A 42,772-nucleotide genomic window follows, 5' to 3' on the forward strand; every position below is an offset into this window, starting at 1 on the left:
CGAAAGGTTGGCCGAAAGGTTGGCCGAAAGGTTGGCCGAAAGGTTGGCCGAAAGGTTGGCCGAAAGGTTGGCCGAAAAAAGCCGGGACGCTGTCGCTCCCGGCTTTTTTGCTCATCGCTCCCAGCGGCGTTCGGCCAAGCTTGGCGCCCTCAGCCTTCCAGCAGCCGCGACTCGGCCTTCGCCAGCTGTTCCGGCGGGCCGAGCAGCACCAGCACGTCGTTGGGCATCAGCTCGAAACCGTCGTCGAAGTCGGTGCGGCGGACCTTATGGCGGCGGATCGCCTTCACCGTCACGCCGTAGGCGCCCAAGCCGATCGCCCCGAGCGGCTGGCCGATCGCTGCCGCGCCGTTCGGCAATTGCACGCTCAACAGCCGCGGCAATAGGAATTCCTCCACGCCCTCGACGTCGTCGGACAGGCCGCGGAAGAAGCCCTTGAACAGCTGGTAGCGCTCCTCGCGCACGGTGCGGATGCGACGCAACACCCGGCTGAGCGGCACACCGGCCACCATCAACGCCTGCGCGGCCAGCATCAGGCTGCCCTCCATCACTTCGGCGACTACCTCCTCGGCGCCGGCCTGGCGCAGCGCGTCGATGTCGGTGTCGTCGACGGTGCGCACGATCACCGGCAGATCCGGGCGTTCGCCGTGCACCACGTCGAGGATGCGCACCGCCATATGGGTGTCGGCAAAGGTGATCACCACCGTCTTGGCGCGCGCCAGGCCCGCGGCGACCAGCACCTCCTTGCGGCTGGCGTCGCCGAACACCACCGGATCACCGGCCTCGCCCGCCTCGCGCACCCGCGCCGGATCCATGTCGAGCGCGAAGAACGGGATGCCCTCGGTCTCCAACAGCCGCGCCAGCGCCTGGCCGCTGCGGCCGTATCCGCAGATCAGCACGTGCTCGTTCTTGCTCATGCTCTCGATCATCACCTGGTGCAGGTCGACCGACTGCAGCATCCAGTCCTGGCGGATCAGCCGGCGGCTGATCACCTCGGCGTACTGGATCAGGAACGGCGCGATCAGCATCGAGATCAGCACCGCCGCGATCGCCGCCTGCTCGGTGCTGGGCGACACCAGCCCCAGATTGCCGGACAGCGACAACAGCACGAAGCCGAATTCGCCGCCCTGCGCCAGCGCCAGCGCGCCGCGCAGCGCGTCGCTGCTGCGGTGGCCGAAGGCACGCGCCAGCCCGAACACGATCGCGAGCTTGGCCGGGATCAGCAGCACCAGCAGCAGCAACACGTCGGTCGAACGCTCGAACAGCACCGACAGCTGCAGCTTCATGCCGACGGTGACGAAGAAGAAGCCGAGCAGGATGTCGCGGAACGGCCGGATGTCCTCCTCCACCTGGTAGCGGTACTCGGTCTCGGAGATCAGCATGCCGGCGACGAAGGCGCCGAGCGCCAGGCTCAGCCCGGACAGCTCGGTCAGGTACGCCACGCCGAGCGTCACCAACAGCACGTTGATCATGAACAGCTCGCCGGAGCGCTGGTTCGCGACCAGGTGGAACCACGGTCGCAGCAGCCGTTGGCCGAAGGACAGCAATAGCGCCAGCACCACCACCACCTTCACGGCGGCGAGTCCTAGGTCCATCCACATCGTCGCGCTGCCGCCGGCAAACGCCGGCAGCAGGATCAACAGCGGCACCACCGCGATGTCCTGGAACAGCAGCACGCCGATCGCCAGCTGGCCGTGCGGCTGCGCCAGCTCCAACCGTTCGGCCAACAGCTTGCTGACGATCGCGGTCGACGACATCGCCAGCGCGCCGCCGACCGCGAAGCCGGCAAGCGGGCTGCCGGTCAGCACGATCGCCACACCGGTCACCAACAGCAGCGTCACCACCACCTGCGCGAGGCCGACACCGAACACCAGCCGGCGCATCGCTTTGAGCTTGGGCAACGAGAATTCCAGCCCGATCGAGAACATCATGAACACGATGCCGATCTCGCCGAGCAAGGTGGTTTCCTCGCCGACCGGCACCAGCTTCATCACCCCCGGGCCGGCCAGGAAACCAACCACCAGATACCCGAGCATCGGCGGCACCTTCAGGCTGCGGCACAGCGTCACGGCCAGCACAGCAGCGAGAAGGACGATCACGAGCGGGGCGAGCGAATGCATGGGGGGTCGGAACTTTCGGAATGGAATGATGGCCAACGGTGTTCAAGCAAAAGTTACACCAGCCGAACGTGTTCCGAGTATAACTTGATATACTGACCGCCTATGGAAAACGCTGTGAACGAAAAGCGCCTGGCGCTGGCGCGCGAGGTCCTCAAGACCGAAGCCGACGCGATCGTCGCGATGGGCCAACGCCTGAACGGCGACTTTACCCGGGCCGTCGACGCGGTGCTGGCCTGCCGCGGCCGGCTGGTCGTCACCGGCATCGGCAAGTCGGGCCACGTGGCGCGCAAGATCGCCGCCACGCTCGCCTCGACCGGCACGCCGTCGTTCTTCGTGCACCCGGCCGAAGCCGCGCACGGCGACCTCGGCATGATCACCGACCGTGACATCCTGCTGGCGCTGTCCAATTCGGGCGAGAGCGACGAGGTGATCGCACTGTTGCCGGCCCTGAAGCGCAAGGGCGTGCTGCTGATCGCGATGACCGGCCGCGTCAACTCTACGCTGGCGCGCGAGGCGGACGTGCATCTGGACGCCTGGGTCGAACGCGAAGCCTGCCCGCTCGGCCTCGCGCCGACCGCCAGCACCACCGCGGCGCTGGCGCTCGGCGACGCGCTGGCGGTGACGCTGCTCGACGCCCGCGCGTTCCGCGCCGAAGACTTCGCGCTGTCGCACCCGGGCGGCAGCCTCGGCCGGCGCCTGCTGGTGCACGTGCGCGACGTGATGCACAGCGATCAGGCGTTGCCGGTGGTCCACAGCGGCGCCTCGCTGAAGGACGCGCTGTTGGAAATGACGCAGAAGGGCCTCGGCATGACCGCGGTGGTCAACGCCGACGGTTCGCTCGCCGGCATCTTCACCGACGGCGACCTGCGCCGTACCCTCGATCGCACCCTCGACCTGTCGGGGCTGAGCATCGACACGGTGATGCACGCCAAGCCGCGCACCATCCGCGCCGACCGGCTCGCCGCCGAGGCGGTCAAGCTGATGGAAGCACACAAGGTCAACGGCCTCTTGGTGCTCGACGAAACCGACCGGCTGGTCGGTGCGCTCAATATGCACGACCTCTTGAAAGCCGGCGTGGTGTAAGGCCGCCGCCGGGTGCCCGTGGCGCCCGCCTGGCCGAACCGCCCGCCCCTTCCGAAAGCCACTATGAAACCGTTTCTCGAACTTGCCCGCCGGGTGAAGCTGCTGATCATGGACGTCGACGGCGTGCTCACCGACGGCAGCATCTTCATTACCGCCAGCGGTGAAGAAATCAAGGCGTTCAACACCCTGGACGGCCATGGGCTGAAAATGCTGCAGGCCAGCGGGGTGAAGCTGGCGATCATCACCGGCCGTGACGCACCGGGCGTCGCGCACCGCGCGCGCGGCCTCGGCATCGACTATTATTACGCCGGCATTCACGACAAGCGCGAGGCGCTCGCCAAGCTGTTGGATGAGAGTGGCGTCAGCGTCGACGAGTGCGCCTACATCGGCGACGACGTGGTCGATCTGCCGGTGATGCGCCGCGTCGCGCTGGCCGCCGCGGTACCCGAATCGCCGAGCCTGGTGCGCCAGCACGCCCACTACGTCACCGGTGCCTCCGGCGGCCGCGGCGCGGTGCGCGAACTGACCGAACTGATCATGCAGGCGCAGGGCACCTTCGAGGCGGCGATGGAGTCCTACCTCGCATGATCCGCTCCCACCGCCCCTTCGTGATCGCGCTGGTCGGACTGATGGCACTGTTGACCTTCTGGCTCGACCAGGTGTCGCGCTGGATGCCGAGCGAGCAGCAGCTCGACCCGAACAAGCCGGAGTTCGTCGCCGAGAACTTCACCGCCACCCGTTTCGGCCCGCAGGGGCTGCTGCAGGACCGGCTGACCGCGACGCGGATGTGGCAGTACCCGGACAAGCACGAGATGTACTTCGAGACGCCACGGCTCAAGGTATTTGAAAACGGCGTGATGCAGTACCAGATACAGGGTGAGGTCGGTCGCTACGACACCAAGACCAAGATCGCGTTCTACGACAAGAAGGCGACCCTGTTCAAGCCCGCCACCGCCAAGGATCCTGAGACCACGATGGTCACCACGGCGCTGTGGGCCGACACGGGCAAGGGGCTGGCCCACTCGTCGACGCCGGTCACCGTGCACTACGGCCAGTCGGTGGTGAATTCGGTCGGTTTCAGTTATGACCAGAAGGCGGGCCTCGTCACGCTCCATTCCCAAGCAAAGGCAACTTATGTCAAACCGTAAGCGACTTCTCACGCTGGGCCTCACGCTTGCGTTCGCGGCCTCGTTCGCGCACGCCGAAAAGGCCGACCGCGACAAGCCGATCCAGATCACCGCCGACAACGGCACGCTCGACCAGCTCAAGGGCATCACGGTCTGGAAGGGCAATGTGGTGGTGATTCAGGGCACGCTGAAGGTGAACGCCAACGAGGTCACCGTCACCCGCGACGACAAGGGCAACCAGACGCTGGTGGCGTTCGGCAAGCCGGTCACCTTCCGCCAGAAGGTCGAAGGCAAGAACGAGTGGATCGAGGGCCAGGGCAGCCGCCTCGACTACACCACCATCACCAACCTGGCGGTGCTCACCGGCAACGCCCGCGTCAAGCGCAATGAGGATCTGGTGGTCGGCAACGTGATTACCTACAACACCGACAGCGAACAGTACGAGGTGAAAGGCGGCAGCGCCAGCGGTCCGAACAGCGGCCGCGTTACCGTCATCCTGCAGCCGCAGACCACCGGCGGCGGCAAGACCGGCAGCAGCAAACCATGACCAATAGCGTTCTCACCGTTGCCCACCTGAAAAAGCGCTTCAAGAAGCGCAGCGTCGTGCGCGACGTGTCGCTCGACATCCAGAGCGGCGAAGTGGTCGGCCTGCTCGGCCCGAACGGCGCCGGCAAGACCACCAGCTTCTACATGATCGTCGGCCTGATCGCCGCCGATGACGGCGTGATCCACCTCGATGGCCGGAACATCACCAGCCTGCCGATCCACCAGCGCGCTCGAATGGGCCTGGGCTACCTGCCGCAGGAAGCGTCGATCTTCCGCAAGATGACGGTCGAGGACAACATCCGCGCGGTGCTCGAGATCAGCGGCCTGAAGGGCGAGCAGCTGGAAAACGAGCTCAACCTGCTGCTCGACGACCTGAACGTCGCCCACCTGCGCGAAAGCAACGCGCTGGCGCTGTCCGGCGGTGAACGGCGCCGGGTCGAGATCGCCCGGGTGCTGGCCACCCGACCGCGCTTCATCCTGCTCGACGAACCGTTCGCCGGCGTCGACCCGATCGCGGTGATCGACATCCAGAAGATCATTTCCTTCCTGCGCGAGCGCGGCATCGGCGTACTGATCACCGACCACAACGTGCGCGAAACGCTGCGCATCTGCGATCGCGCCTACATCATCAGCGAAGGCGCGGTGCTGGCCTCGGGACTGCCCGAAGAGCTGGTCACCAACGAAAGAGTGCGCGAAGTGTACCTGGGCGAACACTTCCACCTCTAAGAGAGGAAACGGCGGTTGGCATGAAGCAAGCCTTGCAACTGAAGGTCGCGCAGCAACTGACGCTGACCCCGCAACTGCAGCAGTCGATCAAACTGCTGCAGTTGTCCACCCTCGACCTGCAGGCCGAGGTCGAGCGCTTCCTGCTCGACAACCCGCTGCTGGAGCGGCCGGACGACCACGGCGGCGACATGCAGGCCACCGGCGACAGCCCGGCGGACAATGCCGCCGATACGACGCAAGACAACCAGACTTTCGACGAGAGCAGTAACAGCAACGAGGAGCGCGACACGCTCGGCGCCGAGCTGACCGACTGGGGCGGCGGCAAGGGCGGTTCGCGCGACGGCGACGATGACAACCCCGACCCCTTGTTCAACGTGGCCTGCCCAGTCACCTTGCGCCAGCACCTGCTCGCCCAGCTCGGCGAACTGTCGCTGCCGGAGCGCGACCGCGCCATCGTCACGCTGCTGATCGAAGAGCTGGACGAGGACGGCTACCTCAGCGTCGGCCTCGACGAGCTGGCGGCCAATCTGCCGGCCGAGCTGGAGGTGGACGAGGACGAACTGGCGGTCGGCCTCGCGCTGTTGCGCCAGTTTGACCCGGCCGGCGTCGGCGCCGGCAACCTGTCGGAGTCGCTGACGCTGCAGCTGGCCCGCCTCGACCCAGCCATGCCCGGCCACGCGCTGGCCCAGGCGATCGTGCGCAACCACCTGGTGCTGCTCGGCAACCGCGACTTCGGCAAACTGAAGAAACTGTTGGCCACCGACGACGACACGCTGCGCGCCGCGCAGGCGCTGATCGGCCGACTGAACCCGCACCCGGCCGCCGGTTTCGGCGAGGGCGAGACCCATTACGTGATCCCGGACGTGATCGTCAGGAAGCGCAAGGGCCGCTGGTTCGCCGAACTGAACCAGCATGCCGTACCGCGCCTCAACATTAACCCAATGTACGCTCGCACCGTCACCGAGAGCCGCCAGAACGCCGGCGAGTTGTCCGGCCGCCTGCAAGAGGCAAAGTGGCTGATCAAGAACATCCAACAGCGATTTGACACTATTCTCAAAGTGTCGGAAGCTATTGTCGAACAGCAGCATGCGTTCTTTGAACAGGGCGAAGTGGCGATGCGACCGCTGATTTTGCGGGACATCGCCGACCAGTTGGGACTGCACGAATCCACCGTGTCCCGGGTCACTACGCAGAAGTATCTGCTGAGTCCGCGCGGCTTATTCGAACTCAAATACTTCTTCGGCAGTGCCCTCGACACCGACGGTGGCGGCGAGTGCTCGGCCACCGCGATCAAGGCGCGCATCCGCCAGATGATCGACAGCGAAGACGCCGAACGCCCCCTCTCCGACAGCACCATCGCCGACCAACTGGCCAAGCTGGGCATACAGGTTGCCCGCCGCACCGTGGCCAAATACCGCGAGGCGATGCAGATCCCGCCCGTCAACCAACGCAAAAAACTATAGGTAGCCCCTTTAAAACCAGCGCTGCTGTACCCATCCAATAAGGGACCACTCACTTGCCAGGCACGATAAGCCAGGCGGTTTTCACCAAAAGGAGTAGGGTATGAACTTCAAACTGACCGGTCTCCACCTCGAAGTTACCCAGCCGCTACGCGACTATGTCGAAAGCAAACTGGATCGAGTCACCCGCCACGTAGACAACGTGATCGATGTAGCGGTAACCCTCTCTGTCGACAAACTGATACAGAAAGCCGAAGTCAACGTACATCTGTCCGGCAAGGACATCCATGTCGAAGCCACCGATTCGGACATGTACGCCGCGATCGATGCGCTGGTCGACAAACTCGACCGCCAAGTGCTGCGCCACAAGGAAAAGCAGGACCAACGCCGGGCACCTATCCCGCAGCCACAGGTCGAAGAAGGCACGCTGTGATCGTCGCCTGACGCAAACGGGAACCAGCGGTTCCCGTTTTTGTTTTTCCGGCTGCCCCTTTCGAGCCGCCTTGCCTCGGCGTAGAATTGGCCGGTTTTTTGTGATTCGCAGCGTAACAAGCCATGAGCCTAGTCGGCAAAATCCTCACCCAGGACCACATCCTCCTCGACCTCGATGTGGCGAGCAAGAAGCGGGTGTTCGAACAAGTAGGCCTGCTGGTCGAGAACGCCTACGGCATCGCCCGCAGCGAGGTGTTCGACTGCCTGTTCGCCCGCGAGAAGCTCGGCTCGACCGGGCTGGGCCAGGGCGTCGCCATCCCGCACGGCCGCGCCCGCGGCCTGAAGGAGGCGGCCGGTTTCTTCATCCGGTTGAAGGCACCGATCCAGTTCGACGCGCCGGACGGCAAGCCGGTACAGAGCCTGTTCGTGCTCTTGGTGCCGGAGGCCGCGACCGACCTGCACCTGCAGGTGCTCTCGGAACTGGCGCAGCGCTTCTCCAGCCGCACCCTGCGCGAAACCCTGTTGACCGAAAACGATCTGCCTACCATCCACCGTCTTCTCAGCGAATGACCCCTCCATGCCCAGCATAACGGTACGCAAGCTTTACCAGGAAAACCAGCAAAAGCTCGACCTCAACTGGGTAGCGGGCACCGGCGGTGCCGACAACCAGATCGCCAACGTCGACCAGCGCCCGACCCTGGCGCTAGTCGGCCACCTCAACTTCATTCACCCGAACCGCGTCCAGGTACTCGGCCTGGCCGAAGTGGACTACCTGAACCGGCTCGAACAGTCGGCGGCCAAGACCGCGCTCGACCAGCTGTTCCACAAGACAATGGCGGTGGTCATCGTCGCCAACAACCAGACCGTCCCCAAGCTCTTGCGTGACTACTGTCACACGCACAACGTGCCGCTGATGACCTCGCGGCTCGAGAGCCCGTACCTGATGGACGTGCTGCGCATCTATCTGGCGCGCGCGCTGGCGGTGTCGACGGTGCTGCACGGCGTGTTCCTCGACGTGCTCGAGATCGGCGTGCTGATCATGGGCGACTCGGCGATGGGCAAGAGCGAACTGGCACTCGAACTGATCTCGCGCGGCCACGGCATGGTCGCCGACGACGCGGTCGAGTTCTACCGCATCGGCCCGGAGATGCTCGAGGGCCGCTGCCCGCCGCTGTTGCGCGACTTCCTCGAGGTGCGCGGCCTCGGCATCCTGAACATCCGCACCATCTTCGGCGAGACCGCGGTGCGGCCGAAGAAGGTGCTGAAGCTGATCATCCACCTGGTCAAGGCCAACGACCAGGCGATGCAGGCGCTCGACCGGCTCAACATCCAGTCGGAGACGCAGGACATCCTCGGCGTGAAGGTGCGCAAGGTGATCCTGCCGGTGGCGGCCGGCCGCAACTTGGCCGTGCTGGTCGAGGCGGCGGTGCGCAACTACATCCTGCAGCTCAGGGGCATCGACAGCACCCGCGAATTCATCGAGCGCCACACCAACTTCCTCAGGGACCAGGAAAATGCGCCTGATTCTGATTAGCGGGCTGTCCGGTTCGGGCAAGTCGGTGGCGCTGAAGATGCTGGAAGACTCCGGTTTCTACTGTGTCGACAACCTGCCGGCGACGATGCTCGGCGACGTGATGGACCTGTACCGCGACTTCGGCTACGACCGCATCGCGATCAGCGTCGACACCCGTTCCAGCCCGAGCCTCGGCGCGCTGCCGCAGAAGATGGAAGAACTGCGCCAGCTCGGCGTCGACGTCCGGCTGCTGTTCCTCGAATCGAAGACCGAGACGCTGGTCAAGCGCTTCTCCGAAACCCGGCGCCGCCACCCGCTGTCGGCGCCGGGCCGCACCGTCGAAGAATCGATCTGCCTGGAGCGCGACCTGCTCGAGGGCATCCAGGAGCTGGGCCACCGCATCGACACCAGCGAGCTGTCGGCCAACGCGCTGCGCAGCTTCGTCAAGCAACTGGTCGGCGCCGACACCAGCCGGCTGACCTTGCTGTTCGAATCGTTCGGCTTCAAGCACGGCGTGCCGCTCGACGCCGACTTCGTGTTCGACGTGCGCTGCCTGCCCAACCCCTATTACGACCCGGTGCTGCGCCCCTTGACCGGCCAGGACCAGGCTATCATCGACTATTTCGAGAGCGAGCCGCTGGTCTCGATCATGGTCGCCGACATCCAGCGCCATATCGCCAAATGGCTGCCGGCGTTCAGCCAGGAAAACCGCAGCTACCTGACCGTGGCGATCGGCTGCACCGGCGGCCAGCACCGCTCGGTCTACATCGCCGAGCAGTTGGCCGAAGCGTTTGTCGACGAGCAGGTATTAATCCGTCACCGCCAGCTGCATCGCGACGCATGATCCACACCACTGGCTGATGCGGTCGGCATCGCGTTGACCGCCCCCGACGCCCCATATGACCGCCTCGCGCTTTCGGCCGACGCGAGCGGCCACCGCGGGCAAGCCTCGCCGGTCGCGCGTGGCCGACGCGCTGGTTCGGCGCCAGCCTGGTTGCGGCGTTCTGCCACATCGCCGGGCAGCTGGCGCTAGCGCGCTGGCTGCTGATCCCGTCCGACGGCATCCGTTATTTCGTCCCGATTTTTGCGCTGACCGCGCTGGTGACCGGCCTCGTCAACGGCCGGATCGCCCAGAAACTGATGGAGGCTCCCGATGCGAGCGACTAATACCGTCACCGTGGCGCTGACCGGCGCTTCCGGCCTGCCCTACGGCCTGCGCCTGATCGACTGCCTGCTCGCTGCCGGCCGCCGGGTCTGGGTGCTGTATTCGCAGGCGGCGCAGGTGGTCGCCAAACAGGAGATGGACCTGACGCTGCCGTCGCGCCCGGCCGAGTTCGCCCGCTGGTTGGCCGAACGCTACCAGCCCGCCGATGGCCAGCTGAAGGTGTTCGGCCGTGAGGAATGGTTCGCGCCGGTCGCTTCCGGCTCCAACCCGGCCGACGCGATGGTGGTCTGCCCGTGTTCGATGGGCACGCTGGCGGCGATCGCGCTCGGCACCTCGGACAACCTGATCGAGCGCGCCGCCGACGTCAGCATCAAGGAGGGGCGCAAACTGGTGCTGGTGCCGCGCGAGACGCCGCTGTCGGCGATTCACCTCGAGCACATGTTGAAGCTCGCCCGGCTCGGCGTGGTGATCCTGCCGCCGGCGCCGGGCTTCTACACCCACCCGCAGAGCGTCGCCGACATGGTCGACTTCGTCGTCGCGCGCCTGCTCGACCAGCTGGGCGTCGAGCACCAGCTGCTGCCACGCTGGGGAGAATGAGATGAGCGCCGCCGAGCCGATCTATAGCCTGAATGACTTACGCGAGCTGGAACGGCGTGCCGACGCCGCCGGCCTGGCGCTGATGCAGCGCGCCGCACAGGCGGCCGTCGACTGGCTGGCCACCCGGCTCGCGCCGCGCAGCCGGGTGTTGATCGCCGCCGGTCCTGGCAACAACGGCGGCGATGCGCTGTGGCTGGCGGTCAGGCTGGCTGAACGCGGCGCTCGGATCGAACTCTTGATGCCGACTGAACCGACTAGCGCGTTGACCCGGGACGCGCTGGCGGTCTGTCGCTCGCTCGGCCTGACCGAGCTCGCTACGCTCGACGCCGCCACTCCGCCCGACGCGCTGGTCGACGGCCTGTTCGGCATCGGCCTGTCGCGGCCGCTTTCCGACGACTGGGCGACGCTGATAACCCGGCTCAACGCGCAGCCCTGCCCGCGCTTTGCACTCGACGTCCCGTCCGGCCTCGACGGCTGGACCGGCAACGTGCACGGTTGCGCGATCCGCGCCAGCCAGACGCTGACCTTCCTGTGCGCCAAGCCGGGCCTCCATACTTCCGACGGCGCCGACTACGCCGGGGCAGTGACGCTCGCCGCGCTCGACGTGCCGGCGGCGCTGCTGCCGGCGCCGGACGGCGAACTCAACCGGATCGATGCGCACGCGCTGGCCCGGCCGGCCAACAGCCACAAGGGCAGCAACGGCACGGTGGCGGTGGTCGGCGGCGCGCCGGGCATGCTCGGCGCGCCGCTGTTGGCCAGCCGGGCCGCGCTCGCCGGCGGCGCCGGCAAGGTCTACCTGTGTGCGCTCGACACGAGGCTGCCGGTCGATCCGGTCACGCCGGAACTGATGGTCGCGCCGCCGATGCAGGCGCTGCAGCCGAACGTCGGCGTGGTGGCGATCGGCCCCGGCCTCGGGCAGAGCGGCAAGGCGCGCCACTGGCTGCGCGCGCTGTTGGAGCAGCCCAGCGCCAAGGTGATCGACGCCGACGCGCTCAACCTGATCGCGGCCGATCCGCTGCTGGCGCAACGGTTGGCCGAAAGCCCGGCCGCCAAGGTGCTGACCCCGCACCCGGCCGAGGCGGCCCGGCTGCTCGGCCGCAACACTGCCGACATCCAATGCGACCGCATCACCGCCGCCCGCACGCTGGCCGCCCGCTTCGATGCCATCGTGGTGCTGAAGGGCGCCGGTAGCGTCGTCGCCCGACCGGACGGCTTCTTTCGCGTCAACGTCAGCGGCGGGCCGGCGCTGGCGGTGGCCGGCCAGGGCGATGTGCTGTCCGGCGCAGTGGCCGCCTTGCTGGCGCAGGGCATGACCCCGTTCGACGCCGCCGCGCTGGCGGTACGCGCGCACGGCCTGGCCGGCGACGCCTACACCGCCGAACAGGACGGCCCGCTCGGCCTCACCGCCTCGGCAACGCTGCCCTACCTGAGCCGGGCGCTGAACCGGCTACTGACGGCACAGTCACTTACACCGGCTTAACAGTTCCTAACACTTCTTTACAACTATGACGCTTGCCACGCGCTAGGATGGCTACAACACACAACAACTGAGAAGCCCCATGAAGAAGCGCCTCTTTCTGATTCCGGCAGCGCTGCTGCTGACACTGGCCGGTTCGGCTTACGCCGGTGGTTCGACCATCCTCGGCGGCGCACTCGGCGGCGCGGCCGGCTCCGCGATCGGCGAGTCGGTCGGCGGACGGGACGGTGCCATCCTCGGCGGCGCGCTCGGCGGCGGTGCCGGCGCGGCGATCGGCCACGACTACGGCCGCCGCCAAGAAGAAGTCCGCTACGTCGACCGCCCCGTCTACTACCGTGACCACGGCTATCATCGCGGCTGGCACCACCGCCACCACCACGACGACAACAACGACGACAACAACGACGACTGAAACGGCGCTTAAAGCCCATCCCCACCGCCACGCCCTGTCGCCCCCGTCGACAAGGCGTGGCGGTTTTTCATTGCCGACGGCGCTCGCGATCCTCCTCGATCGACGACGGCTTGCCGAGCGCCGTTAGCCTGGCCGTGCTCCAGACGACACGACGAGCCGGGACACCGCACGGCACCCAACTCGGTGATCCCCGCGTTTCGAGCGAGATTCCCGACCATTATCAACATTTGCGAACACTTCCTCACAGACCGTCACCGGCATCCGGGTTAGGATGGCGTCGCGATTCAACAATAACAAGGAGTTACGTCATCATGAAACGCCACATCCTGCTGCCGGCCGCGTTGGCCTTCACCCTGTCGGGCCTGACGCACGCCGGCACCGGAACTATCCTCGGTGGCGCGCTTGGCGGCGGTGCCGGGGCCGCGGTCGGCGAATCGGTCGGCGGTCGCAGCGGTGCGATCATCGGCGGCGCGCTCGGCGGTGCCGGTGGCGCGGCGATCGGTAACGATTACGACCGCGACAAGGAAGCCCGCAAGTATCACAAGCATTCCAAGAAGTACAAACGTCGCTACTACCGCGACTAAGCGTCCTTCCCCTTCCCCGCCCCGGCCTGCCCAGTGCACGCCGGGGCGTTGCATTGGGCGTTCGGCCAACGTTCGCGAGCGGTATCCGCACCGGACAGCACGGGTCGATACAAGTGGAACCGCGGCCAATATTTGCTAACAGTTCTTTACAACTGTGACGGCGGCGGCGGGCTAGCATGAAGTCATCAAACAAGACCACCGAGGAGGCCATCATGAAACGACAGCTACTGCTAACCGGCGCCCTGCTGCTGAGCCTGGCCGGTTCGGCATTCGCCGACGGTTCGACGCTGTTGGGCGGCGCACTGGGCGGTGCGGCCGGCGCGGCGATCGGCGAATCGGTCGGCGGGCGTGACGGTGCAATCCTCGGGGGTGCACTCGGCGGTGCCACCGGCGCGGCAATCGGTCACGATTACGACCGCCGTTACTACCGCTACGACCGCGGGGATGATGGCCGCTACTGGGCCGGCGACCGCGGCTGGGACGACGACGATCACGACTGGGGTGAGCACCGTGGCTGGGACCACCGCGGCTGGCATCACCGGCATCACTGGCATCACCACGACTGGGATCATCACGGCTGGGACGACTGAGCCAAACTTACATCACCTAGTTGCAGCCTCTCTCTTCGCGTATTGACTGACGCGTTCCGCCACGACCGGGCTTCCCTACCGGGTCGTGGCGCTTTTTATCCAGCCGTTCGATTGACTCCAATCGCCAATCTGTCGTCATCCCCGGCGCCGGCCGCTAGAATAGCCGCTCCCTTTTCCGCTGGAGTCTGTCCGTGACGCGCCAATCCCGCGCCTTTGCCTTCGGTCTTGCCGCCGTGCTTGCCTGGTCGACCGTGGCCACCGCGTTCAAGATCAGCCTGCAGCACATGAGCCCGGCGCAGCTGGTGCTGTACGCCTGCACCGCCTCGCTCATATCGCTGCTGGCGATCCTGGCCGGCCAGCGCCGGCTCGGCGACTATGCCGCCAGCCTTACCACCCACTGGCGCCGCTCGCTGACGCTCGGCGCGATCAACCCCTTCGTCTACTACCTGATCTTGTTCCAGGCGTATTCGCTGCTGCCGGCGCAAGAGGCGCAGGCGATCAATTACACCTGGGCGCTGACGATGACGCTGCTGGCGGTGCCGCTGCTGCACCAGTCGCTGACGGTGCGCGACGCGCTGGCGGCGCTGGTCTGCTATCTGGGGGTACTGGTGATCGGCACCCGCGGCGATCTGCTCGGCCTGTCGTTCTCCAACCTGAGCGGGGTGCTGTTCGCGCTCGGCTCGACCGTGCTGTGGGCCGGCTACTGGATCTTCAACACCCGCGACACCCGCGAGCCGGTACTGGCGCTGGCGCAGAACTTCAGCTTCGCACTGCCGCTGATCGTGATCTGGTGTGCGCTCACCGGCGAACTGCGTCCGGTCGCCTGGCAGGGCCTCGCCGGTGCCGCCTATGTCGGCGCGCTGGAGATGGGCTTCACCTTCGTGCTGTGGCTGACCGCGATGAAGCTGACCGACAGCACTGCCCGGATCGCCAACCTGATCTTCCTGTCGCCGATCCTGTCGCTGCTGCTGATCCACCTGATCATCGGCGAACCGATCTACCCATCGACATTGACGGGACTGGCGCTGATCCTCGGTGGCCTGCTGTTGCAGAAGCTGCCGTTCGGCCGGGCGGTACTGGTGCGGCCGCGCTGAGATCTCGGCTGGCCCGGAAACGACAACGGCGCCCCGCGAGGCGCCGTTTTGCTTGGCAAGTTCAGACCGTCACACGAACCAGAACACGCTGACGAACTGACACAGACTGCCGCCCAGCACGAACAGATGCCAGATGCCGTGGCCGTGGCGGATCTTCTCGTCGTTGAGGAACCAGTAGATGCCGATGCTGTAGATGATGCCGCCGGCGGCCAGCCACATCAGGCCCGGCGTCGACAACGACGCGACCAGCGGCTTGATCGCCACCAGCACCAGCCAGCCCATCATCACGTACAGGATCATCGACAGCACCCGGGTGCGCCGGCCCAGCGTCACCTCCTGGACGATGCCGAACAGCGCCAAGCCCCACGAGATGCCGAACAGCGTCCAGCCCCACGGGCCGCGCAGCGTCACCAGGCAGTACGGCGTGTAGCTGCCGGCGATCAGCAGGTAGATCGCCGAGTGGTCGAACTTCTGCAGCACCGCCTTCGCGCGGCCCTTGACGCTGTGGTACAGCGTCGAGATCAGATACAGCGCCACCAGGGTCGTGCCGTACAGCGTGAAGCTGACGATCTTCCACGGGTCGCCCTGCACGCTGGCCGACCAGATCAAAGCCACCAGCGCCACCACCGACAGCACCGCGCCGAGCAGATGCGACACGCCGTTGAAGCGTTCGCCGTAATACATATTGTTCTCCTTGCCGCACCGGCGTCGCAGCGTCGGGCGGATGCGTTGTTCCTGACCGGGTAGGCCCGCGGCAACGGGTCATGGTTCCCGTCGTGACGCCGCCATGAAAAATGGCGGCGCAAGGACCCGGCAAGCCCGGTACCAGTCGGCCGGATATTCGATGCGAATGCGCTACTTTACTCCGCTGCCGCATCGCAGGCAGCGCCAATCTGTATCGATTTTGTGACGCATCAAATGTGCCGCCGGTCTCGCGCTTTAGAGCGACTAACAAAACCCAGTGCAACGGTCCCGGCTAGGCGCCCGGCCGCAGACAGTACAAGTAGTACGGCAAGGCCGGGCAACAACGCCGGGAGGGTTTTGTTAGACACTCATAAACGCAAAAAGGGCGGGATCGCTCCCGCCCTTTTGACTGCAAGCTTGGCCGAACGCTTAGACTTCCAGCGTCGCGAACACCTGGTCGCGCACGGTTTCAACAGCCTGCGTGCCGTTCACCTTCACGTACTTCGGTGCGGTGGCATCGCCGGCTTCGGCCTGGCGGGCGTAGTAGCCAACCAGCACTTCGGTCTGCTCGTGATAGACGTCCAGACGCTTCTTGACGGTCTCTTCCTTGTCGTCGTCGCGCTGCACCAGCTCCTCGCCGGTGACGTCGTCACGGCCTTCCACCTTCGGCGGGTTGTACTTGACGTGGTAGGTGCGGCCCGACGGCAGGTGGGCGCGGCGGCCCGACATGCGATCGATGATCGCCTCGTCCGGCACGTCGATCTCGACCACGTAGTCGATGGTCACGCCGGCTTCCTTCATCGCCTCGGCCTGCGGGATGGTGCGCGGGAAGCCGTCGAACAGGAAACCGTTGGCACAGTCGGCCTCGGCGATGCGTTCCTTCACCAGGCCGATGATGATGTCGTCGCGAACCAGGCCGCCGGCGTCCATGATCGCCTTGGCTTCCAGGCCCAGCGGCGTGCCGGCCTTCACCGCGGCGCGCAGCATGTCGCCGGTGGAGATTTGCGGGATGCCATATTTTTCCTTGATAAAGGTGGCCTGGGTGCCTTTACCGGCGCCCGGTGCGCCCAACAGGATCAATTTCATGAACGTTGCTCCAGATAGCAGGATGGGTGTGTATCGTTATTTTCAGAGCGGGCGCGCGGCCAGCACGGCGCGCACCCGGTCGAGGTCTTCCGGGGTATCGACGCCGGCGGCCGGCGCTTCGGCGACCTGCGCCACCGCGATCGCGTGGCCGTGCCACAGCACGCGCAGCTGCTCGAGCGCCTCAAACTGTTCGAGCGGCGCGGGGGCGAGCCGGGCATAGGTCGACAGGAAGCCGGCCCGGTAGGCGTACAGACCGATGTGCCGCAACGCGGGTAGATCGGGCGGCAGCACGTTCGCGTCGTGGGCAAACGCGTCGCGGGCCCACGGTAGCGGCGCCCGGCTGAAATACAGCGCGTGGCCGGCGGCGTCGCACACCACCTTCACCACGTTCGGATTGAAGAATTCTTTCGCGTCGCCGATCGGGTGCGCGGCGGTCGCCATCGGTGCGGCGCTGTCGGCGAGCAGTTGCGCCACCCGGTCGATCAGCGCCGGGTCGATCAAAGGCTCGTCGCCCTGCACATTGACGACGATCTCGTCGTTGTGCAACGCGAGTTTCTCGGCCACTTCGGCCAAGCGGTCGGTACCGCTGGCATGGTCGGCGCGGGTCAGCACCGCCTCGACGCCGTGCGCGGTGCAGGCGGCCAGGATGTCTTCATGATCGGTGGCGACCACCACGCGGCGGGCGGCGCTCTTGGCGGCCTGCTCGGCCACCCGCACCACCATCGGCTTGCCGGCGAGGTCGGCCAACGGCTTGCCCGGCAGGCGGGTCGACGCCAGCCGCGCCGGGATCACCACCGAAAAACCGGTCATTTCACCTCTTCCTCGGGAGCGAGCTCGCGCGCTTCGCCCTCCAGCATCATCGGAATGCCGTCGCGGATCGGGAAGGCCAGACGGTCGCCCTTGCAGATCAGTTCCTGCTTCGGTTTGTCGTAGACCAGCGGGCCCTTGCAGATCGGGCAAACGAGGATGTCGAGAAATTTAGCGTCCATGGGGAATCTTCAGTGTGCGGAGGATCCAGCCGGCAAGGTCCGGCTCAACACGCGCGGTAACCGGCAGGACCCAGAGTTTAGCATGATTGACCGAGCGCAACTTGACCGCATCCTTGGCGGTCACCAGCACCGCGTCGGCGTCCTGCGGGATGTCCTGTTGGCCGAACGCATGGTGGTCGGGAAACGCCAAGGTGCGCGCCGGCTCGACGCCGAGCGAAGCCAGGGTGGCGAAGAACCGCTCCGGGTGGCCGATGCCGGCCAGCGCGACGACCCTCTCGCCGGCAAACTCGGCGGCCCGGCGAGTGGCAGCCGGGTCGGCCAGCGACACGAAGCGCTCCGGCGCGAGGCGCATCGCGAACCGCGGCAAGCCCGCCGGCAGCCGTTCGGCCAAGCTTTGACAGCCGGCGCCATTGATCACCAGCGCGTCGGCGCGGCGCAGCCTGGCCGGCGACTCGCGCAGCGGCCCGTTCGGCAGCAGGCAGCCGTTGCCGAAGCCGCGCGCGCCGTCGAGCACCACCACCTCCAGGTCGCGCGCCAGCCGGTAGTGCTGCAGGCCGTCGTCGGACAGGATCAGGTCGAGCTCCGGATGCGCGGCGATCAGCGCCTCGGCCGCCGCGACCCGGTCGCGGCCGACCATCACCGGCGCGCCGCAGGCGGCGATCAGCAAGGGCTCGTCGCCGACCTCGGCCGGGCTGCTGTCGGGCCGCACCAGGGTGGGCCGAACATGGTTGCCGCCGTAGCCGCGGCTGACCACGCCGACCCTGACGCCCTCCTCGACAAAGCGCGCGATCAGCGCCTGCGTCAGCGGCGTCTTGCCGACCCCGCCGACGTTGATGTTGCCGATCACCACCAGCGGCCGCGCCACCTTGCGCGACTTGAGCACGCCGAACCGGAACAGGCTGCGACGCAGCGCGGCGAGCAGCGCAAACAGCCCTGCCAGCGGGGCCAGCAGGGCTGTGAGCCAGGGTTTCGGGCGATACCAGTGGCGTTCTATCCGGCCGCTCACGGCGTCTCCATCTGGGTGGCGAAGGTCAGCTGGGTCAGCCCGACCTCGCGCGCCGCCTCCATCACGCTGACCACCGACTGGTGGGTGGCCTTGCCGTCGGCGTTGATCACCACCACCGGCGACGGCTTGCCGTTAGACGCCTGCTTCAGCGCCGCCACCACGGTGGCGCGTTGGCCGTCCGGCAGTTTCTTGTTACCGATCGCAAGCCGGCCGTCGGCGGCCAGCGCGACGTTGATCTGGGTGGTCTTCGCCTGCGGCGCCTCGGCCGACGCTGTCGGCAGGTTGATCTGCATCTCCGAGAAGCGCGAATAGGTGGTGGTGACCATCAGGAAGATCAGGATCACCAGCAGCACATCGATCAATGGGATGAAGTTGATTTCCGGCTCGTCGCGGCCGCGACCTCGGCGAAAGTTCATGATCTCGCCCTCAATGCTGGCCGTTGCCGTTCTGACGCTCGCCGTGCAGCACTTCGACCAGCTTCACCGCCTGCATCTCCATGTCGACCAGCAGCGCGTCGACCTTGGCGCGGAAGTGACGGTAGAAGATCATGCTCGGAATCGCCACGATCAGGCCGAAGGCGGTGTTATAGAGCGCGACCGAGATGCCGTGCGCCAGCACGCGCGGGTCGGTACCGCCCGGCGACTGTGAGCCGAAGATCTCGATCATGCCGATCACCGTGCCGAGCAAACCGAGCAGCGGCGCCATCGCCGCGATGGTGCCGAGCGAGGTCAGGAAACGCTCCAGACCGTGCGCCACCACCCGGCCTTCGTCCTCGATCGCCTCCTTCATCACCTCGCGCGAGCCGCTGACGTTGCGCAGCCCGGCGGCGAACAGCCGGCCGAGCGGCGAATGCCGGCCCAATTTGTCGAGCAGCGTCGGCGCCGCGCCGGCGGCACGATATTCCTGTACCGTCTCGCGCAGCAGCCCGTGCGGGGCGATCAGCGTGGCACGCAGGCTGTAGAGCCGTTCGAAAATGATCGCCAGCGATACGATGGACGCGACGATGATGGCCCAGATCGGCCAGCCGGCCGCCTCAATGATTGACCACACTTGGGCTTTCTCCCCGGGGATTGCAAACGCTAAACTTTAGCCGGTTGCGGCAACCTTCCGCAACCGCGGCGGCGAGAATCGAGGCCGCGCCGACCGGCGTCAAGCGCCGCCGGGAGGGTGCGTTGTTGCCTGCGCTAAGTCGCGATTTTTAAACGAAAAGTCCAAGGCATCCACAAAAGCTGTGGATAACTTTGTGGATAGCGCGCCAAAAAGCCGGCCGAATCCTGACAAATCAAGGCTTGCGCTGGTGCCGCCCAGAAAATGCACCACCCGCGGAAAGCCTTTAAAATCAGTACATTGACCGTTTTCATCCGATCGAGAGCGGGCATTATGTAAGACAATCGGCGGCGCCCCCTGCGCGGCGCCGCCCCTGTGGATGACTTGACAAGCATGATTTTTGCCCCTTCGGCCAACCCTGACGACGTGATCAGCGTCTCCGCCCTGAACCGCTTGGCACGCGAGCTGCTCGAGCTCGGCGTGCCTCCCGTCTGGATCAGCGGCGAGATCTCCAACCTGACGCTGGCCGCCTCCGGCCACGCCTATTTTTCGCTGAAGGACGGCGGCGCGCAGGTGCGCTGCGTGATGTTCCGCAACCAGCTGGTCCGACTCGCCGCCAAGCCGCGCGAGGGCATGCAGGTCGAGCTGCGCGGCCAGGTGACGCTGTACGAGGCGCGCGGCGAGTTCCAGATCAACGTCGAGACGCTCAGGAGCGCCGGCCTCGGCCGGCTCTACGAGGCGTTCGAGAAACTGAAGGCCAAACTCGAGGCCGAGGGCCTGTTCGCCGCCGGCCGCAAGCGCGCGCTGCCGCCGCACCCGCGCGCGATCGGCATCGTCACCTCGCCGGCCGCCGCGGCGCTGCGCGACGTGGTCAGCACCTTGCGCCGGCGCATGCCGAGCATCCCGCTGATCCTCTACCCGACCCCGGTGCAGGGGGCCGGCGCCGAACAGCAGATCGCCGCGGCGATCCGCCAGGCCAGCGCCCGCCGCGAGGTCGACGTGCTGATCGTCTGCCGCGGCGGCGGCAGCATCGAGGACCTATGGGCGTTCAACGAGGAGGTGGTGGCGCGCGCGGTCGCCGACTGCGCCATCCCGGTGGTCAGCGGCGTCGGCCACGAGACCGACTTCACCATCTGCGACTTTGTCGCGGACCGACGCGCACCGACCCCGACCGCCGCCGCCGAACTGGTGTCGCCGAGCCGCGAGCAGCTGTTGCAGCGGGTCGAACAGGTACAGCGCCAGCTGGAGCGGGCCCTGTCGCGGCTGATGACCGACAAGTCGCAACAGCTCGACTTCCTCAGCCGCCGGCTGGTCCACCCGGGCGAGCGGCTGGCACGGCAGCGCGACACGCTGAGGTTGGCCGAACACCGGCTGCAGAGCCGGATCCGCACCTGCCTCGACAGCCGCCAGCGCCGTCTCGCCGCCGCCGAGGCACGACTCGCCCGGCTGCTGCCCGACCTGAGCAGCCAGCACCGCCTGCTCGACCAGCTCGGCGAGCGGCTCGGCCGCAGCGTGGCACGGCTCTTGTCCGAGCAACAGCGCCGGCTGGCGCGCTGCGAAGGCACGCTGACCGCGCTGAATCCCGAAGCGGTGCTGGCGCGCGGCTACGCGATCGTGCAGAAGGCCAACGGCCGCGCGGTGAAGGCGCCGCACGAAGTGGTGCGCGGCGAGCGGGTGACGCTGCGCCTGGCCGAAGGGCAGACCGAGGCGATCATCGACCCGCCGCAGTCCGAACCGGTGATCCAGGCCGAACTGCCGTTCTGAGAGCCGCTTGCATTTCTTGACAAGCGCCGGGGCCGGCCGCACCATGCGGCAATCAAACAACCGTTTGAATGATCATGAAACTGACCCCGCGCCTTGCCCGATTGCTGATCAACCTGTGGCCGCCGTTCCTCGGCGCCGGCATCCGCGTGCGCGCCATCTCGCCCGACTGGCGCGACATCACCGTCGCGCTGAAGCTGCGCCTCGCTAACCGCAATTACGTCGGCGTGCACTTCGGCGGTAGCCTGTACGCGATGACCGACCCGTTCTTCATGCTGATGCTGATCCAGAGCCTCGGTCACGACTACATCGTCTGGGACAAGACCGGCAGCATCGACTACCTGAAGCCCGGCCGTGGCACGGTCAGCGCGCGCTTTACCCTCGACGCGGCGACGCTCACGACGATCCGCGAGATGACCGCCGATGGCGACAAATATCTACCGCAATTGCAGGTGGAGATCGTGGACGAACAAGGCGAAGTGGTCGCCCGGGTCCACAAGACGCTGTACATCCGGAAGAAACAGAAACGCCCCGTGGCGACCGAAGTCACCGCCGGGGCGTGAGAGACGAATCTGGCGCGACCTAGTCGCTAAAACCGCAGAACACTTCGCGCATCATCTTCAACACTTCGAGAGTGCGGATGTCGCCGACCCGGTAATAGACGCGGTTAGCGTCCTTGCGGGTACGCAGCACCCCCTTGTCGCGCATGATCGCGAGGTGCTGGGAAATATTACTCTGCGAGGTGCCGACCTTGTCGACAATGTCCTGCACGCTCACCTCCTGATCGCCCAATACCGAAATGATCTTGAGGCGCAAAGGATGTGACATCGCCTTCATGGCTCGCGACGTCTGTTCTATCTGGTCATCGTTGAACAGCAAGATGTACTCCCGTTTTCCCTGAGTTTCTGTAGTCGGCCGATTAAACGGCTCTGATTGTGGTTACAATACTAATTGTAATATGCCGCAACATCAAGAACTTCTAATATTCCGATAGTGCCCATCATGTCATCCATCACCCCGGTTCTGCTGCTGATTCTCGACGGTTTCGGCCATCGCCCCGACGGCGAGGACAACGCCATCCTGCACGCCAACACCCCCAACTGGGACCGCCTCCGCCAGGACTACGCCTATGGCACGATCGACGCGTCCGAAAGCGCGGTCGGCCTGCCCGGCGGCCAGTTCGGCAACTCCGAAGTCGGCCACCTCAACATCGGCGCCGGCCGGGTCGTGAAGCAGGACATCACCCGCATCGACAGCGACATCGAAGCCGGTACCTTCGCCAGCAATCCGGTGATCGCCGAAGCGATCAACCGCGCCAAGGGTCGCACCCTGCACCTGATGGGTCTGCTGTCGGACGGCGGCGTGCACAGTCATGAAAACCATTTCCACTCGCTGATCCGCGCCGCCCATCAGAATGGCGTGGAACACATTAGAATACATGCGTTTCTCGATGGTCGCGACACCCCACCCAAGAGTGCGGAACTGTATCTCAAACGCCTCGACGCCGTCTGCGTTGACAAGCCCGGCGTGCGCCTGGCGACGGTGTCGGGCCGCTACTGGGGCCTCGACCGCGACCTGCGTTGGGAACGGGTCGAACCGGTGTACCGGCTGATGGTCGACGGCGAGGCCGAGTACCGCGCGGTCAGCGGCCTCGATGCGCTGAACCTGGCCTACGAACGCGGCGAGACCGATGAATTCGTCAAGCCGACCGTGATCGGCCCGCGCAGCCCGATCGAGGACGGCGATGTGGTGGTGTTCATGAACTACCGCGCCGACCGTGCCCGCGAGCTGACCACCGCACTGACCGGCCCGTACTTCAACGCCTTCACCGCGCGGCGGCCGCAGCTCGGTTACTTCGCCACCCTCACCTCCTACGGTGCCAGCTACATCAACCCGGTCGCCTACCCGCCGCAGAAGCTGGTCAACGGCTTCGGCGAATACCTGTCGCGGCTGGGCCTGAAGCAGCTGCGCATCGCCGAGACCGAGAAATACCCGCACGTCACCTACTTCTTCAACGGTGGCGAGGAACAGGAATACCCGGGCGAGACGCGCATCATGGTGCCCTCGCCGAAGGTCGCCACCTACGACCTGAAACCGGAAATGAGCGCGCCGGAAGTCACCGACCGCATCGTCGACGCGATCCACAGCGGCCAGTACCAGGCGATCCTCTGCAACTACGCCAACGGCGACATGGTCGGCCACACCGGCGTGTTCGACGCCGCGGTGAAGGCGGTCGAAACGCTCGACGCCTGCGTGGCACGCTGCGTTGCCGCAATGCAACAAGCGGGCGGCGAAGTGCTGATCACCGCCGACCACGGCAACTGCGAACGGATGTACGACGCGGCCCACCACCAGCCGCATACCCAGCACACGCTGGACGTGGTACCGTTCCTGTACGTTGGCCGAAAGGCCACGATCCGCGCGGGCGGTGCACTGAAAGACATCTCGCCGTCGTTGTTGGCGATGATGGGTCTGCCCAAGCCCGATGAAATGACCGGTGAATCGTTGATCGACTTTCAGTGAAACCGCTTCTCGCCCTCCTCCTGATCTCCGGCGCCGCTTGGGCGGCGCCGGAGCCGTCCCTGAGCACCGCGCCGCACCAGCAGGATCTGAGCGCCGTGCGCCAGCAAATCGACAGCGTCCAGAAGGACATCGCCCAGAAAGAGGTGGTACGCAAGGAGGCGCAGAGCGCAATCCAGCAGTCGGAACAGGCGCTGCAGGCGACCAAGCAGGAGATCGCCAGCCTCGAAAAGAAGCAGACCTCCTCCGAACGCCAGCTGGACGAGTTGCACGCCAAGCTCGCCGCCACCCGCGCCCAGGTCGCCGGCACCCGTGCCCGGGTCAGCAAGATGCTGGTCAGCCAGTACAGCCGCGGCCAGCATGACGCGATGAGCCTGATGCTAAACGCCAGCGACCCGAACCAGAACGCTCGCGACCTCGCCTATTACAAGCACATCGCGCGCGCGCAGACCCAGTTGGTCGCCTCGCTGAAAGAGCAACAGACCGAGCTTGAGACGCTGGAGCAGCGCCTACAGGCGGAGCTGGGCCGGCTGGAAAACCTGTCGGACAGCAAGAGCCGCGAAAAGGGGCAGCTGGAAAGCACCAAGGCACAGCAACAGGTGCAGGCCCAACAGATCGCGACGCAGATTCAGGGCCAGCAGCAAAAGCTCACCGAACTGAAGGCCAGCGAAAAGCGTCTAACCGGCTTGATCGCCGAGATCCAACGCGAGATCGAAGCGCGTCGCCGCGAAGCGGCACGCAAGGCGGCCGAAGCGCGCAAGGCGCGCCAGCTGGCCGCCAAGAAAGAGAACGAACGGCGCCGCAAGTTGGCCGAACAGGCCAAGAAGCAAGGCAAACCGGTACCGGCCGAAGCGCGCCAGCCGGTCAAGGTCGTAGAGCCGGCCATCGACGAAGTCGCCGACAACAGTGCCTCCGGCCGCGCCTTCAAGAGCCTACAGGGTAGGATGAAGCTGCCGGTCGCCGGCACGCTCGCCGGTCGCTTCGGTACGCCGCGCAACGAAGGCACCAGCTGGAAGGGCGTCTTCATCAAGAGCGCCGCCGGCCAGCCGGTGCGCGCGGTGGCCGACGGCCAGGTGGTGTACGCCGACGCGCTGCGCGGCTTCGGCAACGCAGTGATCATCGACCACGGCGGCGGCTACATGACGGTGTATACCGGCCTGTCCGGCATCGGTCGCGGTGTCGGCAGCAGCCTCAAGGCCGGCGATACCATCGGTAACACCGGGGCACTGGACAGCGGCGAATCCGGCCTGTACTTTGAAATCCGTTACATGGGACGACCAGTCAACCCGCTGGCCTGGGCCCGTTAGCCGTCTTCACGGAGACCTTTGTGGCAATCAGCAATCAACGCATCAAAAAACTGGCCCTGCTTGGCGCCGGCGCGCTCGCCGGCGGCCTCTTCACCCTGAGCCTGCAGGCACTCGCCGACAAGGACGTGACCGGCCCGCTGCCGCTGAACGAGCTGCGGACCTTCGCCGAGGTGTTCGGCCGCATCAAGCAGGACTACGTCGAGCCGGTCGAAGACAAGAAACTGATCAACGAGGCGATCAAGGGCATGCTGTCCGGCCTCGACCCGCACTCCGACTACCTCGACCCGGAGGCGTTCAAGGAGCTGAAGGAAGGCACCCAGGGCGAGTTCGGCGGGCTGGGGCTGGAGATCGGCGCCGAAGACGGCCTAGTCAAGGTGGTCGCACCGATCGAAGACACCCCGGCGCAACGTGCCGGCGTGAAGAGCGGCGACCTGATCATCAAGATCGACGAGACCCCGGTGCGCGGCCTGTCGCTTACCGACGCGGTGAAGAAGATGCGCGGCAAGCCGGGCAGCAAGGTCACGCTGACCATCGCCCGCAAGACCGAAACCAAGCCGATCGTACTGACGCTGACCCGCGCGGTGATCAAGACCAAGAGCGTGCGCTTCAAGCTGATCGAGCCAAACTACGGCTACCTGCGCATCGCCCAGTTCCAGGAACGCACGGTCGAGAACCTGATCCAGGCCATCCAGACGCTCTATAAGCAGAACAAGGGGCCGCTCAAAGGCATCGTGCTCGACCTGCGCGACGACCCGGGCGGCCTGCTCAACGGCGCGGTCGGCGTGTCCGCGGCGTTCCTGCCGAAAGACCAACTGGTGGTGTACACCGAAGGTCGCACCCCGGACGCCAAGATGCACCTGACCGCCAACGCCCAGAACTACCTGCGCCCGGGCGAATCCGATCCGAACGCGGTGCTGCCGGCCGATCTCAAGACCGTGCCGCTAGTAGTGCTGGTGAACGGCGGCACTGCCTCGGCATCCGAGATCGTCTCCGGTGCGCTGCAGGACCACAAGCGCGCGCTGATCATCGGTACGCAGACCTTCGGCAAGGGCTCGGTGCAGTCGATCCTGCCGCTGGCCAACAACGGTGGCATCAAGCTGACTACCGCGCGTTACTTCACCCCGAACGGCCGCTCAATCCAGGCTAAGGGCATCGTCCCGGACGTCCAGGTCGAAGACGCCAAGCTGACCAGCGCCCAGCAGGGGCTGCGGGTCCGCGAGGCCGACCTCGAAAACCACCTGGCCAACCCGGACGGCGAAGGCAAGACCGACGCCAAACCGGGCAAGGTGATCGAGCCGCCGACGCCGAAGGAAACGCCGGACGGTGGTGACAAGGACAAGGGCAACGACAAGGACCAAGCCAACCCGGTCGGCCCGCGTGAGCCGGACCCGGCCACCGACTACCAGCTCGGCCAGGCCTTGAATATCCTCAAGGTCCAGCAAATTCTGCAGAAGAAAGGCTGAAGAGGCGCCCAGGCGCGCGCACGGCGCCCCTCCCTCGCGAGGTAACGCCATGCTCGACCAGGAATGTTTCAAATGCCGCACTCTGCACTTGGCGCGCGCGCAGGACACCGAGCCTGCCGCGCGCCTGTTGCATCATGAGCCCGGGCTCACCGCGCTCGTCCTGCCGCCGTACCGGCGCCTGCTGGTCACCTACACCCTGCCCGAGCACACCCTCACCGAAGTACTGCAACGCCTGCGCGCCGCCGGCTTTGAGCTCGACCGGCACAGTTGGTCGCGCTGGCGGCTGGCACCGATCGCCTACAGCGAGGAAGTGCAACGGCACAATATGGCCGTGCCGTTGGCCGCCCCACGGCACGCGAGGCGTTCAGCACCCTCTATCAGCATCATCTGCACGACGACCGCGACGAGACCCCGGAGGAGTGGCGTGTATCGCTGAACCCTCCGCTGCAGCGCCGCCCGATTGACTCGCCTCCCGGATGACAGACACTCGCCCATTCCGCTGCCATTCGACGCCCTTTCCTGCTACGCTTTCGGGCTTGACCATCAACCCGTTTACCTGGCGTTGCCCACGACAGGTCGGCCGAACGCCGCCGCGCGCCCGACCGGCAGCGCCACAGGCAGGAGCGCTTGCATGCTGACTCGCGAATTCGTCCTCTCGTTCCGCGAAGCCACCCCGTATATCAACACCTTCCGCGGCCGCACCATCGTGATCGCGATCAACGGTGAAACCGTCGCCAGCGGCCGCTTTCCCAGCCTGGCGCAAGACATCAACGTGCTCACCAGCCTGGGCGTGCGCATCGTGCTGGTGCACGGCGCCCGCCCGCAGATCGAGTCGCAACTGAAGCTGCGCGGCCTGGCCCGACTATTCCACCGCCAGCGCCGCGTCACCGACTTCGCCACCTTGGAAATCGTCAAGCAGGCCAGCGGCGCCGCTCGCCACGACATCGAAGCGGCGCTGTCGATGGGCATGCCCAACTCGTCGATGCACGGCGCGCACCTGCGCGTCGCCGGCGGCAACTACCTGACCGCCCAACCGCTCGGCGTGATCGACGGCGTCGACATGCAGTACACCGGCCAACTGCGCAAGCTCGACGACACCGGCGTGCGCCAGCGCCTGGAAGCGGGCGAGCTGGTGCTGCTGTCGCCGATCGGCTACTCGCTCACCGGTGAGGCGTTCAATCTGGCGATGGAAGACGTCGCCACCCACGTCGCGATCACGCTCAAGGCCGAGAAGCTGATCTTCTTCGTCGGCGGCCCGGGTGCCACCAACACCGACGGCGGCCGGATCAGCACGCTAACCGCACAGCAGGCCGACGAGCTCTTGGCCAGCAGCACCCAGGCGGACGACGTGGCCGCCTACCTGCCCTGCGCGATCCGCGCCACCCGCGACGGCGTGCCGCGCGCCCACCTGGTCAACGGCAACGAGGACGGCGCGCTGCTTGCCGAGCTGTTCACCCACGGCGGCGCCGGCACCATGGTGGCGCGCGACCCGCTGGTCAGGGTGCGCACCGCCAGCATCGAGGACATCGGCGACATCCTGGCGCTGATCCGGCCGCTCGAGGAAAGCGGCATCCTGGTCAAGCGCAGCCTCGAGCACCTCGAGATGGACATCACCAACTATTCGGTGCTGGAACACGACGGCAAGGTGTACGGCTGTGTGGCGATGCACACCTTCGACGACGCGCCGATGGCCGAGCTCGCCTGCCTCGCCGTCTCGCCGGAAAAACGCGACTCCGGCTACGGCGAGATGCTGCTGCGCCACGTCGAGTACCAGGCGCGCACCCGCGGCATCGCCTCGCTGTTCGTGCTCACCACGCAGACCGCGCACTGGTTCGTCGAACGCGGCTTCTCCGAGGCGCAGATCAGTCACCTGCCGCTGACCCGGCAGCGCCTCTACAACTACCAGCGCCGCTCCAAGGTGTTCGTCAAGGCGCTGTGAGAGCTTATGGCCTCGGCGTCGCCTCTGTGACACAATTGGCCATTAGGATTCGATTACATTTGAGCAAGGAATAACTCCGATGACCCGCATGGTTCACTGTGTGAAGCTCGGCCGCGAGGCCGAAGGCATGGACTTCGCCCCGCTCCCGGGCGAACTGGGCAAACGCCTGTACGAGAACGTCTCGAAAGAGGCCTGGCAGGGTTGGCTGCGCCATCAGACGATGCTGATCAACGAGAACCGCCTGAGCCTCGCCGACCCGCGCGCGCGCCAGTACTTGGCACAGCAGCTGGAAGCCTACTTCTTCGGCCAGGGCGCCGACGCCCCGACCGGCTACGTGCCACCGACCGGCCAGTAACAGCGCATCACCCGCCCTCTTCACGAGGGCTTTTTTGTCCCGATCACCGCAGGAACGCCGACCTCGTATGTCCCAACCGCACGATCTGCTGCTCAACCGTGAACTTGGCCTGCTCGAATTCAACCGCCGCGTGCTGGCGCAAGCCGAAGACGAGGCGCTGCCGCTGTTGGAGCGATTGAAGTTTCTCTGCATCGTCTCGTCCAACCTCGACGAATTCTTCGAGGTGCGCGTCGCTTGGCTGAAGGACACCGATCAGCTCACCCCGACCCGCATCCTACCCGACGGCGCCACACCCCGGCAGACGCTGGAAAGTGTCACCAAGGCGGCGCACGAGCTGGTCAGGGCGCAATACGGCGTGCTGCGCGAGGTGCTGCTGCCGGCGCTGCGCGAGGAGGGCATCGTGTTCCTGCGCCGCTCGGAGTGGACCCCGGAGCAGCGCGAGTGGATTCGGGGCTACTTCTTCCGCGAACTGATGCCGGTGCTGACGCCGATCGGCCTCGACCCGTCGCACCCGTTCCCGAAGGTCCTGAACAAGTCGCTCAACTTCGCGGTCGAGCTGGAAGGCCGCGACGCGTTCGGCCGTCAGTCGGGCATCGCCATCGTGCAGGCGCCGCGCATCCTGCCGCGGGTAATCAAGCTGCCGTCCGAGCTGGTCGGCGGCCAGCACGGCTTCGTGTTCCTGTCGTCGATCCTGCACTCGCACGTACACGAGCTGTTCCTCGGCATGACGGTGAAGGGCTGCTACCAGTTCCGCGTCACCCGCAACAGCGAGCTGACGGTGGAAGAGGAAGACCTGAAGAACCTGCGTACCGCGCTGCAGGGCGAATTGCGCCATCGCCAGTTCGGCGAAGCGGTGCGGCTCGAGATCGCCGACACCTGCCCGGCGCACATGGAAGACTTCCTGCTCACCCAGTTCAACCTGAACCGCGACGAGATCTTCCGCGTCGACGGCCCGGTCAACCTGGTGCGGCTGATGCAGGTGCCCGACCTGGTCGACCGGCCGGACCTGAAATTCCTGCCGTTCCAGCCGACGCTGCCGCCACAGCTGGAAAAGAAGGCCAGCCTGTTCGACGCGCTGCGCCAGGGCGACCTGCTGCTGCACCACCCCTACCAGTCGTTCCAGCCGGTGATCGACCTCTTGCACCTGGCCGCCACCGATCCGCAGGTGGTCGCGATCAAGATGACCGTCTACCGCACCGGCACCGACTCGGTGCTGATGGATGCGCTGATCGCCGCGGCGCGCGCCGGCAAGCAGGTGACGGTGGTCGTCGAGCTGATGGCGCGCTTCGACGAGGAGGCCAACATCAGTTGGGCCTCGCAACTCGAAGACGCCGGCGCGCACGTGGTCTATGGGGTGTTCGGCTACAAGGTGCACGCCAAGATGCTGATGGTGGTTCGCCGCGAGGAAGGCCTGCTGCGCCGTTACGTACACCTGGGTACCGGCAACTACCACCCGCGTACCGCCCGCCTCTACACCGACTTCGGCCTGATGACCTGCGACGAACAGGTCGCCAGCGACGTCAACGACATCTTCGTGCAACTCACCGGCCTCGGCCGCGCCGGCAAGCTCAATCTGCTGTCGCAGAGCCCGTTCACGCTGCACGGCATGGTGATGGACGCAATCGAACGCGAGATCGAGCATGCGCAGGCCGGCCGCCCGGCGCAGATCATCGCCAAGATGAACGCGCTGCTGGAACCGCAGGTGATCCAGGCGTTGTACCGCGCCAGCCAGGCCGGCGTGAAGATCCAGTTGATCGTGCGCGGCGTCTGCGCGCTGCGCCCGGGCGTACCCGGCCTGTCCGACAACATCACCGTGCGCTCCGTCGTCGGCCGCTTCCTCGAACACACTCGCGTGTTCTGCTTCCTCAATGACAAGAAGGAAGACCTGTTCATCGCCAGCGCCGACTGGATGGGCCGCAACTTCTTCCGTCGCATCGAGACCTGCACGCCGATCCGCGACCCGAAACTGAAGCGCCGGATGATCAAGGAAGGCCTGCGTCTCTATCTCGACGACAACGTCAACGCCTGGGAGATGCACGCCGACGGCAGTTACCGGCGCAAGACCTCCCGCGGCCGCGAACGCTCGGCACAGGAAATCCTGCTCGCCGAGTACTCCCACTAATGGCGATGGCACTGGACATCGCCGGCTACCTCGCCGCCGCGGCCCTGGTGCTATTCGGCCTTGCCGGCACGGTGTTTCCCGCGCTCCCCGGCCTGCCGCTGATGCTCGGCGGCTTCGCGCTGGCCGCCTGGCTCGACGACTTCCAGCACCTCGGCGCCATCACCTTGGTGGTGCTGGCGGTACTGACCTGCATCGGCCTGATGATCGACGCCTTCGCCGGCCTGCTCGGCGCCAAGGCGACCGGCGCCTGCCGCCAAGCCCTGTGGGGCGCCCTGCTCGGCAGCCTGGTCGGGCTGTTCTTCGGCCTGCCCGGCGTGCTGTTCGGCCCGCTGCTCGGTGCAGCGGTCGGCGAATTCGCCGCCCGCCAGGACGTCTACCAGGCCGGCCGGGTTGGTATCGGCACCTTCATCGGCTTCATCGCCGGCACCGTCGCCAAGATCGGCTGCGCGTTCGCGATGCTGGCCGCGGTGGCGCTGGCCTGGTTCCTGTAGCCCGGCCCGATCCCGTCGGCAACGAAAAGGGCGTCCCACTGGACGCCCTTTCTGCTATCCGGCCTTCGGCCAGGCTCAACCCGCGCGGCGGCCCGGCCGGATCATCAGCTTGCGCGGGATCGGGTGATTGCGCGACGGCTGGCCGGTGTCCTCGAAACCGTAGCGGCGATAGAACCGCTGCGCCCGCTCGTTGTAGCGGATCACCCCGAGCTGGATATCCTTTTCGGGGGCGATGCACACGCCAGCGCCGCGTCCATCAGCGCCTGTGCCACGCCACATCCCTGGTAGGGGTGCGCGACGATCAACCAGTCGAGCTCCGGGCACTGCTGTCCCAGCCCGTCGAGGATCACGAAGCCGGCCAGCTCCGCCCCCTGCACCGCCACCAACACCCGCCGGTCCGGATGGTCGATCGCGGCCAGACAACAGGCCGGCACCAGCTCGACGATGCGCTCGTTCGATGCCCGCTCGGCGGCGTTCAGCTCCAGCCGGTAGAACGCCTCGGCGATCGCCGCGCGCACCATAGTCTCGACCTCGACAAAATCGCCCCGCTCGCCGTCGCGTATCTGGATCGTCTGTTTCATCCCTGCTTCCCCTGGTCGCCCGGTATCACGGCCGGAGGAACACGGCCATCGCCGTGCTCATTAGCTTCGCCGGTCATCAGGCCGCCGCGCCCGGCAGGCCAATCAGCGGTTGACCGTGAGTGAACTCGTAACGATGGCCGTCGTGGTCGCGGATCATCGCCCAGTAAGCGATGCTGCCGCCGCTGTCGCGCGGCGCGCTGACCAGCAGCCCCTCCTGCTCCGCCATCGCGGCGAGCCGGTCGACCTCGGCGCGCGAGTCGCACTGAAAGCCGAAATGGTCGAGCGGTGCCGTTACCTCACCCGGCAGCAGCACCACCACGAACAGCGGCGTCTCTACGACCGCCGGGCCGAGCCAGACGGTGCTGCCGCCTTCCAGGCGTCGGTCGCGCACCAATTGCAGGCCGCCGTAGCGGGCGAAAAACGCGATCGAGCGATCCAGGTCGCTGACCTGGATGGTGATATGTGTCCAACGAACGGTCATGGTATTCCCGACAAGAATGGCAACGGCATTGCCTATGCAGCCCGTGTCAGGCCGCCAGCCACGAGATGTCATTGTACTCAAAGCAGGGACGCTTGCCGCAGGATTCGGCCAACGTTGGCCGAACAGGAGGGAGGAGAAGAAGGTCTTACTGCCAAACGTAGCCGAGGCCGCGCTGCTCGTCGACCGCGACCATGCCCTCGTCGACGCAGCGGTAATAATGATGCGTCGCATCGCCTTGCGACGGCAGCACCGCCGGCCACCACGACGCCGAATCGAACGGCTTGCTGAGCCGGCCCGGCAACACCGGTGCGCAGTCGAGCGGCAAGGCCAGTGTCTTGTTGTCCGGCAGCGCAAAGCGCACCATGCTGCGGTTGGTGTCGAGATCGTGCGCCTCGTCGATCGCACCGGTATCGGCCGGCAGCCAGTCCGGCACCCAGCCGTGATCGACCGCGCCGGCCGACTTCGCGGCTTCGTAGCTAGCGTAGTGGTTGTCCTGGCGATCCGAGCAGGCGCCAAGCGTCAACAGCAGCAAGCCGGCGCTGACGAGTCTCGCGGTAAGGCGCATGGCATTCTCCCCTACTGACCGGCGCATCCGCCGGTCCGCCTTAAGTATTGGCCGAAGTCATTCGTTTCACCCGAGCAATCATAAGGGCCTTGGCAAAAAATCTGAACTGGATGAAACAGAGAGAAGCGTGCGCATCGGAAATAAAAACAAAAACTATCCGGAAAAAACAAAATGTACGCGGCTGGAAAAGCAAAAAGCGCTTGAGTTTCCTCAAGCGCTTTTTTTCAAACTGGCGTCCCCACGGGGAATCGAACCCCGGCTACCGCCGTGAAAGGGCGGTGTTCTAACCGCTAAACTATAGGGACAAATTGTGGTGCACCCGGAGCGATTCGAACGCCCGACCCTCTGGTTCGTAGCCAGATACTCTATCCAACTGAGCTACGGGTGCACGGTAGCTGGCGGAGAAAGAGGGATTCGAACCCTCGATACAGGTTTAAGCCCGTATGCTTCCTTAGCAGGGAAGTGCCTTCGACCACTCGGCCATTTCTCCGTCGAGCGAGGCGCCATATTAATTTTGGCGCCCTGCCCTGTCAAGCTTTTTTAAGCTTCCGGTTGTTGATCCAAACCGAATGCTTTATGCAGAACACGTACGGCCAGTTCCAGGTACTTTTCGTCGACCAGCACTGACACCTTGATCTCGGAAGTGGAGATCATCTGGATATTGATGCCTTCTTCGGCCAAGGTCCGGAACATGGTCGAGGCGATGCCGCAGTGCGAACGCATGCCCACGCCGACGATCGACAGCTTGGCGACCTTGTCATCGGCATCGATCTTGGCGGCGCTGATGTGGGTCTGCACGTCGCGCAGGATGGTCAGCGCGCGCTGGAACTCGCCGCGCGGCACGGTGAATGAGAAATCCGTTGTGCCGTGTTCGCCGACGTTCTGGATGATCATGTCGACTTCGATGTTCGCGTCGGCGATCGGGCCGAGAATCTGGTAGGCGATGCCCGGCTTGTCCGGCACACCCTTGACGTTGATACGCGCCTCGTTCCGGTCGAATGCGATGCCGGCGACAATGGCCTTTTCCATGTTTTCGTCTTCCTCAAACGTAATCAGCGTGCCCTCGCCTTCGTCCTCGAAACTGGACAGAACGCGCAGTCGCACCTTGTACTTGCCGGCGAATTCCACCGAGCGGATTTGCAGCACTTTGGAGCCGAGACTGGCCATTTCGATCATTTCCTCGAAGGTCACCGTCTTCAGACGGCGCGCCTCCGGCACCACGCGCGGGTCGGTGGTATAGACCCCGTCCACGTCGGTGTAGATCTGGCATTCGTCGGCCTTCAGCGCGGCGGCCAGCGCCACGGCCGAGGTGTCCGAACCGCCACGGCCCAGCGTGGTGATGTCACCTTGCTCGTCGACGCCCTGGAAGCCGGCGACGATCACCACCTTGCCGGCGGTGAGGTCGGCGCGCATCGCTTCGTCGTCGATGGTCTGGATGCGGGCCTTGGTGTGCGACGAGTCGGTACTCAGCTTGACCTGCCAGCCACAGTAGCTCTTCGCGTCGAGGCCGATTTCCTTCAGCGCCATCGCCAACAAGCCGATGGTGACCTGTTCGCCGGTGGAGACGATCACGTCGAGCTCGCGCGGATCAGGGTATTCCTGCATCTCCTTGGCGAGCCCGATCAGGCGGTTGGTTTCGCCGCTCATGGCGGACAGGACCACGACCAGGTCGTGACCCTGCGCCTTCCATTTGGCGACGCGGCGGGCAACGTTCTTGATGCGCTCGGTAGAGCCAACCGACGTGCCGCCGTACTTCTGTACGATGAGTGCCATGCTTGTTTCTTGTACGGATGTGAACAATATCGAATAGGGATTCTGTTCATATCTTTGCCATAAATGCAAGGCCGATGTAGGACAAGCGGCCTGCCCTTTTTGCCGCACTGCAAAATCCGTCGCAAGCTTGTGCTACCCGCCCGCTCAATCGGGACTCATCCGCCCTGCATGGGTGTAAATATTGGCACGACCGGGCCGCGCGAAGCCGACCAGCGTCATCCCGTAATCGTGCGCCATCTGCACCGCCAGGCTGGTCGGCGCCGACACCGCCAGCAGAATCTCGACGCCGACCTGCGCCGCCTTCTGCACCATCTCGAAACTGGCGCGGCTGGTGACCAGCACCGTGCCGTCCGGCAACACCCAGGCGGCGGCGTGGCAGGCGCCGGTGCGCTGCGACAGCATTTACGCACTGGGCAAGGCGGTCAGCGCCGCGTCGAGCGCGGCCAGGCTCAGACGTTGGCCGAACGGCAGCGGCGCCAGCTGGCGGTGCACTTCGGCCAACTGTTCGACCCCGCACAGCCCGCAGCCGGCGCGCCACTGCAGCAGCGGCAGCGAACGGCTGGATTCGGCACGGTTTTCGTCCTGAATGTCGGACAAAGTCATCTAAGATCAACCTCTGATACTTGCATTTGTACTGTTACAACGGTCTGCAATAATAAACCCAGGAAGTGTAGGGATATCGCCATCCTGCCGCTTCGCGCGGCAGCTCGTCCCCCGAACCGGAGGCCCCTCATGCGAGTCAATCGACGGCAGTTCTTCAAGCTGTCCGCCGGCAGCATGGCAGGTACCACGATCGCCGCGCTCGGCTTGTTGCCCGAGCAGGCCTTGGCCGACGTGCGCAGCTACAAGCTGCTGCGCGCGACCGAGACGCGGAATACCTGTCCGTACTGCTCTGTCGGCTGTGGTTTCTGATGTATAGCCTCGGCGACGGCGCCAAAAACGCCAAGGCCGCGATTTTCCACATCGAGGGCGACCCCGACCACCCGGTCAGCCGCGGCGCGCTCTGTCCGAAGGGCGCCGGCCTGCTCGACTTCGTGCACAGCCCGAACCGCCTGAAATACCCCGAAGTGCGCGAACCCGGCGCCAACGAGTGGAAGCGGATCAGCTGGGACGAGGCGTACAGCCGCATCGCCCGCCTGATGAAGGCCGACCGCGACACCAACTTCGTCACGCAGAACGCCGACGGTATCACCGTCAACCGCTGGCTCAGCACCGGCATGCTGTGCGCGTCGGCGTCGAGCAACGAGACCGGCTGGCTCTCGCAGAAATTTACCCGCGCGCTCGGCATGCTCGCGGTCGACAATCAGGCACGCGTTTGACACGGACCGACGGTGGCAAGTCTTGCCCCAACATTCGGTCGCGGTGCGATGACCAACCACTGGGTGGACATCAAGAACGCGAACCTGGTCATCGTGATGGGTGGTAACGCCGCCGAAGCGCACCCGGTCGGGTTCCGCTGGGTCATTGAAGCCAAGACCCGCAACCACGCCAAGCTGATCGTCATCGACCCGCGCTTCACGCGCACCGCGTCGGTGGCCGATCTGTACGTGCCGATCCGCACCGGCACCGACATCGCCTTCCTGTCCGGCGTGATCCGCTATCTGTTGACCAACGACAAGGTCAACCGCGAGTACGTGCTCGCCTACACCAACGCGAGCCTCTTGGTGCACCCGGGCTTCACCTTCGACGAGGGGCTGTTCACCGGCTACGACGAGGCCAAGCGCAGCTACGACAAGTCGAGCTGGGCCTACCAGCTCGACGACGCCGGCCACGCAAAGCGCGACGACACGCTCGCCGATCCCCGCTGCGTCTGGAACCTGTTGAAGGCGCACGTCGCGCGCTACACCCCGGAGATGGTCGAGACGATCTGCGGCACGCCGAAGGACGCGTTCCTGACCGTGTGCGCTCATCTGGCCGACACCGCGGTGCCCGACAGGACCGCCACCTTCCTGTACGCGCTCGGCTGGACGCAGCACTCGGTCGGCTCGCAGAACATCCGCACCATGGCGATGGTCCAGCTCTTGCTCGGCAATATCGGCATGGCCGGCGGCGGCGTCAACGCCTTGCGCGGCCACTCCAACATCCAGGGCCTGACCGACATCGGCCTGTTGTCGACCAGCCTGCCGGGCTATCTGACGATGCCGTCGGAGAAGGAGCCGACGTTGGCCGAACACCTCGCCAAGTACACCACCCGCCCGTTGCTCGACGGCCAGCTGAACTACTGGGGCAACTACCCGAAGTTCTTCGTCTCGCTGATGAAGGCGTTCTGGGGCGACAACGCCCGGCTCGACAACAGCTGGGGCTACGACTGGCTGCCCAAGTGGGACAAGGGCTACGACGTGCTGCAGTACTTCGAGCTGATGCACCAGGGCAAGGTCAACGGCTATCTGTGCCAGGGCTTCAACGCGGTCGCCGCGTTCCCGAACAAGCACAAGGTGGTCGCGTCGCTCTCGAAGCTGAAATACCTGGTGATCATGGACCCGCTCGTCACCGACACCTCGACGTTCTGGAAGAACCACGGCGAGCAGAACGACGTCGACACCGCCAGCATCAAGACCGTGGTGTTCCGTCTGCCGGCCACCTGCTTCGCCGAGGAGGACGGCACCATCGTCAACTCCGGCCGCTGACTGCAGTGGCACTGGAAAGGCGCCGACGGGCCGGGCGAGGCGCTCGCCGACACCGAGATCCTGGCCGGCATCTTCCTGAAGCTGAAAGAACTGTACGACAAGGACGGCGGCGCCTTCCCCGAGCCGATCCAGAAGCTTTCCTGGGCCTACATCAACCCGCACGAACCGAAACCGGACGAGCTGGCCAAGGAAATGAACGGCCGTGCGCTATCCGACCTGCCCGACCCGAAGAACCCCGGCCAGTTCTTGGCGAAGAAGGGCGAGCTGCTGCCCGGCTTCGCCTTGCTGCAGGACGACGGCTCGACCGCGTCGGGCTGCTGGATCTTCACCGGCAGCTGGACGCAGGCCGGCAACCAGATGGCGCGGCGCGACAACGCCGATCCATCGGGCCTCGGCAACACGCTCGGCTGGGCGTGGGCGTGGCCGGCCAACCGCCGCGTGCTGTACAACCGCGCCTCGTGCCGCCCGGACGGCACGCCGTGGGACAAGTCGCGCGTGCTGATCAAGTGGGACGGCGCCAAGTGGAGCGGCGTCGACGTGCCGGACTTCAAGGTCGACGAGCCCCCGGGCAGCGCGATGACCCCGTTCATCATGCAGCCAGAGGGCATGGGCCGGCTGTTCGCGCTCGACAAGATGGCCGAAGGGCCGTTCCCCGAGCACTACGAGCCGTTCGAGACGCCGCTGGGCACCAACCCGCTGCACCCGAAGGTGGTGTCGAACCCGGCGGCGCGGGTGTTCAAGGGCGACCTCGAGCAGATGGGCAAGGCCGACATGTTCCCGTTTGTGGCGACCACCTACAGGCTGACCGAGCACTTCCACTACTGGACCAAGAACGTCTGGCTCAACTCGGTGCTGCAGCCGGAGCAGTTCGTCGAGATCGGCGAGGAGCTGGCGAAGGAGAAAGGCATTGCCCACGGCGACATGGTCAAGGTGTCGTCGAACCGCGGCTACATCAAGGCCAAGGCGCTGGTCACCAAGCGGCTCAAGGCGATGAAGGTCAACGGCAAGACCGTGCACCATGTCGGCATCCCGATCCACTGGGGTTACGAAGGGCTGATGAAGAAGGGCTTCCTCACCAACACCCTGACCCCGTTCGTCGGCGACGCCAACACGCAGACGCCGGAATTCAAGTCGTTCCTGGTCAACGTCGAGAAACTGTGAGGGAGGCCTACCATGGCACTGCAATCGTTGGACATCCAACGCCGGTCGGCCACGTCGACCCAGCCACCGGTGGTGCGCGAGCACGTGGTGGAGTGGCCAAGCTGATCGACGTCACCACCTGCATCGGCTGCAAGGCCTGCCAGGTGGCCTGTTCGGAGTGGAACGACCTGCGCGACGAGATCGGCACCAACGTCGGCGTGTACGACAACCCGGCCGACCTGACCGCCGAGAGCTGGACGCTGATGCGCTACGCCGAGGTCGAGGAGCACGGCAAGCTCGAATGGCTGATCCGCAAGGACGGCTGCATGCACTGCGCCGACCCCGGCTGCCTGAAGGCCTGCCCGAGCCCCGGCGCGATCGTCCAGTACAGCAACGGCATCGTCGACTTCCAGGAGGAGCACTGCATCGGCTGCGGCTACTGCATCGCCGGCTGCCCGTTCAACATCCCGCGCCTCAACAAGAAGGACAACAAGGTGTACAAGTGCAACCTGTGCTCCGACCGGGTGGCGGTAGGCCAGGAGCCAGCCTGCGTGAAGACCTGTCCGACCGGCGCGATCCGCTTCGGCAGCAAGGACGACATGAAGGAGTACGCGGCCGTACGGGTCGCCGAGCTGAAGACGCGCGGCTTCGACCAGGCCGGCCTGTACGACCCGGCCGGGGTCGGCGGCACCCACGTGATGTACGTGCTGCACCACGCCGATAAGCCGGAGCTCTACCACGGCCTGCCCAAGGATCCGGTGATCAGCCCGCTGATCGGCGTCTGGAAGGGCGTGCTGAAACCGCTGGCGACGCTCGGCATCGTCGCCGCCGGTCTGATGGGCTTGCTGCACTACCTCACCGTCGGCCCGAACAAGGCCGACGACGACGAGGAGGGCAAGTGATGAGCCGCGAACAGCTGATCGTGCGCTACCGCGCACCGGATCGGATCAACCACTGGCTGGTGGTGCTGTGCTTCGTGTTGTTAGCGCTGTCCGGCCTCGGCCTGTTCTACCCGCCGTTGTTCTGGCTGACCGGCGTGCTCGGCACCGGACAGACCGCGCGCATTCTGCACCCGTTCATCGGCGTGCTGATGTTCGTCGGCTTTGCCCTGATGTTCGTCCGGCTGTGGCGCCACAACCGCTTCGACGCCGAAGACAAGCGTTGGATCGGTGGCATCGGCAGCGTAATCAAGGGCCACGAACCGGGCGACACCGGCCGTTACAACGCCGGTCAGAAGGGCCTGTTCTGGCTGATGACGGCCTGCCTGATCTTGCTGATCGGCTCGGGCTTCGTGATCTGGCGCCCGTATTTCGCCGGCGCCTTTCCGATCCCGCTGATCCGGCTCGCGCTATTGCTGCACGCCGCCACGGCAATCCTGCTGATCATCGGCATCATCGTGCATATCTACGCCGCGATCTGGGTGAAGGGCACGATCCGCGCGATGGTCGAGGGCGTCGTCACCCCCGCCTGGGCGAAGAAGCACCACCCTCGCTGGTACCGCGAGCAGGTCGGCGCCCAAGCCGACGCCGACAAACCGTAACGGCCAGCGGCCGCGCCTCACAGGATTCTTCATGGCCATCCGCATCGTTCCCGAGCACGAGATCCGCCACAGCGCCGAGCAGATCGAGCCGCTGCGCCTGCCCGCACCGCGCACCCTGTACCGCGAGCGCGCCGGCCGGCTCACGACGTTGGCCGAAGGCCACGCGATGGCCGACTATCTGAACTTCGCCCGTCGTGTCACCGAACTGCAGCACGCGCTGGTGCACGAGTGCCCGGTCAGCCTGCCCGACGTCGCCGGACTGATCGCCGCCTGCGCCGAACACGGCCTGCCGCCCTTGTCGATCGACGGCTGGCAGCGATCGCCCGAATGGCAGATGCTGCTCGACGCGCTGCTCGCCCGTCTCGTCGACGATCGCGCGCTGCCCGCCATGATCCGCGCCGTCGCACTGAGGTTGGCCGACACCCCGAGGGCCGAGCGCGACGCGATGGCCGACGCGCTGCTCGCCGGCGATGCCGGCCCGGTCGGCGTCGCCGCCGCGCCGCTGCTATGGGCGGCGCTGTCCGCCTACTGGAGCCAGCTCGCCGCACAACTGGCCGACAGCAGCGCCGTCGCCACGCCGGGCGGTCAGCACGCGCTGTGCCCGGTGTGCGGCAGCGCGCCGGTCGCCAGCATAGTGCGCATCGGGGCGACGCCGCCGACCTGCGTTATCTGCACTGCAGCCTGTGCGAGAGCGAGTGGCATCTGGTGCGCAGCCGGTGTAGCCACTGCGAATCGAGCGGTGACATCGGCTACTGGGTACTCGACGCCGAGAAGGCGCCGACCCGCGCCGAGAGCTGCGGCGACTGCCACGGCTACCTGAAGCTGATGCGCCAGGACAAGGACCCGGCGGTCGACTCGGTCGCCGACGACCTCGCCACCTTGGCACTCGACGCCTTAGTGGAAGAAAAGGGGTTCTCTCGCACCGGCCCCAACCCCTTCCTGTTCGTCGGCTGACACGCTTGGTGGCATAAGCGGCGCAAGCAATCCGCGGAGAATTGCCAAGCGCAGGCCATGCCGCTAGAATTTTCCCCAATACCTCAGGGCCGGTAGCTCAGCTGGGAGAGCGTCGCGTTCGCAATGCGAAGGTCGGGAGTTCGATCCTCCTCCGGTCCACCATACAAATCAAAGGCTTGCGGATATCTTGAGACAGGAAGCAATTTTTTGCAGCTACTGCAAAGATATGCTCCCCAGACAAACTGCAAAGATATGCTACCGCCAGAACCGGCACGTGTTGCCTCATGAGCGTCGTTAAAAGCAACGCTCACAGCACTGAGCTCCAATTTCTACACAACCCCGCCGAACGGCGGGGTTGTCGTTTCTAAGTACACACTGAGCTGAAAGCACAGGCGAGCAAGATCATCCTTTGCAGCCGATGAAGATGTGTATATGGCAGCCGCCGGTTTACCGGCTGGTCATTGGCCAAAGCGGCCACTCTATAAAGAAGAAGAGAAATGGCCGCGTCCTGCCATTGTGCCTAACCCATTGTCCACAGGGTGTGGGACAGACCACTCCTCTTTGCCCAACATAAGCGCCGCTCTTTCCCATGCTAGGTTGATGACCATAGTGAAACATAGTGCTAGCCTATGACTCTGGAAATGATCAACGCACCGGCTGCCCATGCAAATGACTGCCTCTTTGCACCAAGAAAGATAAACACCTCTTACAAGGTATGAAGACTGTATTCCATCTATGGAAGGACGCAGCATGAGCAATATTAAGTCCATCGACATGATGCTTCTTGACGATGTATTTGACATGGGCGGTGGCTACGTCCTCAACTTCTCAGATCGCACCTTCGCGCAGTTCTTCGCCGAAGAGCTCAACATCGATATCGATGCCCCGATTTATTCGCGCAACGGTGGCTCAAAGGCCAAGCGCCTTCGTTGCTTTCTTCAGACGATCGACAAGCCGACCGTCGTACGTACATTGAATGCCCTGTGGGAATATCGTGAGGCGTTGCGGCAACACTCCGGACAGGCTGACAAGGTTCAAAACGCCCATGGCCGACTCCTGTCCCTGATCAATCGACTCGAAGGCCGGCCGGACAATGCCCAAGCCCCCAAGCAAACTCCAGTTCCAGCGTTCGATCGCCATAAACTGGACCAGCTCAAGCGCGATCTCCTCGCCATAACGTCGCTGGAGGCGCATGCCCGCGGTTATGCCTTCGAGAAATTCCTGCGTGACTTATTTGATGCCTATAGTTTGGCCCCGCAAGACCCCTTCCGTTTGAAGGGCGAACAGATCGACGGTAGCTTTCAGTTCGGCAGCGAGACCTACCTTGTTGAAGCCAAGTGGTGTTGGCGCTCACTGAATTTTGACCAGCCGTGCTCGTTGAATTTTGACCAGGCATGGAGGCCGCCCGCGCAGCGGCC

At 65.4% G+C, this 42,772-nt stretch carries 47 protein-coding genes, 4 tRNA genes and 2 pseudogenes; 34 read left to right on the forward strand and 19 right to left on the reverse strand.

What is annotated here, in order from left to right:
• Positions 1–149: 149 nt before the first annotated feature.
• The gene (locus ACZ2IA_RS18815; protein WP_470294130.1) at positions 150–2,117 is read right to left on the reverse strand and encodes a monovalent cation:proton antiporter family protein; all 1,968 of its coding nucleotides are present in this window, start codon (positions 2,115–2,117) and stop codon (positions 150–152) included.
• 102 nt (positions 2,118–2,219) lie between these two features.
• Between ACZ2IA_RS18815 and ACZ2IA_RS18820 the strand changes: the two genes are divergently transcribed.
• The 17 genes from ACZ2IA_RS18820 to ACZ2IA_RS18900 all read left to right on the forward strand — a co-directional run bounded on the left by ACZ2IA_RS18820 (position 2,220) and on the right by ACZ2IA_RS18900 (position 14,923).
• Entirely contained in the window at positions 2,220–3,200 is a 981-nt protein-coding gene (locus ACZ2IA_RS18820; protein ID WP_470294131.1) for a KpsF/GutQ family sugar-phosphate isomerase, read from the forward strand.
• Positions 3,201–3,263: 63 nt separating this feature from the next.
• A complete protein-coding gene (locus tag ACZ2IA_RS18825; RefSeq protein ID WP_470294132.1) occupies positions 3,264–3,788 on the forward strand; it encodes a KdsC family phosphatase in 525 nt (174 codons plus the stop codon).
• Positions 3,785–4,348, forward strand: a complete 564-nt coding sequence (gene lptC, locus ACZ2IA_RS18830; RefSeq protein WP_470294133.1) for an LPS export ABC transporter periplasmic protein LptC — start codon at positions 3,785–3,787, stop codon at positions 4,346–4,348. Before ACZ2IA_RS18825 ends, lptC begins: the two co-directional genes overlap by 4 nt.
• Positions 4,335–4,874, forward strand: coding sequence for a lipopolysaccharide transport periplasmic protein LptA (lptA, locus tag ACZ2IA_RS18835; protein ID WP_470294134.1), 540 nt, complete (start codon positions 4,335–4,337; stop codon positions 4,872–4,874). The genes lptC and lptA overlap by 14 nt, the downstream gene beginning before the upstream one ends.
• Positions 4,871–5,599 (forward strand): LPS export ABC transporter ATP-binding protein, encoded by a 729-nt coding sequence (gene lptB, locus ACZ2IA_RS18840; protein WP_470294135.1) that lies wholly within the window; start codon positions 4,871–4,873, stop codon positions 5,597–5,599. The genes lptA and lptB overlap by 4 nt, the downstream gene beginning before the upstream one ends.
• 20 nt (positions 5,600–5,619) lie before the next feature.
• Complete coding sequence (locus ACZ2IA_RS18845; protein ID WP_470294136.1) at positions 5,620–7,062, forward strand: RNA polymerase factor sigma-54; 1,443 nt, start codon at positions 5,620–5,622, stop codon at positions 7,060–7,062.
• 100 nt (positions 7,063–7,162) lie between these two features.
• Complete coding sequence (hpf, locus tag ACZ2IA_RS18850) at positions 7,163–7,492, forward strand: ribosome hibernation-promoting factor, HPF/YfiA family (RefSeq protein WP_470294137.1); 330 nt, start codon at positions 7,163–7,165, stop codon at positions 7,490–7,492.
• Between the two features lie 122 nt (positions 7,493–7,614).
• Positions 7,615–8,061: a PTS IIA-like nitrogen regulatory protein PtsN gene (gene ptsN / locus ACZ2IA_RS18855; RefSeq protein ID WP_470294138.1), complete on the forward strand. Its 447-nt coding sequence runs from the start codon at positions 7,615–7,617 to the stop codon at positions 8,059–8,061.
• Positions 8,062–8,068: 7 nt separating this feature from the next.
• Positions 8,069–9,025, forward strand: coding sequence for an HPr(Ser) kinase/phosphatase (hprK, locus tag ACZ2IA_RS18860; RefSeq protein WP_470294139.1), 957 nt, complete (start codon positions 8,069–8,071; stop codon positions 9,023–9,025).
• Positions 9,006–9,848, forward strand: coding sequence for an RNase adapter RapZ (rapZ, locus tag ACZ2IA_RS18865; protein WP_470294140.1), 843 nt, complete (start codon positions 9,006–9,008; stop codon positions 9,846–9,848). The genes hprK and rapZ overlap by 20 nt, the downstream gene beginning before the upstream one ends.
• Before the next feature lie 179 nt (positions 9,849–10,027).
• A complete protein-coding gene (locus ACZ2IA_RS18870) occupies positions 10,028–10,171 on the forward strand; it encodes a hypothetical protein (protein ID WP_470294173.1) in 144 nt (47 codons plus the stop codon).
• On the forward strand, positions 10,158–10,766 hold the full coding sequence (locus ACZ2IA_RS18875; RefSeq protein WP_470294141.1) for a flavin prenyltransferase UbiX: 609 nt from the start codon (positions 10,158–10,160) through the stop codon (positions 10,764–10,766). Before ACZ2IA_RS18870 ends, ACZ2IA_RS18875 begins: the two co-directional genes overlap by 14 nt.
• A 1-nt stretch (position 10,767) precedes the next feature.
• Positions 10,768–12,246 (forward strand): NAD(P)H-hydrate dehydratase, encoded by a 1,479-nt coding sequence (locus ACZ2IA_RS18880; protein WP_470294142.1) that lies wholly within the window; start codon positions 10,768–10,770, stop codon positions 12,244–12,246.
• Between the two features lie 79 nt (positions 12,247–12,325).
• The gene (locus tag ACZ2IA_RS18885) at positions 12,326–12,655 is read left to right on the forward strand and encodes a YMGG-like glycine zipper-containing protein (RefSeq protein WP_470294143.1); all 330 of its coding nucleotides are present in this window, start codon (positions 12,326–12,328) and stop codon (positions 12,653–12,655) included.
• Between the two features lie 311 nt (positions 12,656–12,966).
• The gene (locus ACZ2IA_RS18890; RefSeq protein WP_470294144.1) at positions 12,967–13,239 is read left to right on the forward strand and encodes a YMGG-like glycine zipper-containing protein; all 273 of its coding nucleotides are present in this window, start codon (positions 12,967–12,969) and stop codon (positions 13,237–13,239) included.
• Positions 13,240–13,451: 212 nt separating this feature from the next.
• Positions 13,452–13,829 (forward strand): YMGG-like glycine zipper-containing protein, encoded by a 378-nt coding sequence (locus tag ACZ2IA_RS18895; protein ID WP_470294145.1) that lies wholly within the window; start codon positions 13,452–13,454, stop codon positions 13,827–13,829.
• A 191-nt stretch (positions 13,830–14,020) separates the two neighbouring features.
• Positions 14,021–14,923: a DMT family transporter gene (locus ACZ2IA_RS18900; protein WP_470294146.1), complete on the forward strand. Its 903-nt coding sequence runs from the start codon at positions 14,021–14,023 to the stop codon at positions 14,921–14,923.
• A 69-nt stretch (positions 14,924–14,992) separates the two neighbouring features.
• On the opposite strand, the gene trhA is transcribed toward ACZ2IA_RS18900, so the two are convergent.
• From trhA to ACZ2IA_RS18935, 7 genes are all read right to left on the reverse strand, one after another.
• Complete coding sequence (gene trhA, locus ACZ2IA_RS18905) at positions 14,993–15,607, reverse strand: PAQR family membrane homeostasis protein TrhA (RefSeq protein ID WP_470294147.1); 615 nt, start codon at positions 15,605–15,607, stop codon at positions 14,993–14,995.
• A 429-nt stretch (positions 15,608–16,036) separates the two neighbouring features.
• Positions 16,037–16,693 carry an adenylate kinase gene (adk, locus tag ACZ2IA_RS18910; RefSeq protein ID WP_470294148.1) on the reverse strand — a complete coding sequence of 219 codons (657 nt, stop codon included), beginning with the start codon at positions 16,691–16,693 and terminating at the stop codon, positions 16,037–16,039.
• Positions 16,694–16,735: 42 nt separating this feature from the next.
• Positions 16,736–17,503: a 3-deoxy-manno-octulosonate cytidylyltransferase gene (kdsB, locus tag ACZ2IA_RS18915; RefSeq protein ID WP_470294149.1), complete on the reverse strand. Its 768-nt coding sequence runs from the start codon at positions 17,501–17,503 to the stop codon at positions 16,736–16,738.
• On the reverse strand, positions 17,500–17,682 hold the full coding sequence (locus ACZ2IA_RS18920; protein ID WP_470294150.1) for a Trm112 family protein: 183 nt from the start codon (positions 17,680–17,682) through the stop codon (positions 17,500–17,502). The genes kdsB and ACZ2IA_RS18920 overlap by 4 nt, the downstream gene beginning before the upstream one ends.
• Positions 17,672–18,688, reverse strand: coding sequence for a tetraacyldisaccharide 4'-kinase (gene lpxK, locus ACZ2IA_RS18925; protein WP_470294151.1), 1,017 nt, complete (start codon positions 18,686–18,688; stop codon positions 17,672–17,674). Before lpxK ends, ACZ2IA_RS18920 begins: the two co-directional genes overlap by 11 nt.
• On the reverse strand, positions 18,685–19,104 hold the full coding sequence (locus ACZ2IA_RS18930) for an ExbD/TolR family protein (protein WP_470294152.1): 420 nt from the start codon (positions 19,102–19,104) through the stop codon (positions 18,685–18,687). Before ACZ2IA_RS18930 ends, lpxK begins: the two co-directional genes overlap by 4 nt.
• Before the next feature lie 10 nt (positions 19,105–19,114).
• Positions 19,115–19,738 (reverse strand): MotA/TolQ/ExbB proton channel family protein, encoded by a 624-nt coding sequence (locus tag ACZ2IA_RS18935; RefSeq protein WP_470294153.1) that lies wholly within the window; start codon positions 19,736–19,738, stop codon positions 19,115–19,117.
• A 390-nt stretch (positions 19,739–20,128) separates the two neighbouring features.
• Between ACZ2IA_RS18935 and xseA the strand changes: the two genes are divergently transcribed.
• Both xseA and ACZ2IA_RS18945 read left to right on the forward strand, forming a co-directional pair.
• Positions 20,129–21,499, forward strand: a complete 1,371-nt coding sequence (gene xseA, locus ACZ2IA_RS18940) for an exodeoxyribonuclease VII large subunit (protein WP_470294154.1) — start codon at positions 20,129–20,131, stop codon at positions 21,497–21,499.
• A 74-nt stretch (positions 21,500–21,573) separates the two neighbouring features.
• The gene (locus ACZ2IA_RS18945) at positions 21,574–22,059 is read left to right on the forward strand and encodes a DUF4442 domain-containing protein (RefSeq protein WP_470294155.1); all 486 of its coding nucleotides are present in this window, start codon (positions 21,574–21,576) and stop codon (positions 22,057–22,059) included.
• Between the two features lie 19 nt (positions 22,060–22,078).
• Here ACZ2IA_RS18945 and ACZ2IA_RS18950 read toward each other — a convergent pair whose 3' ends face one another.
• Complete coding sequence (locus ACZ2IA_RS18950; protein WP_470294174.1) at positions 22,079–22,333, reverse strand: ArsR/SmtB family transcription factor; 255 nt, start codon at positions 22,331–22,333, stop codon at positions 22,079–22,081.
• A gap of 165 nt (positions 22,334–22,498) precedes the next feature.
• On the opposite strand from ACZ2IA_RS18950, the gene gpmI reads away from it, so the two are divergent.
• The 8 genes from gpmI (at position 22,499) to ACZ2IA_RS18990 (ending at position 31,693) form a co-directional block, all read left to right on the forward strand.
• Positions 22,499–24,019, forward strand: coding sequence for a 2,3-bisphosphoglycerate-independent phosphoglycerate mutase (gpmI, locus tag ACZ2IA_RS18955; RefSeq protein ID WP_470294156.1), 1,521 nt, complete (start codon positions 22,499–22,501; stop codon positions 24,017–24,019).
• Complete coding sequence (locus tag ACZ2IA_RS18960) at positions 24,016–25,323, forward strand: murein hydrolase activator EnvC family protein (RefSeq protein WP_470294157.1); 1,308 nt, start codon at positions 24,016–24,018, stop codon at positions 25,321–25,323. Before gpmI ends, ACZ2IA_RS18960 begins: the two co-directional genes overlap by 4 nt.
• 41 nt (positions 25,324–25,364) lie before the next feature.
• A complete protein-coding gene (locus ACZ2IA_RS18965) occupies positions 25,365–26,786 on the forward strand; it encodes a S41 family peptidase (RefSeq protein ID WP_470294175.1) in 1,422 nt (473 codons plus the stop codon).
• A 49-nt stretch (positions 26,787–26,835) separates the two neighbouring features.
• The gene (locus ACZ2IA_RS18970) at positions 26,836–27,222 is read left to right on the forward strand and encodes a hypothetical protein (protein ID WP_470294158.1); all 387 of its coding nucleotides are present in this window, start codon (positions 26,836–26,838) and stop codon (positions 27,220–27,222) included.
• Positions 27,223–27,417: 195 nt separating this feature from the next.
• Positions 27,418–28,725: an amino-acid N-acetyltransferase gene (gene argA / locus ACZ2IA_RS18975; protein WP_470294159.1), complete on the forward strand. Its 1,308-nt coding sequence runs from the start codon at positions 27,418–27,420 to the stop codon at positions 28,723–28,725.
• Between the two features lie 79 nt (positions 28,726–28,804).
• A complete protein-coding gene (locus ACZ2IA_RS18980; RefSeq protein WP_470294160.1) occupies positions 28,805–29,080 on the forward strand; it encodes an oxidative damage protection protein in 276 nt (91 codons plus the stop codon).
• 67 nt (positions 29,081–29,147) lie between these two features.
• Positions 29,148–31,202, forward strand: a complete 2,055-nt coding sequence (gene ppk1, locus ACZ2IA_RS18985; RefSeq protein ID WP_470294161.1) for a polyphosphate kinase 1 — start codon at positions 29,148–29,150, stop codon at positions 31,200–31,202.
• Entirely contained in the window at positions 31,202–31,693 is a 492-nt protein-coding gene (locus tag ACZ2IA_RS18990) for a DUF456 domain-containing protein (RefSeq protein WP_470294162.1), read from the forward strand. Before ppk1 ends, ACZ2IA_RS18990 begins: the two co-directional genes overlap by 1 nt.
• Before the next feature lie 75 nt (positions 31,694–31,768).
• Here the strand turns inward: ACZ2IA_RS18990 and ACZ2IA_RS18995 are convergent, their stop codons facing one another.
• The 10 genes from ACZ2IA_RS18995 to ACZ2IA_RS19040 form a co-directional block, all read right to left on the reverse strand.
• Positions 31,769–31,897: an N-acetyltransferase gene (locus ACZ2IA_RS18995; protein ID WP_470294163.1), complete on the reverse strand. Its 129-nt coding sequence runs from the start codon at positions 31,895–31,897 to the stop codon at positions 31,769–31,771.
• Entirely contained in the window at positions 31,894–32,274 is a 381-nt protein-coding gene (locus tag ACZ2IA_RS19000) for a GNAT family N-acetyltransferase (RefSeq protein ID WP_470294164.1), read from the reverse strand. Before ACZ2IA_RS19000 ends, ACZ2IA_RS18995 begins: the two co-directional genes overlap by 4 nt.
• Before the next feature lie 76 nt (positions 32,275–32,350).
• The gene (locus ACZ2IA_RS19005) at positions 32,351–32,755 is read right to left on the reverse strand and encodes a VOC family protein (RefSeq protein WP_470294165.1); all 405 of its coding nucleotides are present in this window, start codon (positions 32,753–32,755) and stop codon (positions 32,351–32,353) included.
• Positions 32,756–32,900: 145 nt separating this feature from the next.
• Positions 32,901–33,320 (reverse strand): YbbD-related protein, encoded by a 420-nt coding sequence (locus tag ACZ2IA_RS19010; RefSeq protein ID WP_470294166.1) that lies wholly within the window; start codon positions 33,318–33,320, stop codon positions 32,901–32,903.
• A gap of 230 nt (positions 33,321–33,550) precedes the next feature.
• A tRNA-Glu gene (locus ACZ2IA_RS19015) sits at positions 33,551–33,625 on the reverse strand.
• Positions 33,626–33,631: 6 nt separating this feature from the next.
• Positions 33,632–33,708, reverse strand: a tRNA-Arg gene (locus ACZ2IA_RS19020).
• Between the two features lie 8 nt (positions 33,709–33,716).
• A tRNA-Ser gene (locus ACZ2IA_RS19025) sits at positions 33,717–33,810 on the reverse strand.
• A gap of 50 nt (positions 33,811–33,860) precedes the next feature.
• Entirely contained in the window at positions 33,861–35,093 is a 1,233-nt protein-coding gene (locus ACZ2IA_RS19030; RefSeq protein WP_470294167.1) for an aspartate kinase, read from the reverse strand.
• A 144-nt stretch (positions 35,094–35,237) separates the two neighbouring features.
• Entirely contained in the window at positions 35,238–35,495 is a 258-nt protein-coding gene (locus ACZ2IA_RS19035) for a formate dehydrogenase accessory sulfurtransferase FdhD (RefSeq protein WP_470294168.1), read from the reverse strand.
• Positions 35,496–35,696, reverse strand: coding sequence for a hypothetical protein (locus ACZ2IA_RS19040; RefSeq protein WP_470294169.1), 201 nt, complete (start codon positions 35,694–35,696; stop codon positions 35,496–35,498).
• A 129-nt stretch (positions 35,697–35,825) separates the two neighbouring features.
• Here ACZ2IA_RS19040 and fdnG point away from each other — a divergent pair.
• The 7 genes and pseudogenes from fdnG to ACZ2IA_RS19075 all read left to right on the forward strand — a co-directional run.
• Positions 35,826–38,881: pseudogene (gene fdnG, locus ACZ2IA_RS19045) on the forward strand (formate dehydrogenase-N subunit alpha).
• Positions 38,882–38,973: 92 nt separating this feature from the next.
• Complete coding sequence (fdxH, locus tag ACZ2IA_RS19050) at positions 38,974–39,762, forward strand: formate dehydrogenase subunit beta (protein ID WP_470294170.1); 789 nt, start codon at positions 38,974–38,976, stop codon at positions 39,760–39,762.
• Positions 39,762–40,400, forward strand: a complete 639-nt coding sequence (locus ACZ2IA_RS19055; protein WP_470294171.1) for a formate dehydrogenase subunit gamma — start codon at positions 39,762–39,764, stop codon at positions 40,398–40,400. Before fdxH ends, ACZ2IA_RS19055 begins: the two co-directional genes overlap by 1 nt.
• Before the next feature lie 31 nt (positions 40,401–40,431).
• Positions 40,432–40,908 (forward strand): annotated as a pseudogene (gene fdhE, locus ACZ2IA_RS19060) (formate dehydrogenase accessory protein FdhE domain-containing protein); the annotation flags it as partial.
• Positions 40,908–41,354 carry a hypothetical protein gene (locus ACZ2IA_RS19065; RefSeq protein WP_470294176.1) on the forward strand — a complete coding sequence of 149 codons (447 nt, stop codon included), beginning with the start codon at positions 40,908–40,910 and terminating at the stop codon, positions 41,352–41,354. The pseudogene fdhE and the gene ACZ2IA_RS19065, both read left to right, overlap by 1 nt.
• Positions 41,355–41,440: 86 nt before the next feature.
• A tRNA-Ala gene (locus tag ACZ2IA_RS19070) sits at positions 41,441–41,516 on the forward strand.
• A 588-nt stretch (positions 41,517–42,104) separates the two neighbouring features.
• Positions 42,105–42,772, forward strand: a 668-nt coding sequence (locus ACZ2IA_RS19075; RefSeq protein ID WP_470294172.1) for a hypothetical protein, incomplete at its 3' end; no start/stop codon positions are given.

This window comes from Crenobacter sp. CS_VA4, from assembly GCF_055597485.1.

Excerpts from the sequence above, each read along its gene's own strand:
- ACZ2IA_RS18815 (WP_470294130.1), bottom strand. The coding sequence starts at position 2,117 with ATGCATTCGCTCGCCCCGCTCGTGATCGTCCTTCTCGCTGCTGTGCTG.
- ACZ2IA_RS18820 (WP_470294131.1), top strand. The coding sequence starts at position 2,220 with ATGGAAAACGCTGTGAACGAAAAGCGCCTGGCGCTGGCGCGCGAGGTC.
- ACZ2IA_RS18825 (WP_470294132.1), top strand. The coding sequence starts at position 3,264 with ATGAAACCGTTTCTCGAACTTGCCCGCCGGGTGAAGCTGCTGATCATG.
- lptC (WP_470294133.1), top strand. The coding sequence starts at position 3,785 with ATGATCCGCTCCCACCGCCCCTTCGTGATCGCGCTGGTCGGACTGATG.
- lptA (WP_470294134.1), top strand. The coding sequence starts at position 4,335 with ATGTCAAACCGTAAGCGACTTCTCACGCTGGGCCTCACGCTTGCGTTC.
- lptB (WP_470294135.1), top strand. The coding sequence starts at position 4,871 with ATGACCAATAGCGTTCTCACCGTTGCCCACCTGAAAAAGCGCTTCAAG.
- ACZ2IA_RS18845 (WP_470294136.1), top strand. The coding sequence starts at position 5,620 with ATGAAGCAAGCCTTGCAACTGAAGGTCGCGCAGCAACTGACGCTGACC.
- hpf (WP_470294137.1), top strand. The coding sequence starts at position 7,163 with ATGAACTTCAAACTGACCGGTCTCCACCTCGAAGTTACCCAGCCGCTA.
- ptsN (WP_470294138.1), top strand. The coding sequence starts at position 7,615 with ATGAGCCTAGTCGGCAAAATCCTCACCCAGGACCACATCCTCCTCGAC.
- hprK (WP_470294139.1), top strand. The coding sequence starts at position 8,069 with ATGCCCAGCATAACGGTACGCAAGCTTTACCAGGAAAACCAGCAAAAG.
- rapZ (WP_470294140.1), top strand. The coding sequence starts at position 9,006 with ATGCGCCTGATTCTGATTAGCGGGCTGTCCGGTTCGGGCAAGTCGGTG.
- ACZ2IA_RS18875 (WP_470294141.1), top strand. The coding sequence starts at position 10,158 with ATGCGAGCGACTAATACCGTCACCGTGGCGCTGACCGGCGCTTCCGGC.
- ACZ2IA_RS18880 (WP_470294142.1), top strand. The coding sequence starts at position 10,768 with ATGAGCGCCGCCGAGCCGATCTATAGCCTGAATGACTTACGCGAGCTG.
- ACZ2IA_RS18885 (WP_470294143.1), top strand. The coding sequence starts at position 12,326 with ATGAAGAAGCGCCTCTTTCTGATTCCGGCAGCGCTGCTGCTGACACTG.
- ACZ2IA_RS18890 (WP_470294144.1), top strand. The coding sequence starts at position 12,967 with ATGAAACGCCACATCCTGCTGCCGGCCGCGTTGGCCTTCACCCTGTCG.
- ACZ2IA_RS18895 (WP_470294145.1), top strand. The coding sequence starts at position 13,452 with ATGAAACGACAGCTACTGCTAACCGGCGCCCTGCTGCTGAGCCTGGCC.
- trhA (WP_470294147.1), bottom strand. The coding sequence starts at position 15,607 with ATGTATTACGGCGAACGCTTCAACGGCGTGTCGCATCTGCTCGGCGCG.
- adk (WP_470294148.1), bottom strand. The coding sequence starts at position 16,693 with ATGAAATTGATCCTGTTGGGCGCACCGGGCGCCGGTAAAGGCACCCAG.
- kdsB (WP_470294149.1), bottom strand. The coding sequence starts at position 17,503 with ATGACCGGTTTTTCGGTGGTGATCCCGGCGCGGCTGGCGTCGACCCGC.
- ACZ2IA_RS18920 (WP_470294150.1), bottom strand. The coding sequence starts at position 17,682 with ATGGACGCTAAATTTCTCGACATCCTCGTTTGCCCGATCTGCAAGGGC.
- ACZ2IA_RS18930 (WP_470294152.1), bottom strand. The coding sequence starts at position 19,104 with ATGAACTTTCGCCGAGGTCGCGGCCGCGACGAGCCGGAAATCAACTTC.
- xseA (WP_470294154.1), top strand. The coding sequence starts at position 20,129 with ATGATTTTTGCCCCTTCGGCCAACCCTGACGACGTGATCAGCGTCTCC.
- ACZ2IA_RS18945 (WP_470294155.1), top strand. The coding sequence starts at position 21,574 with ATGAAACTGACCCCGCGCCTTGCCCGATTGCTGATCAACCTGTGGCCG.
- ACZ2IA_RS18950 (WP_470294174.1), bottom strand. The coding sequence starts at position 22,333 with ATGAAGGCGATGTCACATCCTTTGCGCCTCAAGATCATTTCGGTATTG.
- gpmI (WP_470294156.1), top strand. The coding sequence starts at position 22,499 with ATGTCATCCATCACCCCGGTTCTGCTGCTGATTCTCGACGGTTTCGGC.
- ACZ2IA_RS18970 (WP_470294158.1), top strand. The coding sequence starts at position 26,836 with ATGCTCGACCAGGAATGTTTCAAATGCCGCACTCTGCACTTGGCGCGC.
- argA (WP_470294159.1), top strand. The coding sequence starts at position 27,418 with ATGCTGACTCGCGAATTCGTCCTCTCGTTCCGCGAAGCCACCCCGTAT.
- ACZ2IA_RS18980 (WP_470294160.1), top strand. The coding sequence starts at position 28,805 with ATGACCCGCATGGTTCACTGTGTGAAGCTCGGCCGCGAGGCCGAAGGC.
- ppk1 (WP_470294161.1), top strand. The coding sequence starts at position 29,148 with ATGTCCCAACCGCACGATCTGCTGCTCAACCGTGAACTTGGCCTGCTC.
- ACZ2IA_RS18990 (WP_470294162.1), top strand. The coding sequence starts at position 31,202 with ATGGCGATGGCACTGGACATCGCCGGCTACCTCGCCGCCGCGGCCCTG.
- ACZ2IA_RS19000 (WP_470294164.1), bottom strand. The coding sequence starts at position 32,274 with ATGAAACAGACGATCCAGATACGCGACGGCGAGCGGGGCGATTTTGTC.
- ACZ2IA_RS19005 (WP_470294165.1), bottom strand. The coding sequence starts at position 32,755 with ATGACCGTTCGTTGGACACATATCACCATCCAGGTCAGCGACCTGGAT.
- ACZ2IA_RS19010 (WP_470294166.1), bottom strand. The coding sequence starts at position 33,320 with ATGCGCCTTACCGCGAGACTCGTCAGCGCCGGCTTGCTGCTGTTGACG.
- ACZ2IA_RS19030 (WP_470294167.1), bottom strand. The coding sequence starts at position 35,093 with ATGGCACTCATCGTACAGAAGTACGGCGGCACGTCGGTTGGCTCTACC.
- ACZ2IA_RS19035 (WP_470294168.1), bottom strand. The coding sequence starts at position 35,495 with ATGCTGTCGCAGCGCACCGGCGCCTGCCACGCCGCCGCCTGGGTGTTG.
- ACZ2IA_RS19040 (WP_470294169.1), bottom strand. The coding sequence starts at position 35,696 with ATGACTTTGTCCGACATTCAGGACGAAAACCGTGCCGAATCCAGCCGT.
- ACZ2IA_RS19055 (WP_470294171.1), top strand. The coding sequence starts at position 39,762 with ATGAGCCGCGAACAGCTGATCGTGCGCTACCGCGCACCGGATCGGATC.
- ACZ2IA_RS19065 (WP_470294176.1), top strand. The coding sequence starts at position 40,908 with ATGGGCGGCGCTGTCCGCCTACTGGAGCCAGCTCGCCGCACAACTGGC.